Raw genomic sequence first — 57671 nt, 5'->3', positions numbered from 1 at the left:
GCGCGGGGAAAACAAAACTTCGCATCTTTTTCTTAAATCTAGGAAAGCCGAAGCCTTTCGATTTTATATGGTCAAACGCTTTATCTACAGTTTTTAAAACTTGCTGTAAGACTTGAGCGTTAACCGTCTTTAATATCGGGTAAACTTTTTTAGCTTCCGTTAGATTTTTAGCTTGAACGAAGTAATTTGGATAGGGTTGATCCGCAGGAATTATGTACTCAGAAACTAGCGAACAGCGATCCGCAAGACACTTTCGAGAGTTTAACCAATCTTTCCGTTCCGAGAGCGCGTAATTATAAACGCTCTTACAAACATCAAGAATGTGGACAATCTCTCGTTCCTGTTTCTTGTTTACCTTTAGTTTGTACTGGTAGGTAAGCGTTATCACTGTCGTTAGTTTCGTGATGTGATGTATAGTTAAATTGTAACACTTACTGCCTAGTATATCAACTAATTACAATCATGGACCAAACTAATCGCTAACCTTAAAACAGTTAGTAGTCGCTTAATTAGACAAGAATTTCCGGATTTGGCGGCAAAGTATTTCGACAACAAACCCTATTTTTGGGCGGGAGCTTATTTCGTGGCTAGTTGTGGCGACGTTACTGTCGAACAACTAAAAAAATACGTCGAGAACCAAAACTCCCCAAAAGTGGAAAGGCTACTGCGTTAGTTTCATTCTGGTCGCGATTCATCTCCCGTTAACCGCTACGCAGTTTAACGGGAGTCCTCTCGCGACCTTGAGATAGGGGTGAGGGGTGGGGCAGATTTTTCAGGGATCGGTAAACAGTAAACAGTGAAAATACTCCTCACCTAATACCGCTTACCGCTTACCGATAACTTAATTATTGGCCATCACCCAATTAACTAGAGTGCGGACGGGAAAACCGGTGGCCCCGGAATTATTAACGCCATTTTCTTTGTCGGACCAGACGGGAGCTGCGATATCTAGGTGCAGCCAGGGAGTATTATTAATGAATTGCTTCAAAAATAAAGCGGCTGTAATGGAACCGCCGGGGCGCGGGCCAGTGTTTTTCATATCGGCAATTGGAGACTTCAGCCCCTCGAAATATTTTTCTTCTAGGGGCATCGGCCAGAATTTTTCGCCAGCTAATTTAGCGGCCTCTTGGATTTGAGCTGCGAGACTCTCATCGCTACTCCATAAACCGGCGATATCGTCCCCCAAAGCGACGACACAGGCCCCGGTTAAAGTGGCTAGATCCACGATCGCATCCACCTCTAATTTTTCCGCAAAAACCAAGCCATCGGCCAGGGTTAATCGTCCCTCGGCATCGGTGTTATTGACTTCAATGGTTTTGCCATTAGAAGCGGTTAAGATGTCCCCGGGGTGCATAGCGCGACCACTAATCATATTTTCCGTAGCCGGACAGATAAAGTGTACTTCCACTTCTGGCCGTAATTGGGCGATCGCCTTGGCCGCGCCTAGGGTGGCGGCACCACCCCCCATATCCGTTTTCATGGTTTCGATGCCGCTGCCGGCCCCTTTAATATTCAAACCGCCGGAATCAAAGGTTAAACTTTTGCCAACGATTGCTAGTTTACGTTTCGGGGTTCCTTGGGGTTTATAGATTAAATGAATGAATTTCGGGGGAATATCCGAGGCTTTGGCTACTCCTAAGAAGGCTCCCATACCCAAGCTTTCGCATTCTTCCTGTTCCAGAATATTAAGACTTAATCCGTATTCGGTGGCAATTTGCTCGGCGGTTTCTGCCATGGTTAGGGGGGTAACGGCGTTAGCGGGAGCATTGACTAATTCTCTGGCCAGAATCACCCCGGAACAGATTTGCTCGGCCTTGGCGATCGCAGATGCTTGCTCTCCTAAACCCAATAACTCGACGGTTGCTAATTTGGCTCCTTTTTCCTCCTTAGTGGACTTGAAGCGGGTATCCTGATGATTGGCCAGCAGCAGCCCTTCCGTGATTGCTCCGGCAGTGGCGGACTGATCCCCAACTACCGGTAAACTGATGGCCAGAGCTTGGCTTTTTTGTTGTTTGGCCAGACGAGCGATGGCGGCGGCCGCTAGACGCAGGGTTTGCAGGTCGAAATCGGCAGTTTTTCCCAATCCCACCAGGATTAATTTGCGAATCGGACCCCCACCACCTAGACGAGTCGCCGCACTACTGCCTAATTTTCCCTCGAATTCCGTCTCGGAGATGAGATCCTCTAGGGTTCCCCCCAGTTTATCGTTCAATTCTGCCAATTCTCCTGCAATCTCTACGGCTCTTTCTGGTAAACCTAGGGCTAAAGTATCTCCTGTCCAAGTAAGGAGCGAGGTGTCAGTCGATCGAATATCCATTCTTTATCTCGATAATTCTTTGCAAAATGCTTCTATATAATCACTATACTGTAAGCTCTATCAGTGGCTGTCTTATTCTTTGTGTGATAAGTTTAACTTATATAGTAGTGATCGATCTCTGTGTCCTTTGTGTCTGGAGTGGTTCGTTCCACTCACTCGCCCATAAGACTGTATCTTAACGTCAGTTCGGGATAAGGGAATTTTGCCATAGCTTCCACGAAAGAATAGGAGTTTCAGGCTACGGTAGCATCAGGGTTTTAGCTTATCCCGAACTGAGGTTACCTACTTAGGGTTTGCGGCAAAAAGTTTTTCGTGGGGGCAGGGTGTGGGGTGTAGGGTGTAGGGTGTAGGGTTTTAGCGATTTTCAGGGGGTCAATTACCTAATTTTCAGGGAAAAAGTGCCTAAACTTCCCCCCGATCACCCCAGTGTCTGGCACTTTTTGATGGGAAAAAAGTCTAAAATTCTTATCCAACAAGGTTTTTAGATTTATTCAGCAAGCCCTACTTAACTGATAACTGGTAACTGATAACTGATAACTGATAACTGAATCAATGCGTTATCGACGATTTGGCCGTACTAATTGGCAATTTTCGCTGTTTTCCCTGGGGACAATGCGCTGTTTGTCCTCAGAGTCGGTATTTGCCGCAACACTCGATCGCGCCTTAGAATTGGGGATTAATCACCTAGAAACGGCCAGAGGTTACGGTAATAGCGAAGTTTTTCTCGGTCGCTACCTGCAGCGTCAAGGAGTGCGGGAGCGGGTTTATCTGACCACGAAATTGGTTCCCACTCCCGATCGCCAAACTATGGAAAAAGCGATCGGCGAATCCCTAGAACGATTACAATTAAATTACCTCGATTGTCTAGCAATTCACGGTATTAACACCCGCGAGCATTTAAACTGGATTAAAGACCCGCAAGGCTGCATGAAAGCCGTTTTTATGGCCCAAGAAGCTGGAAAAATCGGTCATATTGGCTTTTCTACCCATGCACCCCTAGAAATTATTCTCGAGACGATCAATACAGATTTCTTCGCTTTTGTCAATATCCATTACTATTTTTTTTGGCAAAGACAGCAACCAGCGATCGCTTTAGCCCAAGCAAAGGACATGGGTGTGTTTATTATCTCCCCTGCTGATAAGGGAGGTAATCTCCACAGACCTCCCAAGAAGCTAGAGGAATTATGCGCCCCTTTTTCACCCCTAGAGCTAAATTATCGCTTTTTATTGAGCGATCCGCGCATTACTACCCTCAGCGTCGGGGCAGCGATACCAGAGGAATTAGAGGCAATTATTAACGTATGCGAAGAAGATCAGCCCCTAGATGCGGCAGAAATTGCCGTTTTTAAGCGTTTAGAGACACATTTAACCGATAAATTGGCTACAGATTTATGTAGCCAATGTTATCAATGTTTACCCTGTCCTGAAAATATTAATATCCCCGAAGTGTTGAGACTGCGGAATCTGGCAGTAGCTTACGAAATGACCGATTTTGGCCAGTATCGCTATCGAATGCTGGAAAATGCCGGTCATTGGTTCCCCGGACGCAAGGCCAATAATTGTACTGAATGTGGTGATTGTTTACCTCGCTGCCCGGAAAAATTGCCGATTCCCAGTCTGTTATTTGATACACACGAACTACTCAACGGACCAGCGCAACGGAGATTGTGGTCATCTTAGGACGAAACTGGGAAAAATTTTTTTTGGGGATCGTCAAAGTGTAAAAACTATCTTAAGATTAACAGGTAAGAGAATTAACTTTCTTGAATTTAAAGAGACAAAAAACAAGAAATAGATTAAGGAGTAAAGGATATGGCACTCGTCCCCATGCGGTTATTGTTGGATCACGCGGCTGAGAACGGATATGGCATCCCCGCTTTTAACGTAAATAATATGGAGCAGATCCAAGCGATCATGCAAGCGGCGGCAGCCACCGACAGCCCCGTTATCCTACAAGCTTCTCGCGGTGCGCGCAAATATGCAGGGGAAAACTTCCTGCGTCACTTGATCACCGCCGCGGTGGAAACCTATCCTCATATCCCCATCGTGATGCACCAAGATCACGGTAATGAACCCGCCACCTGCTATTCGGCGATCCGTAACGGTTTCACCAGCGTCATGATGGATGGTTCCTTAGAAGCGGATGCTAAAACTCCCGCCACCTACGAGTATAACGTTAACGTTACTGCTGAAGTAGTAAAAGTTGCCCACTCGATCGGTGCTAGTGTGGAAGGGGAACTCGGTTGTTTAGGTTCCTTAGAAACCGGTAAAGGAGAAGCAGAAGACGGTCACGGTTTTGAGGGAGAATTAGATCACTCGATGCTGTTAACCGATCCCGATGAAGCGGTGGATTTCGTCGAAAGAACCCAAGTAGATGCTTTAGCAGTAGCCATTGGTACTAGCCACGGCGCTTACAAATTTACCCGCAAACCCACCGGCGAAATTCTCGCTATTAGCCGTATTGAAGAAATTCATAACCGCTTACCCAATACTCACTTGGTCATGCACGGTTCTTCCTCGGTTCCTGAAGATCTCCTCGAATTAATTAACCAATTCGGTGGCGCTATCCCTGAAACCTACGGTGTTCCCGTGGAAGAAATCCAAAAAGGCATCAAGAGTGGTGTGCGTAAAATCAATATCGACACCGACTGCCGTTTAGCAATTACTGCCGCAGTTCGTGAAGCACTATTCAGCAACCCGAAAGAGTTTGATCCCCGTTTCTTCCTGAAACCCTCGATCACCTATATGCAGAAAGTTTGTGCCGATCGCTATCAACAATTTGGTACCGCCGGTAACGCCAGCAAAATCAAACAAATGTCCCTCGATGACTACGCAGCCAAATATGCTAAAGGGCAATTAACCCAAGTCAGCAAAAAAGTTGTGGCTGTCTAGTGGCTGAACAATTAAGCGATCGCTTAATAGCGCCGATCTAGTAGAATTTTTTGGGGTAGTTAACCATAACTACCCTCTTTTTTATGGCAATGCCTTCAAGGGAAAGAGTTACCAGATAAGAATCGATTTCAGAGAAAAGACTATACTGAAAATAATCAGCAGATCAGCACTGGATTTATAAGAGAAGCAAGATGAGAAAAAAATCGTTGTGGGCGGGATTATTGGTGGGATTTTGGTTTTGTCTGACTTGGATGGCATGGACACCCACAGCAGCCGCCTTTAGCGAAGAACAAAAATTACTACTACAATCTTGGCGATTAGTCAACCAATCTTATTATGATGACACCTTTAATCATCAAAACTGGTGGCAGGTGCGGGAACAATTCATCAAAAAACCCCTTAACGATCGGACGGCGGCCTATAATGCGATCGAACAGATGTTAGCCACTCTCGATGAACCCTTTACCCGTCTCTTGCGACCGGATCAATACCATAACCTACAAATTAGCACCACGGGGGAATTATCGGGGGTAGGACTGCAAATTAATATCAATCCCGACAATGGTTACTTAGAAGTGGTTGCCCCCCTTGCCGGTTCTCCTGCCGAGGCCGCTGGTTTGACTAGCCACGATCGCATTTTGTTTATTGATGGCATCGATACCACTACTTTAACTCTCGATGCGGCGGCGGCCAAAATGCGCGGAACCCCCGGAACAGAAGTTTCCTTAGTCATTCTTCCCGATCAAAAAAGTCAACCAAAAACCCTATCTTTAACCCGTCAACGCATTTCTTTAAGTCCAGTGGTGGCGGTTTTAGATAAAAATTCTAGTTCCTTGCCCATCGGTTATGTGCGCTTAAATCAATTTAGTGCTAACGCTGCCAAAGAAGTCTCGGAAGCGGTGACGAACCTACAAAAACAAGGGGCCAAGGGTTATATTTTGGATCTAAGAAATAACCCCGGTGGTTTACTGCAAGCGGGCATAGAAATCGCTCGGATGTGGATTAATCAGGGAACGATCGTTTATACGGTTAATCGCGAGGGAATTGCCGATAGTTTTGCCGCTGCTGGCAATGCTTTAACCGACTCGCCTTTAGTGGTTTTAGTCAATCAGGGAACCGCCAGCGCCAGCGAGATTTTAGCTGGAGCATTACAGGACAATCAACGAGGGGTTTTAGTGGGAGAAAAGACTTTCGGTAAGGGATTAATTCAGTCCCTATTCGAGTTACCCGATGGGGCAGGATTAGCGATTACCGTGGCGAAATATGAAACTCCCGCTCACCATGATATTCATAAGTTAGGAATTATGCCGGATCAAGTGGTGGCACAGGAACCGATCACCTATCAGGAAATCGGCACCGAAAAAGATAGTCAATACCAAACGGCAATTCAGTTTTTAAACCAGAACACCGTTTTAGCCAAAGCTTCCTAAGTGGGTTTACTGAAAAAGTTTGTTGGTGGGGCAGGATTCAGGAGATTATTTTTACTTATTATCCCCACTACCCCGCTCCCTGCTCCCCACTTCATAATTCATAATTCATAATTTATAATTCCCACGGCATAAATCGAACAAATTAGCCATTTTTTCCATCAATATCTAAATTAAGATGAAAACCTGTTTGATTTGGAGAGAATGCTAACATCGATTAGAATTTTCCCAGTCCGGGTTTTTCAGCCTTGCAACCTTAACTCATCCTTGATTTTACTGCCATGCAGAGATATATTCGATCGCCCCTAGCCCTAACCCTGAGCATCAGCCTGTTAGCTAATTTTTTAACCGCTTGTAATAATGCCCAAACCCCCGATAACACTGCCTCTAGTCCCACCACCACTACCCCCGGTGATCAAGGCTTAAAATTAGGGGCTTTACTGCCCATTACCGGAGATTTAGCCGCTATTGGTCAAAATATGCCCGAAGCGTCTGCCCTAGCGGTAGAGACTATCAATGCCTGTGGTGGAGTCAATGGCAAACCCGTCACCCTCGTGAAAGAAGATGACCAAACCGATCCCGCCGCCGGTGCTTCAGCGATGACGAAACTAGCGGAGGTGGATAAAGTAGCCGGTGTGATCGGTTCCTTTGCCAGTAGCGTCTCAGGAGCAGCCGTCGATGTGGCGGTGAGAAAGAAAGTTATGTTAGTCTCTCCGGGTAGCACCAGTCCTGTATTTACTGACAGGGCGAAAAAAGGCGATTTTAAAGGTTTTTGGGCGCGGACGGCTCCCCCGGACACCTACCAAGCTCAAGCTTTAGCAGTCCTAGCTAAGAAAAAGGGTTTTCAAAATGTGGCCACCGTCGTGATCAATAACGATTATGGAGTGGGATTTGAACGGGAATTCGTGAGCGCTTTCGATAAATTAGGCGGCACTATCACTAATAAGCAAAATCCCGTCCGTTATGACCCGAAAGCTGCCACTCTCGATAGTGAAGCGGCGGCTGCCTTCGCTAACCAACCGGATGCTGTAGCGGCAGTCCTTTACGCTGAAACGGGCAGTTTATTACTACAAGCGGCCTATAAACAGGGATTGACCAAAGGAGTTACTGTCCTCCTCACCGATGGGGTTTTTTCGGAAGATTTCACCAGACAGGTGGGGAAAGGAACCGATGGTAAGTCAATTATTGCTGGGGCCCTAGGCACTGTCCCCGGGGCCGACGGTCAAGCTTTAAGCGCTTTTACTAGCCTCTGGAAAGAAAAGACCGGCAAGGATGTCACTGCTTTTGTTCCCCATACTTGGGACGCGGCGATTTTATTGATGTTAGCAGCCGAGGCGGCTAAATCTAACACCGGGGAAGGGATTCAAAGCAAGATTCGTGAGGTGGCTAATGGACCTGGGACGGAAGTAACCGATGCTTGTCAAGCTATGGAAATGATTCGCAAAGGCGAAGATATTAACTATCAGGGGGCCAGTGGTAATGTGGATATCGACGAAAATGGCGATGTGGTCGGTAGTTACGATGTCTGGACTGTTAAGGATGACGGGACTCTCAAGGTTATTGATAAGGTGACACCTAATCAGTAATCAGTAATCAGTGATCAGTAATCAGTAATCAGGAGATTGTTTTTATTTATTCTCTCTGCTCTCCTTCTCCCCTCTCTCCCCCAACACCCACGAAGTCCGTTGACAGCAGCATACTTTGTGCTTTTTGTCAAAAAAACTTTTTTTTTGCAATAAAACTACACAAAAAAAAGATCATCGTTGTGGGTGAAATTGACTCATTTACCTGTCTTAATGAGGATTACCTTCTAGGTGTGGCAAGGGTTTCAACCATTGCGGCCCGAAAAAGCACAGAAAAACCCATTATGAAATTCAGTAAAATCGCTGTAACCATCATAACATCGTTGTTAAATAAAAATCTTTCTCAATTAATTTTTAAGAATTTGTAAATATTGCGGAATGTTAATTTAAATATTCTCAAGTTTGTGGAGTTAATCAATAATTTTTGCTTATCTTTGTCGAACATTGGGTTAGGAGTCGGTCGTCAGGAGATAAGGTGTTAGGGTTTTGGGGTGATAGGGTGATAGGGTGATAGGGTGATGAGACAGCTTCCCCACTTCATAATTCATAATTCATAATTCCCACCCCCCTTACTGATGACTGAAAACCGAGACAGTTTTCTGAGGACTTTTTTTACTGGTGGGAACTGGATCGGGGTCATTTTCTTCCCTAGCGACGCGGATTAAGAGGGCTGCTAAAAAGAGACTGGCTAAACTGGAACTGCCGCCATAACTAAAGAAAGGGAAAGGTAAGCCAGTAGTGGGTAAAGAACCAGTGGCCACACCGATATTTAACAGAGATTGACCGATTAAAATAACCATCGCCCCGATCGCCACTAATTTTTTGATGCGATGACGACATTTAACCGCCACGATTAGAGCGAGAGTAGCGTAGAGAAATAGCATAATTAACAGTAAAATACCGCCAATAAAACCAAATTCCTCGCCAAAGACAGCGAAAATAAAATCCGTATCTGGGAAGGGTAGATAAAATAATTTTTGTTGGGATAAACCGTAACCGCTGCCAGTGGTTCCGCCAGAACCGATCGCCAGTAAACTCTGCACTAATTGATAACCATCACCCCGGGGATCCTGCCAGGGGTCTAAGAAAGATAAAATCCGTTTTCTCTGGTATTCGCGGAAAGTAACACTGACCACGGCCATAGTTAAACCCAGTAAAGCGGTGCTGGTCATGTAGGATAAAGGCAGACCGGAGGCAAGAGCGATCAGCCAGAGAGTTATACCACACAGAGCAGTGGTACTCAAGTTAGGTTGTAAGAGGATGCCCGCTAGAATTAGGCCAAAAATAGCAATCCAAGTTAACCGTTGATTGACATTTAAACGCGGCCATCCACCGAAAACCGCCGCTCCTTGCAGGACGAGAAACGGTTTCATAAATTCCGACGGTTGCAAGAGAATCGGCCCGATTTTAATCCAACGGGTGGCACCATTGATATTAGCTCCCAAACCGGGGATGAGAGTGATCAAAATTAATCCTAAAACTAATAAAATCATCCAGGGTGCAATTTTGAGGAGTTTCTCGATCGGCAATCGCACCAGGAAATTAAAGCCAATTAAGCCAATCCAAAGCCAGATTAATTGGCGGATAAAATAGTATAGTCCGTTATCAAAACGACTGTCAGCCAGAGCGTAGGAAGCGGAAAAAAGCACCACTAACCCGACTGACAGCCACAAAAAAGTCATCCAGCGCAATAATCGCGCTTCGGCTGACCAGTTTTTCACATCGGGGTCAAAAATAGGAATAATGTATTGCCACACGGAGATTTTCGAGAAGAAGTATCTTGCAGAGATTAACCGAAAAGACTAGGCTCGATCGCGGTTTGTTCCACTATCCGACGGCGACATGACCGATTAAACCCACATTTTCACCGTGCCATTCTAGGGTATCACCGATCGCCTGACCGTCGTGATAGGCAGCCAAGAGAATTTCCGCCGTTTTTCCCCAAACAATATTCCCCTGACGATCAAGGGAAATCATGCCCAGATCCCGACCATTAGTTTGGGATTCGTGCATGGACTTCTCCACGGCAGCGGCGAGGGAAAAACCATCGGTGACGCGAATGACTACCTTAGCGGCTAAACACTCATCGATAATATCTTCCCCGACCCCCGTACAACTTACTCCGGCCCATGGATTGGCATAATTGCCGGCCGGCATGGCACTGTCACTAACGCGACCAATTCTTTCTAATCCCTTACCTCCGGTAGAAGTTCCGGCGGCGATGTCTCCTTGTTGATCAAGGGCCACCACCCCGATAGTTCCCCGTCGTGCTGACGAATCGGCGAATAAACGGGCCATTTTGCGATTAAAATTCGTCTTTCTTTCCTCCATCCATTCTTGAATCCGATAATCGGTGAGGGGATCATAGAGGGGAATTTGTAATTCTCGGGCCAGATCTGCAGCCCCAATTTCCGAGAGAATGCGATCCTCTTGACTTTGGAGAAAGTGGGCTAGGCTAATGGGATTCTGTACCCGCGAGACGTTAATGACACCGCTTAAACGCTGATGACGACCATCCATCAAGGCTGCACTCATTCGCACCTGACCGTCCGATTGCACCACCGAACCAGTCCCAGCATTAAATCGCGGTTCATCCTCCAGTAACATACATCCTTTTGTCACCGCCTCCACAGCACTAGCACCATTGTCAAGGAGGTTGTAAATATTCTTAACAATCCCCCGGAGAGAATCGCGCACTGATTCTAAACCACCTTTATCCTCTAGGGAACTCGCTCCCCCATGAATAATTAACTTCGGATTTACTCTGGTCATCGAAAAATTGAGTCCGAAACCCCGTCTTTTGAGGACGGCTTTACCATTAAATAGTAGCGCATTTACACCATCTATCTTGACTTCCCCTTTAACAAAAGGGCATAAACTGTACTGTAGGAGGGATTAAGAGAATTTCTGATGCTCCGTTACTGGGTATAAATCAAGGAAACTTTTTATAAATCTAACTCTTTCTATTACAGAGAAGTCGGTCGAGTTATTTGAGACAAACGATAACTTCTCTCTCTAATCCTACATTTTATTATATTCAAGCAAATCGTCCCCAAGTCCTCCAACAAAGTCCGAAAACTATGCACAGGTATGTTCTCTTGATTCCGTTTTTTCTCTCTTTAGACTGAGGGGATTAACTGCGACTGGCTTTAATCATATTAAGAGAACTATCATCAATTTTTTCATCCTCAAAGAGGATCGGATATTGAGAAGAAATAGCAAAATATCAAATATTTTTTCGACATTTTTATTTGAATTAGAGAAGACAGGAAGGGACAACCCAAAAGAAAACCCAACCACCGCCATGGGAAGATTGGGTTTTCTGGTTATCAATGGATTTTAAGGGGCCAAAGCGTTACCGCGCAGGAGAGAACCGATGGTTTTAGCGGTAATCTTCATCTGTACGAGAGGATTAGCGGGAACAACGGTTTTATAGAGATAACTGTCAAAAGTCATCTTCTGTACATCCTTATCGGAACACATTTCCACAAAAGCTTCCCGGGTGGCATCGGTACGGTAGAAAACCCGTTGCAGAATATCTAATACCAGATAGGTCATACCGTATTTCTTGTCCCAACGCTTGAGGTAGAGTTTTAACTCGTCCTCTGTGGGAATACGTTGGCCGCCGTTGGTGACTTCGACAATGGTTTCGGCACACATCCGCGCCGATTTAGCGGCGAAATAGATGCCTTCTCCCGAAGACTTAGTAACTGTTCCCGCAGCATCACCTACGAGGGCCACGCGACCAACTACACGACGAGGACGGGGATGTTCGGGGATGGGGTGAGCCTCCACGCGGATGATTTCGCCCCCTTCCAGACGACGGGCTGCGCGAGCGCGAATACCAGCTTGTAGGTCTTTAATCATGGCTTTATTGACCTTCATTGTGCCAGTACCGACGGCGACGTGATCGTATTTGGGGAATACCCAAGCGTAGAAGTCGGGGGATACGTCTTTTCCTACATACATTTCGGCCAGATCTTCGTAGTAGGCCATTTTATCTTGGGGGAGACGGATGCGTTCTTGGAAAGCGATCGCATAGTTGTAATCCCCGGCATCAATAGCTTTAGCAATGCGAGAATTAGCACCGTCGGCGCCGATAACCACATCCACCTTCAGAGATTTCATTTCCCCTTGGGAATTGCCGTGGGAGTGATCGGCGTAGTGTAGGGTATAGGGATCGGTGCTATTGGTGGGAATGTCGAGACCGTAAACGGTTCCGTTGATTAAATGCGCTCCTAATTTATGGGCGCGTTCTCTCATAAAACCGTCGAGGACTTCCCGACGACACATTCCGATATATTCGTCTTGATTATCGAGATTAATATCGACTTCGACGTTAGAGGGGGAGATCATTTTCATTTTTCTCACCCGGCGATCGATAATTTCAGGAGGTAGGTCAAATTCGCTCACCATACAGAGAGGAATCGCTCCACCACAGGGTTTAGCATTATCTAATTTGCGTTCAAATAAATAGGTTTCAATGCCTGCTTTAGCTAATGTTTCTGCCGCCGAAGAACCGGCCGGCCCTGAACCCACAACAGCGACTCTTAACACTCAGGTTTTCTCCTACATACTTACGAGCGAGTACGCTTTGCAGTGTACCACAGGGGTTTAGCCGAAAGGAACGATATCCTCCGATTCTGCCCGATCTTGCAACAGTGCTTAACATCCTCTGTTACAAAAGTTTATTTTACTGCCCGTAGATGTTTTTTTATCGATGTGTTGTATTGTGTTACACCCCTCTCCCAAACTGGGAAAAGGGGATAGCTGCGAGGATTGTTAACCTCTTGCTTTCAACCAATCAGTAATAGCGGGGGGTAAATCCCGTTGCACTTTGCCACTGACATACATTCCGATATGTCCGACCGGGAAAGCACAAGCGGTATAGTCAGAAGTACCGATATAATTCCCTAAAGCGAGGGAAGAAGCGGGAGGGACAAGGTGATCTTTATCCGCATAAAGATTGAGAATTGGCATGGTCAGATTGTGTAAATCTACCCGTTTATCTCCTAACATCACTTCCCCTTTAATCAGTTTATTTTGCTGATAGAAATCCTTGAGAAACTGTCGATAGGATTCTCCCGCTTGGTCAGGACTATCAAAAATCCATTTTTCCATACGCAGAAAATTAACTAATTTTGATTCGTCTTCCATGATGTCAGGAAAATCAAGGTATTTCTGATAACCTAACTGTAAAGGTTTCAATTCCAGAAACTCTAAGTTGAGAAAATCTCCCGGGATATTGCCCATAGCATCTACCATTAAATCGATGTCTAATGCTTCGGAACCCAAGGAACACCCCCCCCGCATATTTAAGAGGGTCTCGGTTTGATAAAAGTCCACCGGTGTCACCATTGTCACCAGATTTTTTATCTTATCGGGATAGAGGGAACTATAGCATAAACTAAAGGTTCCCCCCTGACAGATTCCTAACAGATTAATTTTGTCGAGATGATGACTTTGACGAATAAAATCGACGCAATTATCGACATAACCATTGATATAATCATCAAGGGTTAACCAGCGATCGCTTCTGGTGGGATATCCCCAATCAATTAAGTAGATATCTAAGCCTAATTTCAGCAGATTTGCTACTAAAGAACGCCCTTCCTGTAAATCTACCATGTAGGGACGATTGACCAAAGCATAAACCATCAACAAGGGAATCTCGAAGGGTTTTTCGACCACGGGTTTAAAGTGGTAGAGAATGATTTTATCTTCCCGATAAACTGCTTCTTTTTCCGAGACTCCACACTGAATATCTTCTTCTTTAACTCGTTTGAGATTGTCTAGACCTTTGAGATTTTTCTGAGTTAATTCTAGATAATCTTGGGTAAAATCTTCCAGTTTCACTTGCGTCAAAAATGGCCACATAATTTAATTCTCCTAGAAAAGTGGGGATTTTTCAGTGAGCAGTGAACAGTAATCAGTGAAAAGAAAGTTCCGAAGTTTTCACCTAACACTATATACTGAAAACTGCAATCCTATAACTGATAACTGATAACTGATTGTCAAGCACAATTAACTAATTGTTACTTTCTATTTCTTTTTTTTCTCCTAAAGCTTTTTTGAGACTTTTTACCTCTTTGCGTAATTCATAGATAGTCCGATGAATTTCATCGACTTCGCTGCGGGTAGGCAGATTCATTGAGCGCAGGTAAATTTCCATTAAATCCTGCTGTTTGAGGCGATAATCATTGAGGGAATTAATAAATTTTCCCCTTACTTTTAGGTTTTCTGGTTGACAAAAAGCCTTTTCAAAAATATCATCAGCGACGACACTCCACACATCTTGAAATTCTCGCCAATCCTTAACAGGTTGACCTTTTTCTGCTAAGAAAACTAATTTTTTAGTTAAAGCTTCAAAGGATTTAACTTGAATATCAGCCAGCACAATTTGATAGTTAATACTAGCTTGATAAAGAACGCGCCAAGTTTCAAAACTATCGAGTAATTTGCGGTTAAATTCTCGTGGCAATCCCAATAAAGGCATCTGTAACCATTGGCCAAAAGTCTCATCATAAAACTTCTGCCAATAGATATTATTGAGTTCGATCAAGGAAGAAGTGTTACCTAACCAAGCTTTGGTTATTGTGTCATTTGACAGCACGAAAGGATCGAACCATAAATGATTGAGACTTTGTAATTGTTGCAGGTAAATTGTCCATAGTTGACTGACATCTTGACTACTTTGGGAAGTGGTAGTAGTAAAACTATTCAGTTGACCGCGCATCTGTTGGGTATAATTATCTAAAATTGTTTGCCAGTCTTCTCCTGTTTGCATTTTCGGGAAGATACTTTCCCAAGCTTCCACCGATAATTTTAGGAATTTGATCAATAAATCCCGATTATCAAAATAGCGCTGGGTTGCCTGTTGTAATTCTGGTTTAATATTGCCCATAGGAGTCGGTATCGCTCCCATCATATCAAACCAACTTGACCACATTTTTGCCCCGGTTTCTGTCCAAAGATTGACGTAATCGGTGGCCATCTCACTCCAAGCTTGTGTCGGTTTATCCATTATTTTTGCCCTTTTCCTTTAACTCTAATTTCGCTAGTTTACTAACCCACCCTACACCCGATAACTGATAACTGATAAGTCATATTTTTCCAGACTTGGCAATTTTTGCTAGTAATCTTAACGCTTCATTGACTGAGGCTGAATCCTGAAAAATTTCCGCCACATCGGGATCGAGAATTATCACATTACTAGCCTGTCGATAAGCTTGATAATATTTGCCACGAATACCACCAGAAAAGTCATATTCAGTTCGCATCTCGTCATTAACCGTTTCTTCAGACTCCTGATTCATAATTTTTTCTCTCCTATTTACTAGCTAAACCGGCGCTAAATAACGGAGGCAAGGAGCAGGAGGCCGTTTTTGTAATGGGGATTTATGCCCCGCTCCAAAAACTTTTCACCTTAAGGCGAGGTTTTAGACCCGATTTTTTCGATAACAAACACATTTTCCATCTTTGAATTAGATAACTGATAACTTACCCACTGATAACTGATAACTGATAACTGATAACTGATTAAGTGTGATGGGCCCCATTAACTCTGAGGACTTCTCCAGAGACATAACTGCTGGCAATAGGAGAGAGTAAATAGGCAGTTGCCCAGGCGATATCTGCGGGTTCACCGAAGCGACGACAGGGAATTTCGGCGGTGATTTTATCGCGAACCTTATCGGGAATCGCTAAAGTCATTTCCGTGTTAATAAACCCCGGTGCGATCGCATTGGCGCGAATATTATAACGGGCAGCTTCTCGCGCTAGGGATTTGACTAAACCGATAACTGCCGCTTTTGTGGCTGCGTAATTAGTTTGGCCGGCATTACCGCGATCACCGGAAATAGAACTAATACAAACGATCGATCCCGCTTGTCGTTCGTACATTCCCTCAATAAACGGCTTAATCGTGTGATTAACCCCTTTTAGGTTGACATTAATCACTAAATCCCAATCTAGCGGCGTTAATTTAGCGAAAAAGTTATCTCTGGTAATCCCCGCGTTAGCGACGATACCGTAAACCGGTCCCAATTCCGCTTCAATTTGTTGAGCTGCCGCTTCCATGGATTCCAACTTAGTCACGTCGGCGACAATGCCTAAACCCTGGGGATTATCGGTGACTAAATCCGTGTAAGCCACCTTGGCCCCCAATTCTATCAAAAGAGAGACAATAGCCGCCCCAATGCCTCGATTTCCGCCGGTAACGACGATAACTTTCTCCTCTAGTCCGAGAGATACCATAGCTTTTTCCTCCTAAACTCTTTCAATTGCGATCGCTGTTCCGCCACCGGTCCCATGACAGATGGCCCCCATACCGAGGGTTTTATCCTGTACTTTCAACGCGTTAATTAACGTCACCAGAATTCGCGCTCCGGAAGCGCCGATGGGATGACCCAATGCGATCGCACCACCGTGAACGTTTTGTTTTTCCCTCGCTAACCCCAGATCCATCTCAAACAGGAGATTATTTAAAGCAAAAGCTTCGTTATTTTCCACTAAATCGAAATCTTCGATCGTTTTATCTAAAGATGATAGTAATTTTTTCACCGCTAGGACGGGGAACTCTGGAAAGCGATCAGTTTTTCCAGCACCCACAGCACCGCCAAGGATTTTGGCAATTGGTTTTAAACCGTACTGATCCACAGCTTTTTGACTGGCTAAAAGGATAGCGGCAGCCCCATCGGAAATCTGACTACTATTGCCTGCGGTTAAAACTCCCGACGGGTTAAAAGCTGGCCGCAGTTTTCCTAAACCTTCTGGGGTACTATCGGAACGAATACCCTCATCTTGAGCGATAATTGTGGAACCTTTCTTAGATTTAAGTTCAATTGGCACGATTTCGCCGTTAAACCAGCCTTTTTCTGTGGCTGTGGCCGCTCTTTGGTGGGATAAGGCGGCAATTTCATCTAATGCTTGCCGAGAGACACCGCGATCGAGACAGAGGCGATCAACTTGGGAACCCATGCCCTCAGTCGTGGTAGCATCGGTTAAGCCATCGTGCAGTAATAAATCCGTTAATTGTTCCGGCGCACCCATAAGGAATTTATAACCCCACCGGGCCCGATGGGAGAGAAAAAAGCCAGTTTGGGACATGGATTCAATACCACCAGCGAGGACGAGATCCGCTTCTCCGGCGCGAATTGAGGTGGCAGCGTTACTAACGGCAATCATTCCCGAAGAACAAACCATATCCACCCGATATCCGTCCACGCTTACGGGAATTCCCGCTTTAATCGCCGCTTGTCGGGGAATTAACTGACCATGACCCGATCCCAAAACATTGCCGAAAATGTACAAATCTAGGGCTTCTGGGGGCAAATTAGCGATTTCTAGGGCGGATTTCATCACTGTTGCCCCTAAATCCGCCGGGGATAATCCCATTAATCCCCCACCAAAACGACCAATTGGAGTCCGGACAGCGGCCACGATATAAACTTCTTGCATAGACTTCTCTCTATTGGGAAGCGAAGATACTAGATAGAATTTGCTTAAGAATATCGAGTCCGAAAAGATCAAAATCCCAATTGACTGTCATTGGTTAAAAGTTCCTGGCCCCGATGTCTTGAGTTTTTGTCTATCTACCCTCGATCTTGCAACAGAATTTCTGTGTCAGAAGATATATTCATTAGAATTTAACTTTTCCGGCAGCAATCCCCTTTTTTTATGGATTTAGTCAAGCGTCTAGTTTTTATCGGTGGTGGCCATAGTCATGCGATCGCCCTTCGTCTTTGGGGGCAATCACCCCTAAAAAACGTTCAATTAACTTTAATTAGCGATGTCACCCATACCCCCTATTCGGGAATGTTACCTGGCCACATCGCCGGTTTTTATGATTTTGCCGAGACTCATATCGATTTACCTTCTCTAGCTAGGTATTCTCAAGCGCAATTCTGTTTAGCCAAGGCTAATTTTATAGATACGGAAAAATGTCAAGTAATTTGTAATAATTCTTTACAGATTCCTTTTGATTATCTCTCGATCGATATCGGCAGCATTCCGGCAGTGGATAATGTTATCGGTGCTAAAGAGTACGCTATCCCCGCCAAACCAGTGCCGATTTTTCGGGAAGGATGGCAAGAAATCCTGAAAAAAGCGGTTAATAACCCGAATAATACTCTAAATATCGTCATTGTTGGTGGTGGTGCGGGCGGGGTCGAATTAGCTTTAAATATGCAGTCCCGTTTGGCCAAAATTCTCAACTCTAGCAGTAATTTGAATTTATCTCTAATTCATCGAGGAAAAAAACTCCTACCAGCCCATAATAATTGGGTCGGTCAACGTTTAGAGAATATTTTTAAACAAAGGGGAATTAGATTATATTTATCAACGGATGTGACGGGAGTGCAAGCAGATCGGATTATCTGTTCATCGGGGTTAGTTTTGCCCATGGATTATACAATTTGGGTAACGACTGCCTCGGCCCCTAGTTGGATTAAAGCGTCAGGATTACTGACAGATGAAAAAGGGTTTATTTTAGTGAATAATTATCTGCAATCTCTTTCCCATCCCCATATTTTTGCCGTGGGAGATATTGCCACGATTCCAGATTATCCCCGTCCGAAAGCGGGAGTTTTTGCCGTCCGACAGGGAAAACCCCTATTCGATAATTTGGCAAGAATTCTGCAAAATCAGCCACTAAAACCCTATTTTCCCCAGAAAAATTATCTGAGTTTAATCGGCACAGGAGACCAACAAGCGATCGCATCTTGGGGCAGTTTCGCGTGGCAATCACCGTTATTATGGTTATGGAAAGATCGGATCGATCGAGCTTTTATGAAACAATTTGATCGGCTCTAGTTAGGGTTTGCTGAATAAATCTAAAAATCTTATCCAACAAGGTTTTTAGACTTTTTTTACCTGAAAAAGTGCCGACCATTGGAGTGATTGGGGGGAAAATTCAGGGACTTTTTCCCTGAAAATTGGGTAATTGACCACCTGAAAATGGGTAAAACCCCACACCCCACACCCCACACCCCACACCCTGCCACCAGGAAAAACTTTTTGCCGCAAACCCTAGTTATTGACACCGAGTTATTGTCAAGGCCGTTGGGAGTAAAATCTGATTTGGGAATCCCACAACCTGATAAAGTAAAAATCGTCCCGATAGCTTGACCGGTTATCGGGAGAAAACGTCAATAGTTTGTTAAATAGTACATATAAACCAATGCCACGTCTTCGCTCGATTATTTCCCTAGTTTTAGTCCTAGTTACTACGCTGCTGGTTAGTTGCAGTGGTCCCCAAGCAACTATCCCCACCGTCTATAGTCCGCAAAAAATCGAACAGTTACAGGTTTACATCCAACCCATAGAAGGATTTCGCCAAAAAATGAGCGTTTTGCAAGACCTCATCGCTGACAAAAATTGGGTAGATACTCGCACCTATATCCACGGCCCTTTGGGGCAATTGCGTCAGGAAATGGTAGGATTATCGCGTAATTTACTGCCCAAAGACCAAGAAAAAGCCAAGCAGTTAGCGAAAAATCTTTTCGTTCACTTTGAACGTATCGATGCGGCAGCCAAAGAAAAAGATGCTAGTCTCGCTGCTAATCAATTCCAAGAAGCATTAAAAGACTTCGATGCTTTCTTAAATATTGTTCCTAGTTAGTTTGTATTAGTGATCGGTGATCAGTTATCAGTGATCACCGACCAGGCCGCAGCTAAAAAACCGATAAATGCTATTTTGGTTTAGTTTGGACGCTAATAGGGCCATTAACCATGGTTTGACAGGCTAAACGATAATTTTCGGGTTTTTTCTTCAGACAGCGCTGCTCAAAGTCGGTTCTAGCGGAGAGATTTTCCATCCCCTCGACAATTGCCACTATACAAGTACCACACTGACCGTAACCGCCACAATTCATCAATTTACCGCCAAAAGTGTAGATATCAACGCCATTCTGGATTGCTTTCTCTCGTAAATTCGCTCCATCTGCCGCTACCACGATCTTATTCTCTTTGACGAAGTTGATGTTACCCATGACTGTATTACCCTAAATTTTTGCAAATTAATATTAAAAAATATTAAATTTTTTTGATTGTAACATTTTTGGCTCGCTCTTCTAAATATTCGGCGATGCCAATAGCGATCGCTTTTTTGCCGATAAATTTCCCCAGTGCCGCTTTTGTCACCAAATAAGCCACCTGTTCCCCGTGATCGCCCTTTTCCTCACCCCTATTAGCAATGACGGCCTGATAGCCCTTTTCTAGGCGTTTACGGGCGATTTCCAGTAACTCCTCCTGACTAACTCCCTCCTGATACTTGAAAGTCACCATCTCTAAATCGGGAAAATTTTCTCTCACCTTGTCAATCACCTTTTCCGTCGGCACAAAATTAAGATTTAACTGCCCTCCACTGGGAATCTTACCAGAAAAAGGGCTTTCTAAGCGATAATCTGCCACTGCTGCCGAAAAAATGCCAAATTTATAATCTTTACTCTCTAATTCTCCCATCACCTTCCCTAGATACTCGTCATAAGTTTCAATAATTTCATGGGGTAAATAAGCGGGGGGTGTATAGCTGCCCCGTCCGTGGATTAACTGCACCTTGGCCCCGCGCAGGTATAATTCTTCTGCAATAGCGGCCCCTAATTGTCCGGTAAAACGATTGGTTAAACGACGAATATTATCGATAATCACGGGTGTGGGTCCACCAGTGACTAAAATCGGCATATTTTTCAGGACAGAATTACTGAGAATCCCACAGGCTGCCACGGTAATCTCTTTTTCCCCGGGGAGATTGTGTTTACCGTAATCATCCCGGGGTGGCATAATCTGAACTCCCCAGCGATCAAGCGTTTGCAAAGATTCGCTCAGAATAGCATTATGTAAACTGCCGTGCATGGTGGGGACAAGCAGAATTTTAGTTTTTCCCTTTTCCTGTCGTCCCAAGGCCGAGGCCAAGCATGAAGTGATCACTCCGTCAGCGATTCCGTAACGAAACTTATTAATGGTGTTATAGGTAGCGGGAGCGACTAAATAAAGATCAAAGGGAGATTGATCGCTTAAATGTTCTGCTTTTGCCGTTAATTGGCTAATTACGGGATTAACCGTACTCCATTCCAAAGCTTCCTTAGTGACGTATCTTAAAGCTTCTTCCGAGACAAAAGCCACGACTGTGGCCCCGAATTTCCGCAAAGATCGGGCAATTAGCGGCGCTTTCATGGCCGCAATCCCTCCTGTCACCAGTAAAGCAATCCTTTTACCCCAGAGATGATGATTTTCTAAGGGTACTTCGCGATCGCCTAAGTCCGAATCCGTGGGAGGGGAGAAATTCCAAGTCATAAATTTGGGGAAATGGGGGAATGGGGGAATGGGGGAATGGGGAAATGGGGGAATGGGGGAATTCAACTAAAAAACCCCAAAACCCCAAAACCCTAAAATCTCAATACCCAACACCTTCTAACTGATAACTGATCACTGATAACTGATTCGGTTATCCCTATTCGGGATTTGTCTATCTCTGAGCGAGAAACTGGTTATCCTAGTAAATAAAGGGTTGCTTCGGTGTTCTTATGATTGACAAAATTTTAACTAAAGTTCGATCGCTTGCCAAGCCATTATTGGTTCTAGGATTAGTGACAACGCTGATTTTCGGTTCTATTCCCAGTGCTTTAGCGGCATCGGGGGGTAGAATGGGGGGCGGTAGTTTTCGCGCCCCTAGTCGCAGTATTAGCCCTTCTAGAGGTGGTGGTTACAGTTCCCCGGGTTACGGTGGAGGTATTGGTTTTCCCTTCCTTTTACCCTTCTTTTGGGGTGGTGGTGGCGGTGGCTTAATTTCTCTGTTAATCTTTTTTGCTATTGCCAATTTCCTCGTTAATGCTTTCCGTAATGGTGGAGGCAGTGACGAGAATGGTATGACGATAGAATCCGGTTATGAAACCGTCTCCGTGGCTAAAGTACAGGTGGGTTTGTTGGCTAATGCCCGTTATCTGCAACAAGAATTAAATCAAATCGCCCTAACTGTCGATACTAGCAGCTCCGAGGGACGAGTCGAAGTCTTACAAGAATCGGCCCTCGCCCTGTTACGTCATCCGGAATACTGGGTTTATGGTAACGTCGATTGCCAACAAACCAGCCTCAGCAGTGCAGAAGCGAAGTTTAATCAGTGGTCTCTCAACGAACGCGGTAAACTAACGGCGGAAACCTTAACTAATTACAATAATCAACTGCGTCAAGGTTCTAGAGAAAATATTTTACCCGAATCGGCCGGAGAATTAGCTAAAACCGCACCGGAAGGCTATATTTTGGTGACTATTTTGGCTGGCATTGTTGGTAAATTTTCCCTAGCCAAAATTAATGACTCCCAAGACTTGAAACAGGCCCTGCAACAAATTGGTAGTATGGGAGGCGATCGACTTTTAGCAGTAGAAGTGATTTGGACTCCCCAAAGCGAGGGTGATATTCTCAGTCAAGATGACATTCTCGCCAATTATCCCGATCTGAAATTAGTGTAATTTTTCGGGTAATAACTCTAGATATTAGCTAAAATCTCCCTTTTACGGGGAGATTTTTTGATTAGGGTTTGCGGCAAAAAGTCAATTGGCTGGTGATGGGGTGAGTTTCGTCGGTTAGTCCCTCGCAACGAAACCCAAAAACTCCACCGATTATGCCTAAATCCTGATAACTTGGGAGTTAATCATACTATTAAAAACGGATTTGGTATAAGACCAGTATTTTACCTTCTATTTCATGACTCGGATTCTTTCTCTATCGATCCAACCGTGTATTAGACATCTCCAAAATTCGGGCTAGATTGAGGTTAATTTCTGGAAATGTCCATTGTACTGTAAGGGAATCAGGAGCCGCCCAAGATCCATTGAGTCGCTACCTCGGTTTCCCCCCAAGGAAACTGCCTGACTTCAGCCGCGACAAAGTGGGAAGCCAGACTTTCAATCAGTTTAACCAGAGTGGAATCAGTCACCACTGCAACTTTACTGACGTACTTGTGATGGTCGCGTATCAGCCGGAAATGAGCGACCAAGGCACCAAAACTCTCCCAACCAGTGAACGTGGGAACTTCGATGATTACGCCAGCAAGGCCACCAGTGGCCTCAATGTGGGGGTCCACTGCCTCCGCAATCTTGATGAAATCTTCCGCCGCAAGTGCAGATTTAGGTTGCATATAGAGAATGCTATGCGCGGCATCTAAATTATACTCTATCATAGTTTGCCTCTCCCAAATGGTCGAAGTCTAACTATATACTATCACAAATAATGGGACCAAGATTGAGGGAAAATTAACAAGCGATCGCAGAAAATAACCACAAAGACACAAAGACACAAAGACACAAAGATTAGGCTGGTTAATTCTTCTTGCCATCCAATCAGAATTGGGTGGTTTATGCGTTGCTAACCAACCCAACTGGACTTTATTTGACTGGTAATTTTCTAGATATTAACTAGGTTAAAGATGGCATAGCCAACGCATAATTGAAACCAGTTGATTATCATTGGTTAAGTTAGCGGCATTGGTGAGTTTTTTCGTCTCTAATTGCTGATAAATTTCCCTGGCCATTTTTGTTTCAATAGCAGCGCCGATAAAAAAAGTATAAGGATGCTTAGATATTTTTCTAAAAGCATCATCAATTCTCTGCAAAGCAGTACGAGCAGTTTTCCAATGTTCATCTGCTCCCGCGGGATCAATCCCACCTTTCAATTCTCCCAAAGCAATGTATAAATCAGGAGATTGTAAGGTTTGTTTTTTGTTTTTTTGATTAGCTAATTGCGTCGAATCACATTTTAAAAGACACAAATGAATATTGCTGTTATTAACAATGGGAACATTGACATTATAAATTATTGTTCTTGGTTGGCTGTTATTTAACCAGCTAACACCTCTAACCAAGATTTCTAGATTAGGTGTCATTTCTTCAGCTTCTCTCCATTGATTATTACTAGAATTGAGCCAATCATAAGCAATTCCTGCTACTCTTAAAGTTGCTAATAGAGAACGAGTAAATTTACTTTGAGCTAAGGAGCCACCCGCGTTTCTCATGATTCCTCCTAAAGTGTCACCCCGAATCAATAGAAATCTATAGACTAACTCCTCGACAAAATTAGTCCCCGCAGGTTCCAGAAAATTGACAATTAATTCTTGAATTGCTTCTACCTTGTCTTGGGGATGTAAATAATTTTTAGATTTATCAGAAATTCCCGATGCAGTTAATAAAGCCGCTTGAATATCTGGGATGTTTAGTAAATCTCTAGGATTGTTTACGGTTTGTGCAATAATTTTTAAGGTTCTTGCTTCTGCAATTAAAGGAGTAGCTCTCTGATTTTTTTCTAAGGCTAGAGCAATAAATCCTGAACGGATAGCTTCATAGGTAGTCTCCAAATCACAACTTTGGTTTAAATGCAAGAGATAGGGTTTTTCCATTAAGGCTTTCTCCACACATAAATACATTTTCTTAAAGATTCTCTACCATGACATCCCATTTGCTGACTACTATTACCTTTTCCCTGAGGAACTACTAAAATATTTTCTACTTTAAATCCAATTTCTTCAGCAATTTTTGACAAAATTAAATCTACAGAAATACTAGCTCCCGCATAGCGCACGTTATCATTAATCATACAGAAAATACCCGAGGATTTCATAACCCGAAAGCATTCATAAATTAGACAAGACATTTCCAGAAAATACCCCCTAATCATCCGAGGAATACCATGGTTATTTAAGGCCTTGCTTGATTTTAATTCCTCTAAACAACCTAGGATACTTTCTAATAATTTTTGACGATCAGTTATGGCAATGGCTGGCGACCAATGTTCATTGATTTTTAGTAACTCTTTGGGTTTATTTTCAACAGTGCAACTAAGCATTTGTTGACGTAATTGTTTTAATTGTAGTTGATCTATTCCCAATAGAGCCAATTCAAAAGCGTAGATACGAGTATAATCATAGCGATTACAATAAGGAGGAGAAGTAATAATAGAATCGTATTTTTCTGACGAAATCTCTGGCAAAATCTCAAGACAAGAACCTTGATATAGTTGAATTTTTCCCCGAGGATAATCTCTAGAAAAAAGTTCCAATTGTTGCTGACTAGGCTCTAAATCTGCGAGAATTTCTCGTAACTTGCTATGTAGGGCAATTTTAAAGTCTAAAATTTTTCCTTTGTCAAATATATTTTTACCCTGTTGTTTACCAGAACGATAATCCCAACGGAGGTATTGACCATCTTTTCTAGTATAGCTAATTGATTCGAGAATAGAAAGTAAGGCAAATTTTAAGATCGCTTGCACTCGCTCATTCTCTTGGGCAATCAACCCTAAGTAACTTTCTATACAAGCCTGATTTTCTTGGGGATATGCTCCTTGAGTAATTGGTAATTCTAATAACTTAACTTTGTCATCTACCTGTTGCCAAAGGCTATGGTTAGACCAATACTCTAGACGATGTATATCATCACTATTTAAGCCATTTTCTAAAATTTGTCTAGTAATAATTAATTCTTGTCCAATCGGCAATAGTTCTATTCCATCTGCTGATAAACCCCTGGCCGCCGCCGCAAATAAAGTTGTTCCGCTGCCCGCAAAAGGGTCTAGTATTTTTCCTTGTTTGATACCATATTTTTCTAGAAGATAAACTATCAGATCAACGGAAAAACCCTCTTTATATTTATACCAGCGATAAACTGGTTGGTTCTTATTACCTTGAAAACTGACTAGGGTACGAGATAATTGCTCAGAATCAAGTAATTTGTCTTGAAAATAATTAAATAATTCTCGATCAAGATTGTTGATTTCTAACAATCTTTCTGCTACATTAACCGAACTATTAATCATTTAGGTTTACTGGCAAAATTGCCGAAAAATAATTATCAAAATTTATCTTTATTTGAGGGGTAATTTTAATCGGTGGGGAAAGGGCGATACTTAAGAATTAATTCTCGCACCGATTCCCCTAGATTTAATCTCAATCCCCTAGACAAATACCCAAACCCCTGGCGGTTTTGACTAAAGTTTCTTCGGGATCGACGACGCGATAGGTTTTAATCGCCTCCTCAATGGGAACACTGACCACTTGCCGATTTTGCCAGGCCACCATGCGATCGAATTCTCCCCGAGCGATCAGATCCACGGCCGCTACGCCAAAAGCCGCCCCCAGTAAGCGATCCATCGGAGAAGGAATACCCCCCCGTTGAATATGGCCCAGGAAAGTCACTCTCGTTTCGGCCCCAGTTTCCCTAGCAACTTCTTCGGCTAAATAGCGACCGATACCCCCGAGACGATCTTCTCCTAGGGCTTCCTTTTGCACTAGGCGATTGCCGGTTTCGGTACGCACGGCCTCGGAGACAATAATCAGAGAAAACTGTTTATCCATACGCTGCCGTTGCCGGATCTTCTCGCAGATCTTCTCTAATCGGTAGGGAATTTCGGGAATGAGAATGATATCGGCCCCCCCCGCAATACCGGCAGCCAGGGCGATATGGCCGGCATCTCTACCCATAACTTCTAGAATCATCACCCGGTTATGACTAGCGGCGGTAAAATGGAGGCGATCGAGGGCTTCTGTGGCAATATTAGTAGCTGTATCGAAGCCGATGGAGACTTCTGTAGCTCCCACATCATTATCGATGGTTTTGGGGATACCAATCAGATTAATGCCTCCCTGTTGGGCAATACGGCGCAAAATCGCCAGACTACCATCGCCACCGATGCCGATCAGGGCATCCAGTCCCAGACTATGATAGCCGTCGATGATGTCCTGAGAGCGATCGATCAAGGTTCCATCGGGCATCGGGAAAGCGAAGGGATCCCCCTTATTGGTAGTACCGAGAATTGTTCCTCCCATCACCAACAGGCGATCGACTCCTTCAATATCAAAGATAGTGGTTTTGGGGGGACGGCTAACTAATCCGTTCGTTGCTTCTCGAATACCCACCACTTCCCAGCCATAATTGCCACTGGCATGGTGGACAACGGCACGAATGGCGGCATTTAAACCCGCACAGTCACCGCCACTGGTGAGAAGTCCAATTCGTTTTTTTTCACCCATAGGTTTTTGTCAGGAGATTAACAAATCTATATTTAGGGAAAAGTTGCGGATAATGCCTAAAAATTAAGAAAGTTTCTAGATCGTCCCTGACAGCTAGGGGAAAAATTCACCCCCATCCCCTCAGTAATCGATCACGAGCAGGGTATGCAGGGCGACACGGATTCCCATTATACTAAAAAGTATATAGCAATATTAGGGCATTTGTCAACCCTAATATGCAAGAAATTTTCTGATAACTGATAGCCAATCAATTTAACTATTTACTGCTTGCTGAAGACGGGATAGATCCCAACCTTTTTGATTGAGAAGTAGCCAAGACTGCATTAAATCAGGACCGTGTAACTCCCCCATCAAAGCGGCCCGCAGAGACTTCATTACTAGACCTTTTTTAACCCGATGGGCTTTAGTTGTGGTCTCCACAATTCCCTTGGCAACTTCTCCAGTCAAATCGGGAGTAATAGCGGCGAGAATATCCTTGATAATATCCTTAACTCCCTCTAATTGTAATTGACTTAAAGCCTCCTGATTATAATTAGCCAGAGGGGTTAAAAGTAAGCGACTTTCAGCGACAGCATCGCTTAAACGAGTTAAACTCGGACCGATGAGAGTAGCCAAACCGATCAACCAAGCTCGATCGGTTTCAGCATCAAAATTATACCCTGCTTCTTGCCAGTATGGGAGAAGTAAAGGCACTAATTCCTCACCGGTTAAACGATGGAGATATTGACTATTAATCCAATCCAGTTTAGTCCAGTCAAATTTTGCCCCCGCTTTATTTACCCGTTCTAAACTAAACACTTCTGCGGCCGTTTCAAGGGTAAAAATTTCTTCAGTGGAATCGGGAGGAGTCCAACCCAGTAGAGTCATGTAATTAACCAAAGCTTGCGGCAGAAAACCCAGTTTTCGGAAATCATCGATCGAAGTGACTCCATCCCGTTTAGATAACTTGCGACCCTCCTGATTTAAGATCAAAGGACTGTGGGCAAACTCCGGCACTTTTGCCCCTAAAGCTTCGTATAAAAGAATTTGTTTAGCCGTATTAGCGATGTGATCTTCCCCACGAATAACATGGGTAATTTCCATATCGATATCATCAACAACTACCGCTAAATTATAGAGAGGCTGACCGAATTGTTCCTCCCCATTTTCCGAGGTACGAGCGATCACCATATCGCCACCTAAATCACTACCTTTCCAGATAACTTTTTCCCGGATTAAATCCTGCCAAATAATTTCTCGATCATCGTCAATAATAAAACGAATTACTGCTTTTCTCCCCCCTTGCTCGAATTGAGCTTGTTGTTCGGGGGTGAGATAACGATGACGATTATCGTAACGGGGGGCAAGATTGCGGGCTTTTTGTTCTTCCCGCATTTTTTCCAATTCTTCCGGGGTACAATAACAACGATAGGCTAAACCTCGATCGAGCAGGGTTTGAATGGCTTGACGATAATAATTAAGGCGTTGAGTTTGAAAAAAAGGACCTTCATCCCAATTCAGTCCTAACCATTGTAGGCCCGCTTGAATATTTTCCGTATATTCTGGTCGAGAACGCTCTAAATCTGTATCTTCCACGCGCAAGATAAATTTCCCCCGGTGATGACGGGCAAAAAGCCAGTTAAACACGGCTGTGCGTGCGGTTCCAATGTGTAAATTTCCCGTGGGACTGGGGGCAATACGAACTCTTACTGTCACGATCTAACTCCTAGGTTTTTGCGGCAACCATATCCCATGTTATGGCAAATTCACCTAGGTCAACTGGCAAAATTAAGACAGTTTTCAGCCAGGGTTGCCAGCAGCAATTATCAGTTCTTTTGTACCGATTAAGCTGGGAGTGTTAGGCCTGAGTAACCGCACTGGGGAATCGAAGAACAATAAAACATCTTGGGGAATGTAAAAATATATAAAAGTATGTGAAGATGTGCGGAATGTCGTTTATAAATTTTGGAGATATCTATTGGTTTTATCTCTGAGGTTGCGATTAATCACAATGTTTGGAACTCTATTATCTTCGATTTTGCTTACCCAGTCTGATTATTTCCATCTGACTCCCACTAATAAGGTGGCAGTGGAGAGAAGAATTGTCGAAAAAAGTTTTGGTTCCGATCCTCAGATTAATCCTAGGGAAATCTCTAGTATTTTGAATCTTCAGCCCCAATGTGGTGCGAATCCTGCTAATTCTCAGATTCAATGCACTTGGAAAGAAGGAAATAGACAGATAAAAGCCTATTGGTCAAAACCTTGGCGCTTTCAGCGCTGGGAATCTAGGGGATTCTAGCCATATCTTGAGGTAATATCAGTTCTAAAAATAAATAGCAAAGGGTGAGGGAGGAACAACAAACTCTCAATAAATGAAGTTTCCCTCTCCGGGGAGAGGGTTTGAGGGAGGGATATTTTAGTACCCGTGTTATTTCGGTAATTCTAGGCAGCGATTAAAGATTTGCTCAAAGGTTGCCAACGGAAATATCTTTCCCCACCCAATTCGAGGACAAATTTTAACCGGGGTTCCTGTTGACTAAGATTAATTAAGTATTGTTTTTCTTCCGAGGACAAAACAAAACTTTCAATAATCCAAATCACTAAACCTTTAGATTTGGGGGGTAAATTTTCCAATTGATAGGTAGCAATGGGAGGAATAAAATAAACCGGTCCCACGGCTGCTTCCCGACCGATATTTTTTTTACCTAAATGGGGGGGACGGACTCCATGAATGCCGGTAAGATAGGCACTTAAATCGCCTAGACCTCTAGCAGTGATATGCAGGACATTGTACCCAGTGGCCCGTAAACGTCTTTGATAGCGTCCCTCGTAACCTCCTTCTAAGGGTGCGTAAACACCTAAAGCGCCGTATTGTTCCAGATCGCGAATAAATGGTTTTCCTGTGGTCAGTAGTGCCATAGCTAGTAAAAAAATCTTTTTCCCTATAATCGCACGTTTTGTTAAGTTGTGCGTCAGGTGAACAAAGAAAGACTTAAGATCAAAGATAGAGAGAGACAATCGCTACTCTCCCAAGGAGGCAATATGTTTCACGATCTCCTTTATCCCAACGGACTGCTTTATATCCTCATTAAACTAACTGTTTTAGCGTTAGCAGTCTTGCTCTGGTTTATGGTCGTTTCGGCCCCGGCTGTCTGAAAAAAACACTGCTCTTGTCTCAGGTTAGCCTTGTCTTCTACAATTAGCGTTCTATGCAATGGCTAAATTTTGTCGATGACTCCTGTTAAATTGCCGATCGATCCTTTTCTGAAACCCAACCTAACCACTAAGCTCCTAGGGGTGGGGTTGGTATTGACAATTATTTTTATCCTGATTGCCCTGTTTTCGCCCCTTCTGCAAGCGATCGGCCTGATTCAGGATCCAACCGACATTTTAAGCAATTATCCCCTACAAGCCCCCAGTTCCGGGCATTGGTTCGGGACGAATGTGCGCGGTTATGATGTCTTTTCCCGCACCCTATTCGGGACCCGGGCGGCCTTGTCCGTGGTATTTTTGGCCACAGGATTATCTTTAGTCATCGGGGTTCCTTTAGGGTTAATTAGCGGTTATTTGGGGGGTAAGATCGATCGCGTTCTCCTCTTTCTCATGGATACCCTCTACACCTTGCCGGGGTTATTATTATCGGTGGCTCTCGCCTTCGTCTTGGGTCGTGGTATCGTCAATGTAGCGATCGCTGTTAGCATTGCCTATATTCCCCAATATTTTCGCGTGGTCAGAAATCAAACCGCCAGCGTTAAAAATGAGTTATTTATCGAAGCGGCACGAGCGATCGGTGCTAGTCCAGGCCGGATACTATCAAAATATCTTTTCTTTAATGTCGTCCAGAGTGTCCCGGTTCTTTTTACCCTCAACGCAGCGGATGCGATCCTGGTTTTAGGCGGTTTAGGCTTTTTAGGCTTAGGATTACCAGAAGAAGTGCCAGAATGGGGTCATGATCTCAAGGAAGCTTTGGCGGATTTATCTACAGGCATCTGGTGGACCACTTTATTCCCCGGATTAGCAATGACCACGATGGTGGTGGGTTTATCTCTCTTGGGAGAGGGGTTAAGTGAAATTTTAAACCCCCTGAGTCGTAAACGCTAAAAGCGCGGGCCAGAGATCGAGGGAAATCAACTCAAGGCCTCCACACCCTCAGCCTCTCTGTCCGGTAACGATGTAGGATACCCTTTGGGCGATATTGGTGGCGTGATCGGCCATACGTTCCAGATGACGGATTAGTAAAGCCATCAGCAGGATCGGTTCCACCACACCCTTAATATCTCTTTGATGGGCGAGAGTGTGATAGAGATAGTCATAGGCTCGATCGACCGTATTATCTAGTTCTTTGACCTTTGGACCGGCTTCTTGATCGAGGTCAGCCAGAGCAACCAGACTCGTGGCTAACATATACTGAGCATGGTGGGACATGGCCTCGATCTCACTCATACAATCATGAGGAGTATAGGCGAATAACTTGAGTGCTATTTCGGCTAAATCCTTGGCATAATCGCCGATCCGTTCCAAATCGCGCACTAATTGCATAAAAGCACTTAAAAGCCGCAAATCTTGGGCTACGGGAGCCTGTAGAGTCATGAGAGTGGCACAATCTAACTCGATTTGACGATAGTAGCGATCGATTTCCTTATCGAGGGGGGCGATTTTTTTCGCCATTTCCAAATCCCTAGCAAAGAGGGATTGATGGCTAAGACGAAAGGATTCTTCGACCAAGGTTCCCATTCTCAGCACATCCTGCTCCAATCGCTGGAGAGAACGAGCGAAATAGGTGCGATCGGGATGATTGGTTTCTTTGGATAGGCTCACGGTCGGATTCGCTTAACATAAAACTACTCTTTCTCTACAGTCATAACAAGAAAATTTTAGATTTTGCACAGTTGTCTAGAGAACTTGACAGAATTTTTTCTCCCCTCTCCCCAATTCATAATTCATAATTCATAATTCATAATTCCCACCTAATTTTTTTGACGGGGGAGAGTGACTTGTAGGCGAGCGCCGCCGGTGTTAGGATCATTTTGAGCGACGATCGAACCGCCATGGGCTTGAATAATCTCTTTGGCAATCGATAAACCTAAACCGGTACTATAATCCTTTGTGCCTTGTTTTTGACGGGTGCGGGAAGGATCACCGCGAAAGAGGCGATCAAAAACGTAGGGGAGATCCGCTTCGTTAAATCCCTTCCCGTTGTCGATAACGTCAATTTTCAGCCATTTTTCCCCGATAGTATCGGATATTTCTCGAATTTCTAGGCGAATTTTCCCCTGATCGGGACTATACTTAATGGCATTATCAAAGAGATTCAGGAAAACTTGCAGCAGACGAGAATGATCCACTTCCAGCGTCCAATCCACCGGAGAGGAATAATCTAAGCTAATCTGTTTTTGGGCGGCTATTGGGGTGACAGTCTGCCAAGCAGCGCTGATTAATTCCTCTAGATTAATTATCTGGTATTGTAAAGATCGCCCCGCATCCGCTTGTAATTCACTGATTTCTAGCCAATCGCAGACTAATTGACTCAAACGCTCCACTTCTTTCCCCATTTGTTCTAACCAGCGTCTTTCGGGAGCTTGGAGGCGTTTTTGTAAAGCTTCGGTAAGGAGAGAAATGGAGGTTAAGGGAGTGCGTAACTCGTGAGTTAAGTCAGAGAAAGCTCGCTCGCGATTTTGCGATAATTCCACTAAAGGCTGTCTATTTTCGATAAATACAGCGATTTGACCTTCTGGCAAGGGATAACCGTAACCCTTCAAGGCAATCGATTTAGGAGCAATCACTTGGCGATCGCTAATAGGGGTGACAGGATAATTAGTCGGGTAAAAAGTCCAAGTTTGCACCTGTGGACTCTGTTTTTGGCGAGTTTCTTGAATTAATTGATCTAATTCGTAGGATCGCACCAATTCCAGCAGCAGACGCACCTGATCTGGCTGCCAGCGATCGAGTTTTAAGAGGGTAATTGCCTGTTGATTACACCAGAGCAGTTGATTATCGGCATCCACATGAAGATAGGCGATCGGCGCTCGTTCTAGCAAGGATTTCTGAATTTCTAAGCTCTTTTCTCGCTCTTGCAGACTTTGGGAGAGAAACTGTAATTCTCGACGCACTAGGGAGGTAACGGGAAAAGAAGCCGACAAATCCGCCGAATCCGAGAGAGCGCTTAGGGTTCGCTTTAACTCTCTATTTAAGCGTGAGACTTGCCAGTAACAAATACTCAAACCTAAAACTACTCCCAAAATAAAAGCGAAAATAGTCATTGTCTGCGCGAGCGGCGATCGCTAATCGGGAAAATATAATCGCTCACCTAGCCAAAACGATAACCGAAACCGCGTACAGTAATCAGGTATTCCGGTTGACTGGGATCGATTTCTAGTTTTTCGCGTAACCAGCGAATGTGAACATCGACGGTTTTGGTGTCTCCTAAAAAATCTGGCCCCCAAATTTGTTCAATTAATTGCTCTCTTGACCAAACTCGGCGCGGATAACTCATAAATAGGTCGAGGAGACGGAATTCTTTAGGAGAAAGGTTAATTTCTTCATCTCGCACTGTCACCCGACATTCCTGGGTATAGAGAAGAACATCGCGGAATTTGCGCACGGTAGCGGCAGCTAGGGAAGTAAATCCTTGACGACGAATCAGAGCGCGACAACGAGCGACTAATTCGCGCATACTAAAAGGTTTAGTCAGATAATCATCGGCACCTACTTCTAAACCCAAAACTCGATCGGTTTCGCTGGCCTTAGCACTTAAAATTAAAATCGGGATAATATTGCCGTGATAGCGCAACAGACGGCAGATATCAAGACCGTTGATTTGGGGTAACATTAAATCCAAAACGACCAAATCAAAACGAGACTCACCGTGATTAGATTCTTGACTTTGCAGTAATTCTAGGGCAACGCGACCATCACTAACACCGAGAGCCTCGTAACCTTCTTCTTCCAAAGCCAAAATAATCATATCCCGAATCACTTCTTCATCTTCAACGATTAAAATCCGATGATTGGGAACGAAATCCGTACTCACCGACAAGGGGGGGGTGTCAAGGGTTAACATAAAAATACTTGATTATTCGTCTTGATTTTATCTCAATTTGTCAACCCGCACTCGTTTTGGAAGGCTAGAGCCGAATGTTATTACAGTTATCTACCTGGTTAGAGGTGGAATCCTATCTAGAACAATCTCAGGGAATTATTATTCCCATTGGTTCCACGGAACAACACGGGCCGACGGGACTGATTGGTACAGATGCTCTATGTGCTGAGGCGATCGCTAAAGGAGTGGGGAAACAGGTAGGAGCAATGGTAGCACCTACCTTAAATGTCGGTATGGCCCTACATCACACGGCTTTCCCCGGTACAATTAGCCTTCGTCCTAGCACTTTGATTCAAGTCATCCTCGACTATGTGACTTGTTTAGCTAGAGCGGGTTTTCGTCAATTTTTCTTTATTAATGGTCACGGGGGCAATATTGCCACCCTAAAAGCCGCTTTTGCGGAAACCTATTATCATTTGGATTCCCTTAATTTGCCTAACACAAACGAGGTTAAATGTCAAGTTGCCAATTGGTTTATGGTGCGAGATGTTTATCTTTTAGCCAAAGAATTGTATGGAGATCAGGAGGGTTCCCACGCTACACCGAGCGAAGTGGCGTTAACTCAGTATCTTTACCCTGAGAGCCTTAAAAATGCCTTTTTATCGGAAAAAGTGGCTTCTGGTCATGGTATTTACGGTGCGGCTAATTTTCGCCAAAACTACCCCGATGGTCGTATGGGTTCCAATCCTGCTTTAGCCACTCCCGAACACGGTCAGAGGTTCTATGAATTAGCTGTGAAAGAATTGAGTAATAGTTATCTGGAATGGCTCTCTTGTCCTTTGTCTAAGTTGATTAGTGACTAGGCCTCCGAGACCCGGAATAATTTAACTGTAGCCCTAAAGATAAAACTTAAATATGCAAGGAGAAAATTGATGACTGCCACCACTGACAATAACTCCAATCAAGCTCTGGCTAGTTTGCGGGAAATACAAGAACTTGCCATCGCAATTACAGCCAAAAGCCTCAATCCCGCCATGCTAACGGTTGATTTCCTCAAATATTCGGGAATAGTTCCCCCCGACTGGGAATTAAATGGCCAGCCGGTACTCAATCCTAATTACGCTCAAGTTAATTTTCAAAATGGTATCAGCATCGTCGCCCAACCCCGGAAAATTACCTTTGTGGAGATAATTAACTCTCCCGATAGCCTGAACCTGAAACTGCCAGAAATTGTTGCTTTATATCTAGATAAACTCCCTTTAGCCGAATATCAAGCCCTGGGTATCGCGCCGAAAAGTATTGTTCCTTTCCCTAGTAGTCCCGATGCCGCTAAAAAATATATCACCGAAACTCTTCTCGCCCCCGGTCCCTGGCACAATTTCGGTAAGGCCCCCCTACAAGCCAGCATCAATCTAATTTATCAGTTAGAAACCTCTCAGCTATCCCTGGCGATTAACGAGGCAAAATTGCAATTACCCGATGGCAAAACCCTAGCGGCACTATTATTTGCCGGTAACTTTAACTATAATCTGGCCGAGGGTAGCGATCGATTAAATCTGCTCAAACAATATCTGGGACAATGGCAAAAAGACCTAGAGATTTTCCGAGAATTAGTCACTCAACGCTTTCTAGAAAGACAAGTCCAGGTTTTCCCCTCTAATATCAATCTGCCCCTAGGACCCCAAGGTGGACTGTAATCAGTAGTCAGTCAATACTTACCGATAACCTAAAACACATCCACCCCCCCAAACCCTTGTATTTTTGCATTAGCGGCTTCTCCACAGCTGCGCGGGGTGGGGAATAATTTCCCCGGGTTAGCTAAACCTTTGGGATTAAAACAGTCCCGCACATAGCCCATAGTTTCTAAGTCAATCTCGTTGAACATGGCGGGCATATAACAATTTTTATCGATGCCGATACCATGTTCGCCCGATAAACTGCCGCCAACCCGCACACAAAGTTTGAGAATTTCACCGCCTAATTCTTCCACTTCTTCCCAGGCCCCCTCTACCTTGTTATTGTAGAGAATCAACGGGTGTAAATTGCCATCCCCAGCGTGGAAAACATTGGCGATTTTATAACCGTATTTTTCACTTAAAGCCTTAATTTCCTGAAGAACATACACCAATTGAGTGCGGGGAATCACCCCATCTTGCACAAAATAATTAGGGCTAATTTTCCCCGCCGCCGCAAAAGCCGCTTTTCTGCCCTTCCAGAGTTTAAAGCGGGTTTCGGCATCATTAGCCGTGGTGATATTTCTCGCCCCATTTTGACGGCAAATCTCGGCAACCCGATGTTTATTCCTGGCTACTTCTACCCCTAAACCATCCAATTCCACTAATAAAACTGACTCGGCATCCCGGGGATAACAGCCGGTGGCCACCACATCCTCCACGGCGTTGATACTGAGATTATCCATAATCTCCATCCCCGCCGGAATCATTCCCGATTTAATAATATCCGCCACCGCTTGGCCCGCCGCCTCGATACTGGTAAAATCGGCCAGTAAAACACAGATAGACTCGGGAGTTTTCAGGATTCTTAGGGTGATTTCCGTGGCGATGCCTAAAGTTCCCTCGGAACCCACAAATAAACCGGTTAAGTCGTAGCCCGGTTGTTCTGGTACTGCCCCCCCCACATCGCTAATTGAACCATCGGGAAGGACGATTTTTAAGCCCATAACGTGATTGGTAGTCACACCGTATTTTAAACAGTGAACCCCGCCGGAATTTTCCGCCACATTACCGCCGATCGAGCAGATAATTTGACTAGAGGGATCCGGTGCGTAATAAAATCCCGCCCCGCTTACCGCTTGCGTCACCCAATTATTAATCACCCCGGGCTGTACCACCACCCTTTGATTATCTAAATCAACCCTGAGAATCTGATTCATCCGCGCCGTGACGATGAGAATCCCCTCTTCTAAGGGTAACGCCCCTCCCGATAAGCCCGTTCCTGCACCCCTCGCTACCCAGGCAATCTCGTTATCGTGACAGAGTTTCACCACCGCCGCAATTTCTGCGGTGCTGCGAGGCAGTACCACAAGAGCGGGTCTTTGTCTGTATCCTGTGATACCATCGCACTCGTAGGTTAATAATTCGTCTTTGCGACGGATGACTCCATCTTTACCGAGGATCGCTTCTAGCTGTTTGATCAGATTGGGGGAGATTTTCGGGGGATTTTTGAGTAACATAGGTTTCAGGGCGGCGGAGTCGCCATAAAATCGCTCTATAGGTTAAAATATCGTAAAAAAGCCAGAAATGAAGCTTTAAAAGCTGCTCTCTCCTATTTTAGCACTACAACCCCTTCCTCTGTAGATAGAAACCTGCAAGGGTCTGAATTATAGAGAAAATTGCCGATAAATTTCCCAGTGCTTGCCGTTATGAATTAGGAGGGTAATTTCATCGATTATCACCTCAAAAAATAGCTCTTGATCAGCATATTTTGACCAAGCTTTCCAGAAATTATCTTTAGTTAAATCTCGGAAGCCAACGGTTAAATGGGGCGAAAAAGCTCGGCTTTTTGAGGCATTATCGCTGATATTCAAGGAAGATTCTAGCTGCTGTAAAAGCCGTTTTTGTAGGGTTAATAATTCTGGGGTTTTCTGGACATTAATATAAATGACTCGCGGTTTAAAGGCGGCAAAATTCTGGAGAATTAGGGGAATAGGAGCGTGCAAGCCAGCAAATTCCTCTAAACATCTTTCTAAATCCGGTAATTGTCCTAAATTCCACCGGAAAGGGGGTTGGAGAGTGACGTGGGGAGGCGATTTCAGGGCGGCGCGACTATTGTAAATTTCTGCAAACTCTAACTTGATTTTTGTGGCAATTTCCTGTACTTCTGGCGGCGGCAAAAGTGCGATAAAAAATAGAGATCCCTGGGGTTGATTCATGGAAGCAAGCAAAGCTACAGAAATAAAGCTGTCACCTCGATTCTAGCAGTCTTCCACAACTCTAGCTAATTGTATATCTCTGTTATATTGCACCCTCGACGGCCAAGATTAATCGGTATAATTATATGATTGTTAATCAGTCCTAGCCTCCTGAGAATTTATGCCCTGGTTTGTCAAGATAGAAAAAGGCATTGTTGATAAAACTACCTTCGATCGCTATGTCAGCGCCCATAAGGACTATGTGCGTGATTTAATTAGCCAAGGACGAGCAGCAAAAACTGGTTATTGGGCAGAAAGGGGCGGCGGAATGTTATTATTTAAGGCCGATTCTCTTGAGGAAGCTCAAGCAATTATAGTTCGCGATCCTTTAATCGAGAATGGTTGTGTGGAATACGAACTCCATGAATGGCGAATTGTCGTCGAGTAATCTAGCTTTTCAGGGAACAGTGAACAGTAATCAGTAATCAGTGAAAAGACGGCAATGTTAAGCTGTTGATTATCTAAATATTACTCCCTAATACTGCCTAGTAGTGGGGAGATGGGGGTGGGGAGTGGGGAGTGCCGGAGATGAGAGTGGGGAGATGGGGAGCTTTTTGGCTGTGGACTGAAAACTCGCATCTGAGTTACTGATTACTGATCACTGATGACTGATAAGCTATACTGGGGGAATTGTGCTAACAGCACGGTTGCTGCTGCCGTTCGTTAAATTGTCTCTAGTGAAATTGAGGAATTAACTTTGTCTAAACAAGATCTGATTGAAATGGAAGGAACCGTCACCGAATCTTTGCCTAACGCCATGTTTAGGGTGGATTTAGATAACGGTTTCAACGTCTTAGCCCATATATCTGGCAAAATCCGCCGTAATTATATCAAAATCCTCCCTGGCGATCGAGTCAAAGTGGAACTGACCCCCTACGACCTAACCAAAGGCAGAATTACCTATCGCCTGAAAAATCAAAAAAAATAGCGATAAATAGGGGCAGAGAAGCCAAAAAGTCTAATAAGCGTCCAAATTTATTTTAAAAAAATAGGTGACACGGGTAAAAGAAATCTGATATAATAATAAGCTTGCAGTGTTGCCAGAATAGTTAGGCATGAAAGTTAGAGCGTCTGTCAAAAAAATGTGCGAAAAGTGCCGCGTCATCCGTCGGCGCGGTCGAGTCATGGTAATTTGTTCTAACCCCAAACACAAGCAGAGACAAGGTTAAACCACCAAAGTCACTGTCTTGGGGCAGAGAATCGTTACCGTTAATTGTAGTCGTTTTTGGAAAAAAATCGTTCATAGGGAGAAAGAAAAAGCGTGGCAAGGATAGCTGGTGTAGACCTACCTCGCGATAAGCGTGTGGAAATCGCCCTGACCTACCTCTACGGAGTGGGTCTATCGCGTTCCCAAGAAGTCTTATCTGCGACGGGTGTTAACCCTGACACTCGGGTCAAGGATCTCAGCGATGAAGACGTGGCGGCGCTACGGACTTATATCGAGACAAATTATCAAATCGAGGGGGATTTGAGACGCTGGGAGGCGATGAACATCAAACGCCTCGCCGATATCGGCACCTATCGAGGTCGTCGGCATCGGCTAGGATTACCCGTGCGCGGGCAACGGACGCGAACCAATGCGCGGACCCGTCGCGGTCGTCGGGTGACAGTGGCAGGGAAGAAAAAAGCCCCCTCCAAGAAATAATTTTTTATTCATTGCGATATCCCCCAATCAAGAAAAACTATGGCGCGACCAACCAAAAAAACCGGACCGAAAAAACAGAAGAAAAATATTCCTACCGGAGTCGCTCACATTCAATCGACCTTCAACAATACCATTGTCACGATCGCCGATACCAAAGGCGATGTGATCTCTTGGGCATCGGCGGGATCGAGTGGTTTTAAAGGAGCCAAAAAAGGAACCCCCTTCGCCGCCCAAACCGCCGCCGATAACGCCGCCCGCCGAGCAATCGAACAGGGAATGCGTCAACTAGAGGTGATGGTGAGCGGCCCCGGGGCAGGACGGGAAACCGCAATCCGGGCCCTGCAAGGAGCAGGATTAGAAATCACCCTGATCCGGGACGTGACCCCCATCCCCCACAATGGTTGTCGTCCTCCCAAACGCCGGAGAGTGTAAACAGTGAACAGCTTTTTCAGGTGACAGGGATCTTGAGGCCAGCAGCCGTTAGCTTTGAGCGCATCAGCAGGAGAATCCGGTCGTCAAAGACCATCTGATCAAAAAACTGAACGCTGAACGTTAAATGCTGAACGCTAGAGAAAACTGATAACTGATAACTGATAACTGATAACTGAACAAGGGAGGTCAATCGGTGGCGCAATTTCAAATCGAGTGTGTAGAAGCAAAAACTTACAAGAATCAGAGTCAGTACAGTAAGTTTGTACTAGAGCCTCTAGAAAGGGGCCAGGGTACGACCGTAGGTAATGCCCTGAGACGGATTCTCATTTCCAATCTGGAAGGGGCGGCCGTGACGGCCCTGCGGATCGCGGGAGTCAATCACGAATTTGCCACCGTCCAGGGAGTACGCGAGGACGTGATGGAACTCATGCTCAACATGAAAGAAATCATCCTGAAAAGCTACACCAATCAAACCCAGATCGGGCGTTTAGTGGCAACTGGGCCGGCGACAGTAGTGGCGGCACAATTCGATTTACCCTCAGAAATCGAGATAGTTGATCGCAATCAGTACGTCGCCACCCTAGCCGAAGGAGCCAAGCTAGAGATGGAATTTCGCGTGGAAAAAGGCAAAGGCTATCGGGCGATTGATCGCAGTAAAGAGGAGGCCACTTCGCTAGACTTTCTGCAAATCGACTCTATCTTTATGCCCGTAACCAAAGTCAACTACAGCGTCGAAGATATCCGTTCCGAAAGCGGTCAAGCTAGAGATCGTCTGCTCTTAGAAATTTGGACAAACGGGAGCATTAACCCCAAAGAAGCCCTTTCCCAAGCGGCCGATATGCTAGTTAATCTCTTTAACCCGCTCAAGGATCTCAACGCCCTCGAATCCTCCGGTAACTTTGACGACCAAGAGATCAACCAAGAAAACCAAATTCCGATCGAGGAACTACAATTATCCGTGCGCGCCTACAATTGCCTGAAGCGAGCGCAGATCAACACCGTAGCCGACCTCCTCGATTACAGCCAAGAAGATCTCTTAGAAATCAAAAACTTTGGGCAGAAATCGGCTGAAGAAGTCATTGAAGCCCTACAAAAACGGTTAGGCATCACCCTACCCCAAGAAAAAAGCAAGTAAACCCAATTCCAGGAAAATACCATGAGACATCGGTGTAAAGTGCCTCAATTGGGTCTGCCGGCTGACCAAAGAAAGGCACTGCTGCGCAGCTTGGCCACCCAGCTAATTCGCCACGGTCAGATCACCACCACCCTAGCGAAAGCGAAAGCGGTGCGAGCAGAGGTAGACCACATTATCACCCTAGCTAAAGACGGTTCCCTGAGCGCCCGTCGCCAAGCTATGGGCTACATCTACGATAAACAACTGGTTCACGCCCTCTTTGAAGGCGCACAAGCCCGTTATGGCAGTCGTAACGGCGGTTATACCCGGGTCGTGCGTACCCTGCGCCGTCGCGGGGATAATGCCCCCATGGCGATTATCGAACTGATGTAACGATGACAGCTTGCCCCCAGTCGCGGATCGCCCTAGTTATCCAGTATGTGGGAACTAATTTCCACGGCTGGCAACGGCAACCCCATCACAGGAGCGTGCAGGAAGAAATCGAGAAGGCTCTGGCCGATATTCTCGGTCATGCCGTCACTCTGCACGGGGCAGGACGTACCGATAGCGGTGTTCACGCCGCCGCCCAAGTTGCCCATTTCGAGCAGCAGAGTCCGATCCCACCCTCCCATTGGTCCAAGGTTCTCAATGCTCGGCTAGATGACGATATCGTCATTCGGGCCTCAGCCCGGGTTCCCGATCGCTGGCACGCCCGTTTCTCGGCCCTCTGGCGACGTTATCGTTACACCCTCTATACCGACCCCATCCCCAATCTCTTTGTTAGCCCCTTTAGTTGGCACTACTACCATCGTCCCCTCGATGCCGATTTGATGGCCAGGGCTTTACGGCCCCTATTGGGCAAGCACCATCTGGCCGCCTTTCACCGTGCTAACTCTAGTCGCGACCATTCCTGGGTAGAAGTACAGGGGGTGGAATGCTACCGTCAAGGGCCGTTTGTACAGATGGAAATCCAAGCCAATGGCTTTTTGTACGGGATGGTGCGCCTATTGGTGGGAATGTTGGTGGAGGTGGGAACTGGTGAGCGATCGCTAGAAAACTTTACCGACATCTGGGTCAATCAGCGCCGAGAATTGGTCAAATACGCCGCACCAGCTAAAGGACTATGTTTACTGCGGGTGGGTTACGCCGATTTTCCCTTTGCCGATAGCGTCTGGTGCGAGACTCAGCCTCTTTATTATTTCCGAGCAGAGGGGATAGGGGAATAGGGAGATAGGGAAATAGGGAAATAGGGGAATTCCAACTAAAACCCTAAAACTCTAACCCCCCAACACCCAGGTGGGCAATAAAAAAAATTAATTTTTGTAAACCAAGGCAAACTCACCATGAACAAAACACCTCTACCAAATTTAGAGACTCTAGAGCAGAAATGGTACGTCATCGATGCGGCCGATCAGCGTCTAGGTCGTCTGGCCACCGAAATCGCAATGATTCTACGGGGCAAAAATAAAGCCACCTTCACCCCCCATCTGGATACGGGGGATTTTGTCATTGTTATTAACGCCGAAAAAGTGACGGTGACGGGCAAAAAACGTCAACAGAAAGTTTATCGCCGCGACTCCGGCAGACCGGGTGGTATGAAGGTAGAAAGCTTCGATAAACTGCAAAAACGCATTCCCGAACGGATTATCGAACACGCTGTTAAGGGAATGCTCCCGAAAAATAGCTTAGGTCGGAAATTGTTCACGAAACTGAAAGTTTATGCCGGTGCGGAACATCCCCATCAGGCACAACAACCGGAAGTTTTAGCGATTAATACGATTCCCGCAGGAGGAAATTAAGTCAATGCAAGCCACGGACAGTAAAAATAAGGTAGTTTATTGGGGAACGGGACGACGCAAATCGGCGGTCGCTTCCGTGCGTCTGGTGCCGGGGACGGGGGCAATTACCGTTAACGGTCGCGATGGGGAAACCCATTTTAACCGCATTCCCACCTATATCCAGACGATTAAGGCTCCTCTGGAGACTTTGGGACTAGAAAACGAGTATGATATCATTGTTAAGGCCGAGGGCGGTGGTTTGACCGGTCAGGCGGATGCGGTGAAATTAGGTGTCGCTAGAGCTTTATGTCAATTGGCCCCGGAAAATCGTCCTCCCCTTAAGAGTGAAGGTTATCTGACTCGGGATCCCCGGGCGAAGGAACGGAAAAAATACGGTCTTCACAAAGCGCGCAAAGCGCCTCAATACTCGAAACGTTAGGTTAATAGAGAGGTTTATTATGCCGAAAAAAATTCATCCTACTTGGTATCCGGAAGCCAAGGTGATCTGTAATGGTGAACTGGTGATGACGGTGGGTTCGACAAAACCAGAAATTCATGTGGAGGTTTGGTCGGGTAATCATCCTTTTTATACGGGAACTCAGAAGATGATCGATACCGAGGGTCGGGTCGATCGCTTCTTGCGTAAGTACAAAATGGGTGATAAGTCAAGTAAAAAGGCCGAGCAGAAATAATTCTTTACTTTTGCCTTTTTGACCTGGTGGGGAGATTTTCCCGCCGGGTTTTTTGCTATCTTTAGGCTAGTACAGTCATTATAGAATCCATTTGGTATCTTAGGATACAGGCTCTCTTAGGTTTGGTGGGTAAAATGTATTTTAAGATACAGTATTGCTGGCGAGGGAGTGGAGGGAACCACAGAGACACAGAGGGCACAAAGATCGATCGATCATAGAGTAAGTTAAACTTATCACACAGAACCTAGAAGAGCCGGATACAGCTAATTGTCGTAGTAGAAGTCGAAGAAAACAGAGATGAATTTTGGTAGTGGAGTGTTCTAAAGTGCGCTCAAAATTTTTGACTAAAGATTTGCATCGTTCCATCCAAGAATTACTTCTTTCAATCACCCATCGAGTTTTTACAGGTACGAATCCTGATAAACCCTTCTCCGCTTTTTCGGTTTTTGACGGTTTTGGAGACAGTTCAAACTGAATTTTAGTCATTATCTCTGGATAGACCTTAACCAACTCTTTCTCTATTTTGTCAGGATGATAACCATTATCTAGAAGAATAGTCGTCTTAGACAGTTCCGACGGTTTTAACTTGAAATAGTCAATACCTAGAGTTAACAACTCAATCAATCCCTGGTCATCAGATAGGTTGGCGGGAGTACAATGAGCGAAAAAGGGAAAACCAAGACTATCCGTCCCTAGATGACGTTTAATTCCATTGGTGCACTTGTAGAAACAAAATCCTTTCGTCTCAACACTCGCATTACAGGTATTTTTGACGGCTTGAGAATCAATCATAATTAGATTCGTCCACAAGTTTTTTTTCTTGTTGTCGTAATCTGCGATGTAATTCTTCCATTATTTTTTGGATGATTCCCTGACTTCTCCACTGTTTATAATGCCAGAACACGGTGGAGTAGGGAGGGAAATCTTTCGTGAGGTCCCGCCAATTACCGCCATTTTTGAGTTGATAGAAAATCCCATCTAAAATCTGTCGTTTTGTCCATTTCGGGGGGCCAGTCAATTTCTTCTTTGGCAATAGCGGTTCTACGATAGACCACTCTTCATTCGTCATACTACTTGAGTACATTTTGGCTTACTCCAAAGTATCGATTTTCGGGGACGACTAGACGGTGGCGCATTCACTGACGGGGTTCAGACCAAAGTATTGCCGTTAAACAGGCTACAGACTCTCTTCCCTGAAACCTATAGTGGACAAGGTTTTCGCTTCACCTTTTCAGCCTAGCATCTACATTATAAAAGATACCAAATGGGTTCTATAAAACCGTTGTTCCCGCTAATCCTCTCGTACAGATGAAGATTACTGTTAAAACCATCGGTTCTCTCCTGCGCGGTAACGCTTTAGCTCCTTAAAATCAATTGATAACCAGAAAACCCAATCTCCCCATGGCGGTGGTTGGGTTTTCTTTTGGGTTGTTTCATCTCCTATCTTCTCTAATTTAAAAAAAAATAAGGTATGTTATACTAAATCCGTTGATTATAGGCTACATATTAGGATATGACTAAAAATTCCTTCTTCAATGAGCAAAAAGAACAGTCCTTGATCAAAGCTAGGATTGTTGAGAAATATTTCTGGGCTTGGGCAAAAGTTATAATTTCAAAAGTTAAGGGATCGTCTTCAGTCCAGAAAATCGCTTATGTTGACCTTTTTGCTGGTGCAGGACGATATAAAGATGGCTCAAAATCAACCCCAGTAAAAGTTCTAGAAACTGCCATCGCAGATCCAGATATGCGAAATATGCTGGTGTCGATCTTTAACGATGCCGATGTCGAAAAAGTTAATTCTCTTCAACAAGCTATAGATTCAATTCCGGGCATAGAAAATTTAAAATACCGCCCTCAAATATCAAAATATGAGGTTGGAGAGGACATAGTTAAAACCTTCCAAAGCATGAAATTAGTTCCCACTTTATTTTTTGTTGATCCTTGGGGTTACAAGGGACTATCTCTTCAACTTGTTAATTCGGTCGTCAAAGATTGGGGTTGTGATTGCATCTTCTTCTTCAATTACAATCGCATCAACATGGGTTTAAATAATGATGCAGTCAAAGAACACATAAATGCGCTATTCGGACAAGTAGGAGCAGATCAACTCCGCAAACGATTGAAAACATTTACACTTACTCCACAAGAGCGTGAGTTAACCGTTGTAGAATATATCTGTGAAGCCTTGAAAGAAATGGGGGGTAAATATGTTCTTCCATTTCGTTTCAGACATGAAATGGGAAATCGTACTAGCCATCACCTAATTTTTGTAAGCAAGCATCCTAAAGGCTATGAAATTATGAAAGAGATAATGGCTAAAGAGAGTTCTGAACAGACGCAGGGCGTACCATCTTTTGAGTATAATCCTGCAACTCTTCAACAACCATTACTCTTTGAGCTAACCAGTCCTCTTGATCAACTGGAATCTATGTTGTTGGACAATTTTTCAGGTAAAACTATGACGATGGCAGAGATTTACGACCAGCATCATCCGGGAAAACCGTACATTAAAAAGAATTACAAAACTGCCCTTAGCAATCTTGAATCTCAAGGAAAAATCACAGTACATTCACCCGAGGACAAAAAACGGCGAAAAGGAACGTTTGCGGATGATTTAAAGGTTACATTTCCAGTTAAGCAATAAGCTCTAATTTTTCTGAACGCCTCGCTGATTTAAGTGGGACACTTCCCCATGTTTGGATATGCTGATTCCAGGCATTAGGCATCTCGTCCCAGATTTTATCATCAAGTAATCTACCCCCTGCTTTCGGTGTCCTTCCCCCAACTTGTTTGAAAAAAAATGCTACCCCTGAATTTTGACATTGATCGCGGATATCCCTTGCCCAGTCAAGTTTCATCTGGCGATGTTTTTGCCCGGATTCTCCGCCGACAATAACCCAATCAATGCCAGTTAAATTAAGTTCTAGGGGTCCTAAAAGTGGCTCACATGAAATGAAACGCACTGAAACAGGCACTGTCCGAAGATATTCAATCCGATCTATGTGGTTTTGGTTCTCGACAGATACACCTAGCCAAATGTTTTCTGGAAAATCTAATTTAGACGCTAAATCACCTAAACGGCTTTGTCGCTTTGTTAGAATCTGATATATATGCCAAGGTGTTGAATGAATAACTGAGAAAACTTGTCTGATAAAGTCGAGAGGCACATCATCATGAAAAAGGTCACTCATTGAGTTGACAAAAACTCGACTGGGAGTGCGCCAACGTAAGGGTTCTTCCAATCTTTCTGGATGCAAAGTTAAGCTGAATCCATTGGGAAAGTTTTTGGGAAAACGCTGTGTAATAGCTTCGGCATAACAATGCAGACAGCCAGTGCTAATTTTATCGCACCCGGTTGTTGGATTCCACGTTTTATCAGTCCACTCAATACCAGTGTTTATACTAGACATATTTTAACTCCACAATCTATATCTATGACAGACGCTACCTGCCGATAATTAGCAATTTACTTGTACTATATCATTGTTTGACAAGTACAATTGTCGCCGCACTCACTTTCTACATTACGCAATCGTCAATGAGTTGCGGTGTACACAAAATATTACATCGTTTAACGAAAACAACAGGCGCTTACAGCCGGTGCTATGAAATCTAAGCGATGATCGCCTCACCTCAAATCTAGAGAACTAAGGCTCTTTTAGTACCATAATTCCGGAATCAGGTCATAATAACCAGCTTGGGTCGGTGGGTAAATACCCGCTTCGATTTTTTGGATAATAGTCGGCCAAGCTTGCCTAAAAGCGGCAGAGCGCTCGTTGGGGTGCAGAGTCCAACCCTTGGCATTGGTGAGAGTGGCGCGATAATAGTTGCTTTGTTCTAGGGAGCGAGAAACCATAATTTCCCAAGAGTCGAGTTTTCCTTTGCCGGTCAAAATATTGCCCCAAGCTTTTAAACCATCGGGTAAGTGATCGAGAAAGGTATTTTTATAAGAGCGCCAGAGGGGGGTCATCGGTAAAAGGCGATCATAGCGACGACAATTAAGTAGATAGGCACGACTGCCAAAAAATTTAAATTGATAGAATCCGTCGGGATTTTTCGTGCAAGGATGGGGAGAATAAATCGTACCATCGGGCCGCGGTGGACCGGACAAAGGACGCACAAACATCATTTCTGGATGGGTTTCCATTAACTCGATCCCTTCGCGGATCCAACTGTAATCCGGTTCTTGGTAGAGCATCATGTCACTGTCATAATGGACCATATAATCACTGCGACAGGACTCGATTTTGAAGATTGAGCCAAAAATCGGATAACCTTTGTAGTTATGGGTGGAACGGAGGGGACTGCCGAAATGCTTTTGATAGATACGCTGACGATAGCTGGGATCGTAGTTAAAATCCACTAGGCGATCGATTATGCCATCTTTAACTAATTTTTCGCCACAGGCTCTTAATTCCTCCATTGTACCCAGTCCGGGGCGATTAACCTTTTCCCCGCTTAAAGGGGCCGTATCAATAGCGAGTACCTTTTCCTGGAAGGGAAACTGACTCATTTTGACTAGATGAGGGATAGTATTCATCATAAACCAGACATCGGTTCGCGCCGTAAAAAACCAGAGCGAACAACTTGGCAATCCCATTTTGTATAAACCTCACTTTTGTTTGGGTCTTAAATGGGATACATTATAGGGGAATCTTAGCGACAAGTTGACACAATTCTTTATTAACCTATGACTATAGCCATCGATCGCCTACCCCAATCTTGGCAGGATTTAACCCATCGTTTAACTTATAAGTATTTTCAGATCCGCATTGATACACCCAAGGACCCCTATAAAATCCTCTTTCGTCCCCAACCCTATCAGGTTTTATTTATCCTTAGCCATATGCGATCGGGTTCGTCTTTATTGACCCATATCCTCAATTCTAATCCCGAAATTATCGGTTTTGGCGAAACTCATCTGGTTTATGAGAGTGAACAGGATTTTAAAACTTTAATGTTTAAACTCTACTGGCGTTTGAAAGATTTAAACATGAATCATAAATATATTTTAGATAAAGTTCTTCACGATCAGAAGTTTTTAGATCATAGTTTTTTACAATCTGATCCAGTTAAAACCATATTTTTACTACGAGAACCGCGGCGCACTTTAGCTAGTATTTTAGATATTAAACCCCATCAAAATGAGCAGCACGCCCTGGGTTATTATACTGGTCGTTTAGCCACCTTAGAAAGTTATGCTCGATTAATTAACAGCAAAGAAAAGAGTTTATTTATCACCCACGATCAAGTATTAAACCAAAGTCAATTGGTCTTTAATAGTTTACAGAGTCATCTCGATACTAAAACGGGATTTTCTGAAGAATATCGAGTTTTAAACACTACTGGCAGCCGTGGTATAGGAGATTCTTCCGAGAATATCAAAGCGGGTAAAATTATCAAACAAGCCAGAAAATTAGATATAGAAATTTCCGACGATGTTTTAACCCAAGCCCAAAAAGCCTACGAGCGATGCTACGAAACCCTCAGCCATTATTGTCATTGTATCTAAGCTGAATTGGGGATTAGCAATAGCCTTGATTCTCTCCTCCGAGTCCTAAGAAAATCCCCCTAACTCAACTCTAAGTTAATCATTTAAAAGGTCTGATTAGCCTTCAATATTAGCAATTGTAAAGCCCATCTGACACTCGTAGAGATTGGGCTGTTGGCTGCCCCCTTTACCCAAGGAGTGACCACAGCCTAGTTTACCCTCTCGCCACCGGGGTTGCCCCTGCTGGTTGGCTAAAAGACAGCCCTGACACACAGAACCCGTATCGAGAATGTGTTCGTCGGTTAAAATCACTAACATGACGTTCACCCCCATTGATCTCCGATCATTCTTGTCTCCATTGTAAGAGGTTTTTTCTAAGATGTAGTGCCGCGCTATACAGTCCGCTACTTTTTGGCTTTTTTTTGCCTGGAATCTTCTTATACAAGGTATTTACCGATCAATTATGAATGGTCAGAAGATGAGGCCGCTCTTCTAGGTTCTGTGTGAGGATGTTATAATATTAATACAGAATAGGAGGTGGGTTATGTGGATAAATTTTGATCAACTCCTCGATTTACCAAATGTAACAGTGGTCAATTATCAAAAAATTGATGAGACAATTTAATCTGTTTGCTTGCTTTAATTGATAACAAAAAGTAACAGAGGAAAACCAGAAGAACCGATATTAAGGCTCAAACAATTTAACAACAACCATGAAAACCCTGACGCGTATTACCTTTAATCTGGAAGTCATGGGAGATAAACCCTGTATTCGTGATTAGCGAGTCACCGTGAGAACCTAACTAAAAAACTTTATGAACCCACCAGAATTAGCCATTGCTACCGTTGGTTTAACCAAACAATTTGACCGCCATGGGGCTGTTAATCAAGTGGATTTACAGATTGAAGCGGGGGAAGTTTACGGGTTAATCGGTCCAAATGGAGCGGGAAAAACCACTTTAATTAGGATGTTAGCGGCAGCAGAAGAACCGACAACCGGAGAAATATATCTGCACGGAGAACGTCTTTTAAGAGATGAGAGTAATCCCCGTCTCAAAAGAAATTTAGGTTATCTACCCGATAATTTTCCCCTCTACGATGACTTAAATGTCTGGAATTATCTTGATTATTTTGCCCGTCTTTATCATATCCCGCGCTCCCAACGTCATCGCCGCATTTATGAAGTTCTAGAACTGGTACAATTAACCAATAAAAGCCATAATTTGATCGCTACTTTGTCCCGGGGAATGAAACAACGTTTAAGTTTAGCCCGAACGATTATCCATGAACCTTTAATTTTACTTCTCGATGAACCAGTTTCTGGATTAGACCCGATCGCTCGCCTACAATTTCGTGAGATTATTAAAGTCTTACAATCGGCCGGTATGACTATTTTAATTTCCTCCCATGTCCTTAGTGATTTAGCGGAACTTTGTAGTTCTGTGGGCATCATGGAATTAGGTTATCTAGTGGAAAGTACCTCTTTAGAGGAATTAAATCAACGTCTAGCTGGTCAATACTTGCAGATCACGACTCTAGGCAATTTAGAAGCCTTAGAAACCGCTCTTAAACAATGTGTTTTTGTGGAAAGTTGGCAAAGAATTATTAATACTAATACTCTCAGGGTTAGATTTACGGGAACCCTAGAAGATAGTGCCGAATTGTTGAAATCTTTAGTCGTTTCCGGCCTGACCTTAAGCGAGTTTTATACTTGCCGCGAAGATTTAGAAACTATTTTCCTAAAACTGGGACATCGACAGGCATCCTAAGGGGAAATAATAATTTTCAATCTAGGATAGTAACTTTTCGACTAATTTAATTTGCTCCTGACTAAAACCAGCTTCCTTCAGATGTGCCAGAAACCATTTTTGGCGATAACGACCGTCTAAATCCCTAGCCTTTTTGTAGGTATCCCGCGCTTTTTTACTATCACCTTGGTCTAAATAAATCATTGCCAAAGCCACAAGAGGATGGGGATTATTTGGCTCTAATTTAACTGCTTTTTTAGCGTTAGTAATAGCTGAATTAAAATCTTTTAAGCGATGATAGGCGAGGGATAAATTATAGTAGGCGATTTCATTATCGGGTTTTAAATTAGCGGCTTTAGTATGAGTGACTACGGCTTTTTCAAGATGACCCGCCACTAGATAAACAATACCCAAAGCATTATAAGCAGCCACATGATCGGGAGCAATTTTAATCGTTTCTTCGAGGGTTGTTTGTGCCGCTAAAGGTTGTTTAGCTAGGTGTTGTGTCCATCCTAAAATTACTCTCCCGTCTAGATGATTGGGGTTTAACTGTACCGATTTTTTTAAAGCTTCAATACTTTTGATAAAATCTCCCTGTTGACGATACTGTAATCCCAATTGACGATAACGATTAGCAGCTTTAATGTCCGATGCGGAAATAATCGGACTGGGAGAAGGAGAAACGATTATCTTAGCCGTCGGTTCTTTTTTAGGGGGAGAGGGAGGACTACAGCCCCAAAAAACCGGGGAACTAAACATGATCAAAATAGTCAGGAGTCGATAACTATTCATGGGACAATTAATACCAGTCCAATTGTTAAGGGTGTCATCAAATTATGAATTATTCCCCTGAATCCGTGCAACGGCTGCTCGATTCCAATGATTATGGCGATCGCTTATCGGGAGTTAATCAACTGCGTTATTTAGCCCCAGAAATCGCCTTCGAGATGTTACAGCCTTTAATTAACGATAGTAACGCTAGGGTGCGTTATTCGGCGGTAAGTCAGCTAGATATCCTCGGTCGTCAGAATCTTGATCTGGCCTTAACTATTCTGCGCGATCGCTTGTTAAATGATCCCGAAGCAGACGTGAAAGCAGCCGCGGCCGATGCGATCGGGGGGTTAAAATTAACGGCAGCCTACGATGATCTGGTGGCCGTCTATCAACAATCCTCCGACTGGTTAATTCAATTTAGCATTGTGGCCGCTTTGGGCGAATTGGGGGAACCCCGGGGCTTTGAACTGCTCGAAATCGCCCTAAACTCCGATAATGAATTGGTAAAAACGGCCGCCGTTAGTGCTTTTGGGGAACTAGGCGACCCTCGCGCCGTCTCTTTACTTGTTCCCTTGGCTAATGATGATGACTGGCAACTGCGCTATCGTCTCGCTCAAGCTTTAGGCCGCTTAGGGGGGGAAGATGCGATCGCTGTTTTGACCCAGTTAACCAGCGATAAAAGCGCCCAAGTTGCCCAAGAGGCCCGCAATAATCTCGTTCAAGGGTGATGCAGAATGGTTGATTTTTGTCAATAGCATTTACAATAAATTTTAATTAAGAATCGTTAACAAAGATGAAACAATTTACCCGTTTAATCTTGCTCGTCGGTCTTCTCGCGGGGGGCTGTTTCTCCCCCTCGATTGCGATCGCTGATAATCCGGCGGGGGCAATCGTGAGCAGGAATTCACAGGTTAACGAACTACTGCGTCAAGCGCGGCAATTGGTCAGAAATGGCAATTATGGGGAAGCTATAGCCGTTTACGAGCAGGCTGCCGCCCTTGATGGCAATAATGCCAAAATTTTCTCCGGGATCGGCTTTTTACAAACGCGGCAAGGGGATTATAACGCCGCCGCCCAAGCATACCAAAAAGCTTTAAGTCTCGATCCGAGTAATCCCGACTTTTTCCATGCTCTCGGTTATAGTTTGGCTAATATCGGCGATTATGACAATGCCGCCACCGCTTACTATTACGCTATCCAAATAGAACCGAAAAACGTCCAACACTACCTCGGTTTAGGGGTGGTATTATTACGGCAAAAAAACTATGCAAAAGCGGGCGAAGTTTACCAATGGGTTTTAGCTCTCGACCCCAATAATCAGCAAGCCCACGAAATCATGGGCAAAGCCTTGATCGAACAGAATAAAAGCACCGAAGCCCTCGATTTTCTCCAAAAATCCCTGCAAAGATTCCCTAACAATAGTGAATTAAGATTGCAACTGGCCAGCCTTTTGCTCAAACAGGGCGATTTAAATGGCGGAACCCAGATTTTAAAAGAAATAGAACGACAAAGTGCAGGAAATTTTTTAATTCAGCTAAAAATAGGTATTTTACTCGAAAAACAAGAGCGTTTTGACGAGGCTCTCCCCTTTTATCGTCGGGCTGTTTTCCTGCAACCCCAATCTTTGGAAGCACAAGCGGGAATCGGTCGCATCCATCTGGCCAGAAAAGATTATCTTGCAGCAATTATCGCCTATCAAGATTTGGCCGAAATCGCCCCCAATAACGCCGATGTCTATCTTAATCTCGGTCGGGCCTACGCGGGCCGGGGACGAAAAAGAGAAGCGGAGGAAGCTTTTAAGCAAGCGCGAGCGGTTTATGTGCTGAAAAATAATCAATCCGGCCTGGAGGAAGTGGATGCCCTGCTGAAGAAGTTGCTTGAGTAAAACCAGATCAGTGATCAGTGATCAGATTTGAGTTTTCAGATTTGAGTTTTCAGTTCACTGATGACTGTTTAGCGATCAAGGAGTAATTTAGATAGTCAATAGTTTATTCCCAATCGATTGGCAGCCATTGATTATCTAAAACCTGTTCGAGATTAAAAATTATCTGACTAGGTAAACCGCCGGGGGATAAACCCATTTTTTTCCGGACGGCCTCTAAAGCTGTATGGTAGGATGGCTCAAAAATCTCCCGAAGATAGGGCTTTAAACTAGGGCTATCCTCCAGTAAATCTTGAATTTCTGCCCGAAAATTATTGATTTCTCCATTCCAATGATTGCCATTCCGGTCTCTTTCCGATTGCCAGTAAGTTAATTTGAGTAAATGTTCTAGGAGACGAGTTAAAAGACTTTTGAGCGCGTGTCTTTCACTTCTCCCCATCGATTCAATCTCCTCAATTAAGTTGTCTAAATCCACCTCGGCAAACCGGCCTTTTTTTAATTGTTCTGCCGTGGTTTTTAGCCAGAGATAAAAATCTTCTTCGTATAATGTTAGGGTCGCTGTTTCTGTCGATCTAGTCATGACGGAACTGCCACAGGTGAAAACTAATCGGGATTCTATATTAATTAAACCGAAAAAAAAGAGAGCTTGCGCTCTCCTTCTGGGTTATTTGCTAATTTTACTAACTAGCGACAATATATTCCTTGACATTAGCCCGGCGACGGCGTAAATGAGCCAGGGCCTGGTGTTCTAATTGTCGCACTCGTTCCCGACTGATGTTCATTCTCTGACCAATTTTGGCTAGGGATAACTCCTTGCCATCGGTTAAACCGAAACGGAGAGTAATCACTTCCCGTTGTTGGGGGGTTAATTCGGCCAGGAGATTGGCTAAGTCTTGCCGTAATAACTCTTGGGTGATGAAGGTATCGGGAGAAACTCCGCTATCTTCTAATAATTCCGACAATTCCGTATCTTGGTTATCGCCGACGCGCACATCAAGGGAGATGGGTTGACGGGCCATACTGAGATATTCGCGGATTTGAGCGGGTTCTAGCTCTAATTCCAGGCCAATCTCGGCAGGAGTGGCACTTCTCCCCAGTTTTTGGGCGAGTTCGCGCTGGGTTCTTTTGATTTTATTCAGTTTTTCGGTGATATGGATGGGTAAACGAATGGTGCGGGCCTGTTGAGCGATCGCACGGGTAATCGCTTGCCGAATCCACCAGTAGGCATAGGTAGAAAATTTATAACCTTTGGTGGGATCAAATTTCTCTACACCTCTTTCTAATCCCAGACTACCCTCTTGAATTAGATCTAGGAATTCCATGTTCCGCTTTTGATATTTTTTGGCGATCGCAACCACCAAGCGGAGGTTAGCTTCAATCATTTTCCGTTTAGCTCGATCGCCGGTTTTCAAGGCGCGATCCAGTTCATTTTCGCTTAAATTCACCGAATCCGCCCACTCCAAGCGATCTGGTTCCCGTCCTAATTGCTTCGATAGTGCTTCTTTCGCTTCTAACAGGCTCATCATCCGTTGGACTTGTTTGCCGTAAATAATTTCTTGTTCGTGAGTTAGGAGGGGAACTCGCCCAATTTCGTGCAGATAGGTACGCACCATATCGGCATTGAGGGTGGGCTGTGATTGAGTTTGGTTGGTTTTTGCGGTGGGCATTGGTTTGGTGGTGACTCCTTGACACAGAAAAAGTCTGTTACTATTCCGACTCGCGGGTGAGTCTGGCTTATCTGAAGTCGGTATGAGTTTGATCGGAATTTCTTTGATTGTATCCTGCGCTTTTAGACGCGGGCAATCCCCTAAAGGTTCAAAGTTAATTCATTCTTTGGTATGATGTTAAGTTTATGCTTTTTTCTCAACATCCAGAACAAAAGTATTATAGTGTAGGACTATCAACTACAATCGCTTGTTTTTGGGTCGCTTTTTCCTGAATCCTCGGTAGTGCCTCTGATACTGTTAGGTAAGATTACAAAACAAAAAGGTGATTTTCCCGATTAGCTGTAAACAATCTGGCCGACTTTCGACCTTTTCGCCCTCAGCTTTGAGAGCAAAGCAGAACCAAGCTGAAAACTGACAGCCGAGAACCGACTTCTATATATATAATGACCGATCAACACCAGCAAAGGGAGATGTAATCATTGCGGATTTCCGAACTATTTTCTGTAGTATTTGCTACAAAATGCCAAATTAGCCGCGATTGAGAATCGGGAAAAATTGTTATAAAAATTAGGATTGCTAGGGGGGTAATAACTATCATAGAGACAGCAGGGCGGAGATCGGGATAAATTATCGTTGAAACCAAGCTCGATCGCACTCTCCACAATACCGTTCTGTGGAACTCCTGAACAATGAGGACTTACTATGACTAAAACCGTCGTTATCGATCCCGTCACCCGGATCGAAGGCCATGCCAAGATCTCGATTTTCCTTGACGATGGGGGGGAAGTGGATGACGTGCGTTTTCATGTGGTCGAGTATCGCGGTTTCGAGAAATTCTGCGAGGGACGGCCGATGTGGGAGATGGCGGGAATTACTGCCCGAATTTGCGGGATTTGCCCCGTTAGTCACCTACTTTGTGCCGCCAAAACCGGTGATAAAATTCTAGCGGTGCAAATCCCCCCCGCGGGGGAAAAACTGCGGCGCTTGATGAATTTGGGACAGTTAACCCAATCCCATGCTTTAAGCTTTTTCCATCTTAGCAGTCCCGATTTTCTGCTTGGTTGGGAAAGTGATCCCGCCAAACGGAATATTTTCGGTTTAATCGCGGCCGATCCCGACCTAGCGCGAGCGGGTATCCGTTTACGTCAATTTGGACAGAAAGTTATCGAACTTTTGGGGGCGAAAAAAATTCACCCCGCTTGGTCTGTCCCGGGAGGTGTGCGTTCTCCCCTGAGCGAAGAAGGGCGACAATGGATTAAAGAACGACTGCCGGAGTCTAAAGCGACTCTTTACACGGCTTTAAACCTGTTTAAAGGACTTCTAGACAATTTAACCACAGAAATCGCCGCTTTTGGTAATTTCCCTTCCCTGTTTATGGGATTGGTCGGTAAACGGGACGAGTGGGAACACTACGGCGGTCATATTCGTTTTACCGATAGTCAAGGCAATATTGTGGCCGATAACCTGAGCGAAGACAATTATCGCGATTATATCGGCGAATCAGTGGAAAAATGGTCTTATTTAAAGTTTCCCTACTATAAACCCCTCGGTTATCCCAACGGTATCTATCGGGTTGGTCCGTTGGCACGGTTAAATGTTTGTTCCCATTTTGGCACGGAGGGAGCGGATATCGAGTTACGCGAATATCGCCATCGGGTCGGTGGTGTAGCGACGTCTTCTTTTTACTATCATTATGCCCGTTTAGTGGAGATTTTAGGCTGTTTAGAGCGTATCGAACTTTTAATCGACGATCCCGATATAGTTTCTCAACGCTGCCGGGCCGAAGCGGGAATTAATAATCTGCAAGGGGTGGGAGTTAGTGAAGCGCCCCGGGGTACTTTATTCCATGATTATAAAGTGGATGAAAATGGTTTAATTGAAACGGTGAATTTAATTATTGCCACGGGTAATAATAATTTGGCCATGAATCAAACGGTGAAACAAATCGCCCAACATTATATCCATGGTGGCGAAATTCCCGAAGCGATGTTAAACCGGGTGGAAGCGGGTATTCGTTGCTATGATCCCTGTTTAAGTTGTTCCACTCACGCGATGGGACAAATGCCGCTACAGCTAGAGTTAGTTAATGCAGCCGGTGAGGTGATTAATACTCGACAAAGGGGTTAATTAGGGTTTGCTGAATAAATCTAAAAATCTTGTTGGATAAGGTTTTTAGACTTTTTTTCTCTCAAAAATTGCCGACCATTGGAGTGATTGGGGGGAAAATTCAGGTACTTTTTCCCTGAAAATTAGGTAGTTGACCACCTG

At 44.4% G+C, this 57671-nt stretch carries 58 protein-coding genes and 2 pseudogenes (1 of these 60 running past the window's edge); 29 read left to right on the top strand and 31 right to left on the bottom strand.

What is annotated here, in order from left to right; translation table 11 throughout:
- On the bottom strand, positions 1 to 388 hold the start of the coding sequence (locus IM450_RS08165) for an RNA-guided endonuclease InsQ/TnpB family protein (protein ID WP_287720613.1). It extends 827 nt beyond the left edge of the window; the window shows 388 of its 1215 coding nt (coding positions 1-388); its start codon is at positions 386 to 388; the stop codon falls past the left edge of the window.
- A gap of 78 nt (positions 389 to 466) precedes the next feature.
- Between IM450_RS08165 and IM450_RS08160 the strand changes: the two are divergent.
- Positions 467 to 673 (top strand): annotated as a pseudogene (locus tag IM450_RS08160) (IS200/IS605 family transposase); the annotation flags it as partial.
- Positions 674 to 841: 168 nt separating this feature from the next.
- Here the strand turns inward: IM450_RS08160 and IM450_RS08155 are convergent.
- Entirely contained in the window at positions 842 to 2317 is a 1476-nt protein-coding gene (locus IM450_RS08155; RefSeq protein ID WP_287666490.1) for a leucyl aminopeptidase, read from the bottom strand.
- Between the two features lie 552 nt (positions 2318 to 2869).
- On the opposite strand from IM450_RS08155, the gene IM450_RS08150 reads away from it, so the two are divergent.
- The 4 genes from IM450_RS08150 to IM450_RS08135 all read left to right on the top strand — a co-directional run bounded on the left by IM450_RS08150 (position 2870) and on the right by IM450_RS08135 (position 8222).
- Entirely contained in the window at positions 2870 to 3997 is a 1128-nt protein-coding gene (locus IM450_RS08150) for an aldo/keto reductase (protein ID WP_287666487.1), read from the top strand.
- A gap of 132 nt (positions 3998 to 4129) precedes the next feature.
- Positions 4130 to 5209 (top strand): class II fructose-bisphosphate aldolase, encoded by a 1080-nt coding sequence (gene fba, locus IM450_RS08145; protein WP_002744497.1) that lies wholly within the window; start codon positions 4130 to 4132, stop codon positions 5207 to 5209.
- Between the two features lie 191 nt (positions 5210 to 5400).
- Positions 5401 to 6639, top strand: a complete 1239-nt coding sequence (gene ctpA / locus IM450_RS08140; protein WP_002801046.1) for a carboxyl-terminal processing protease CtpA — start codon at positions 5401 to 5403, stop codon at positions 6637 to 6639.
- A gap of 278 nt (positions 6640 to 6917) precedes the next feature.
- Positions 6918 to 8222 (top strand): ABC transporter substrate-binding protein, encoded by a 1305-nt coding sequence (locus IM450_RS08135; RefSeq protein WP_287666484.1) that lies wholly within the window; start codon positions 6918 to 6920, stop codon positions 8220 to 8222.
- A 566-nt stretch (positions 8223 to 8788) separates the two neighbouring features.
- Here IM450_RS08135 and IM450_RS08130 read toward each other — a convergent pair.
- The 8 genes from IM450_RS08130 to phaA all read right to left on the bottom strand — a co-directional run bounded on the left by IM450_RS08130 (position 8789) and on the right by phaA (position 17678).
- The gene (locus tag IM450_RS08130; protein ID WP_004163983.1) at positions 8789 to 9976 is read right to left on the bottom strand and encodes an FtsW/RodA/SpoVE family cell cycle protein; all 1188 of its coding nucleotides are present in this window, start codon (positions 9974 to 9976) and stop codon (positions 8789 to 8791) included.
- 70 nt (positions 9977 to 10046) lie between these two features.
- Complete coding sequence (locus IM450_RS08125) at positions 10047 to 10991, bottom strand: isoaspartyl peptidase/L-asparaginase (RefSeq protein ID WP_004163984.1); 945 nt, start codon at positions 10989 to 10991, stop codon at positions 10047 to 10049.
- Between the two features lie 567 nt (positions 10992 to 11558).
- The gene (gene chlP, locus IM450_RS08120; RefSeq protein WP_002735532.1) at positions 11559 to 12776 is read right to left on the bottom strand and encodes a geranylgeranyl reductase; all 1218 of its coding nucleotides are present in this window, start codon (positions 12774 to 12776) and stop codon (positions 11559 to 11561) included.
- Positions 12777 to 13001: 225 nt separating this feature from the next.
- On the bottom strand, positions 13002 to 14096 hold the full coding sequence (locus IM450_RS08115) for a class III poly(R)-hydroxyalkanoic acid synthase subunit PhaC (RefSeq protein ID WP_159293009.1): 1095 nt from the start codon (positions 14094 to 14096) through the stop codon (positions 13002 to 13004).
- Positions 14097 to 14247: 151 nt separating this feature from the next.
- A complete protein-coding gene (gene phaE / locus IM450_RS08110; RefSeq protein WP_002801051.1) occupies positions 14248 to 15243 on the bottom strand; it encodes a class III poly(R)-hydroxyalkanoic acid synthase subunit PhaE in 996 nt (331 codons plus the stop codon).
- Positions 15244 to 15322: 79 nt separating this feature from the next.
- Complete coding sequence (locus IM450_RS08105) at positions 15323 to 15535, bottom strand: hypothetical protein (RefSeq protein WP_002784823.1); 213 nt, start codon at positions 15533 to 15535, stop codon at positions 15323 to 15325.
- 223 nt (positions 15536 to 15758) lie between these two features.
- Positions 15759 to 16475 carry an acetoacetyl-CoA reductase PhaB gene (gene phaB, locus IM450_RS08100; protein WP_002801052.1) on the bottom strand — a complete coding sequence of 239 codons (717 nt, stop codon included), beginning with the start codon at positions 16473 to 16475 and terminating at the stop codon, positions 15759 to 15761.
- A 12-nt stretch (positions 16476 to 16487) separates the two neighbouring features.
- Positions 16488 to 17678: an acetyl-CoA acetyltransferase PhaA gene (gene phaA, locus IM450_RS08095; RefSeq protein WP_106908858.1), complete on the bottom strand. Its 1191-nt coding sequence runs from the start codon at positions 17676 to 17678 to the stop codon at positions 16488 to 16490.
- A 219-nt stretch (positions 17679 to 17897) separates the two neighbouring features.
- Here phaA and IM450_RS08090 point away from each other — a divergent pair, with 219 nt between their 5' ends.
- Together IM450_RS08090 and psbQ are read left to right on the top strand one after the other, a co-directional pair.
- Entirely contained in the window at positions 17898 to 19031 is a 1134-nt protein-coding gene (locus IM450_RS08090; RefSeq protein ID WP_287666474.1) for an FAD-dependent oxidoreductase, read from the top strand.
- 367 nt (positions 19032 to 19398) lie between these two features.
- A complete protein-coding gene (gene psbQ / locus IM450_RS08085; RefSeq protein WP_002737745.1) occupies positions 19399 to 19839 on the top strand; it encodes a photosystem II protein PsbQ in 441 nt (146 codons plus the stop codon).
- A gap of 70 nt (positions 19840 to 19909) precedes the next feature.
- Here the strand turns inward: psbQ and IM450_RS08080 are convergent, their stop codons facing one another.
- Both IM450_RS08080 and IM450_RS08075 read right to left on the bottom strand, forming a co-directional pair.
- Positions 19910 to 20209 carry a 2Fe-2S iron-sulfur cluster-binding protein gene (locus IM450_RS08080; RefSeq protein WP_002801057.1) on the bottom strand — a complete coding sequence of 100 codons (300 nt, stop codon included), beginning with the start codon at positions 20207 to 20209 and terminating at the stop codon, positions 19910 to 19912.
- Positions 20210 to 20252: 43 nt separating this feature from the next.
- Positions 20253 to 21512 carry a phosphopantothenoylcysteine decarboxylase domain-containing protein gene (locus tag IM450_RS08075; protein ID WP_002801059.1) on the bottom strand — a complete coding sequence of 420 codons (1260 nt, stop codon included), beginning with the start codon at positions 21510 to 21512 and terminating at the stop codon, positions 20253 to 20255.
- Positions 21513 to 21742: 230 nt separating this feature from the next.
- Between IM450_RS08075 and IM450_RS08070 the strand changes: the two genes are divergently transcribed.
- Positions 21743 to 22684 (top strand): DUF1517 domain-containing protein, encoded by a 942-nt coding sequence (locus IM450_RS08070; protein WP_287666470.1) that lies wholly within the window; start codon positions 21743 to 21745, stop codon positions 22682 to 22684.
- A 341-nt stretch (positions 22685 to 23025) separates the two neighbouring features.
- Here the strand turns inward: IM450_RS08070 and IM450_RS08065 are convergent, their stop codons facing one another.
- From IM450_RS08065 to gltX, 5 genes are all read right to left on the bottom strand, one after another.
- Positions 23026 to 23394, bottom strand: coding sequence for an STAS/SEC14 domain-containing protein (locus IM450_RS08065; RefSeq protein ID WP_002801062.1), 369 nt, complete (start codon positions 23392 to 23394; stop codon positions 23026 to 23028).
- Positions 23395 to 23634: 240 nt separating this feature from the next.
- Entirely contained in the window at positions 23635 to 24633 is a 999-nt protein-coding gene (locus tag IM450_RS08060; protein WP_287688586.1) for a type II restriction endonuclease, read from the bottom strand.
- Positions 24606 to 26018 carry a DNA methyltransferase gene (locus IM450_RS08055; RefSeq protein ID WP_287666465.1) on the bottom strand — a complete coding sequence of 471 codons (1413 nt, stop codon included), beginning with the start codon at positions 26016 to 26018 and terminating at the stop codon, positions 24606 to 24608. The genes IM450_RS08060 and IM450_RS08055 overlap by 28 nt, the downstream gene beginning before the upstream one ends.
- A gap of 130 nt (positions 26019 to 26148) precedes the next feature.
- Positions 26149 to 27231: an ATP-dependent 6-phosphofructokinase gene (locus IM450_RS08050; RefSeq protein ID WP_002801066.1), complete on the bottom strand. Its 1083-nt coding sequence runs from the start codon at positions 27229 to 27231 to the stop codon at positions 26149 to 26151.
- Between the two features lie 252 nt (positions 27232 to 27483).
- Positions 27484 to 28926 carry a glutamate--tRNA ligase gene (gene gltX / locus IM450_RS08045; protein ID WP_287666463.1) on the bottom strand — a complete coding sequence of 481 codons (1443 nt, stop codon included), beginning with the start codon at positions 28924 to 28926 and terminating at the stop codon, positions 27484 to 27486.
- A gap of 295 nt (positions 28927 to 29221) precedes the next feature.
- On the opposite strand from gltX, the gene IM450_RS08040 reads away from it, so the two are divergent.
- A complete protein-coding gene (locus IM450_RS08040) occupies positions 29222 to 29509 on the top strand; it encodes a hypothetical protein (protein ID WP_287666461.1) in 288 nt (95 codons plus the stop codon).
- A 143-nt stretch (positions 29510 to 29652) separates the two neighbouring features.
- Here IM450_RS08040 and IM450_RS08035 read toward each other — a convergent pair whose 3' ends face one another.
- Positions 29653 to 30129 (bottom strand): NAD(P)H-quinone oxidoreductase subunit N, encoded by a 477-nt coding sequence (locus IM450_RS08035; RefSeq protein ID WP_002747620.1) that lies wholly within the window; start codon positions 30127 to 30129, stop codon positions 29653 to 29655.
- Positions 30130 to 30441: 312 nt separating this feature from the next.
- Between IM450_RS08035 and IM450_RS08030 the strand changes: the two genes are divergently transcribed.
- Positions 30442 to 31311 carry an ABC transporter permease gene (locus IM450_RS08030; RefSeq protein WP_002801070.1) on the top strand — a complete coding sequence of 290 codons (870 nt, stop codon included), beginning with the start codon at positions 30442 to 30444 and terminating at the stop codon, positions 31309 to 31311.
- Positions 31312 to 31359: 48 nt separating this feature from the next.
- On the opposite strand, the gene phoU is transcribed toward IM450_RS08030, so the two are convergent.
- The 3 genes from phoU to IM450_RS08015 all read right to left on the bottom strand — a co-directional run bounded on the left by phoU (position 31360) and on the right by IM450_RS08015 (position 34270).
- Positions 31360 to 32028 carry a phosphate signaling complex protein PhoU gene (phoU, locus tag IM450_RS08025; RefSeq protein WP_002796027.1) on the bottom strand — a complete coding sequence of 223 codons (669 nt, stop codon included), beginning with the start codon at positions 32026 to 32028 and terminating at the stop codon, positions 31360 to 31362.
- 149 nt (positions 32029 to 32177) lie between these two features.
- On the bottom strand, positions 32178 to 33470 hold the full coding sequence (locus tag IM450_RS08020; RefSeq protein WP_002801072.1) for a sensor histidine kinase: 1293 nt from the start codon (positions 33468 to 33470) through the stop codon (positions 32178 to 32180).
- Positions 33471 to 33517: 47 nt separating this feature from the next.
- On the bottom strand, positions 33518 to 34270 hold the full coding sequence (locus IM450_RS08015) for a response regulator transcription factor (RefSeq protein WP_287665053.1): 753 nt from the start codon (positions 34268 to 34270) through the stop codon (positions 33518 to 33520).
- Between the two features lie 74 nt (positions 34271 to 34344).
- On the opposite strand from IM450_RS08015, the gene IM450_RS08010 reads away from it, so the two are divergent.
- Positions 34345 to 35112, top strand: a complete 768-nt coding sequence (locus IM450_RS08010) for a creatininase family protein (RefSeq protein ID WP_002801074.1) — start codon at positions 34345 to 34347, stop codon at positions 35110 to 35112.
- Between the two features lie 69 nt (positions 35113 to 35181).
- On the top strand, positions 35182 to 35946 hold the full coding sequence (locus IM450_RS08005) for a hypothetical protein (RefSeq protein ID WP_287665049.1): 765 nt from the start codon (positions 35182 to 35184) through the stop codon (positions 35944 to 35946).
- A gap of 29 nt (positions 35947 to 35975) precedes the next feature.
- Here IM450_RS08005 and glcD read toward each other — a convergent pair whose 3' ends face one another.
- A complete protein-coding gene (gene glcD, locus IM450_RS08000) occupies positions 35976 to 37442 on the bottom strand; it encodes a glycolate oxidase subunit GlcD (RefSeq protein ID WP_287665046.1) in 1467 nt (488 codons plus the stop codon).
- 147 nt (positions 37443 to 37589) lie between these two features.
- Positions 37590 to 38141: a 2'-5' RNA ligase family protein gene (locus tag IM450_RS07995; protein WP_287665043.1), complete on the bottom strand. Its 552-nt coding sequence runs from the start codon at positions 38139 to 38141 to the stop codon at positions 37590 to 37592.
- A 160-nt stretch (positions 38142 to 38301) separates the two neighbouring features.
- On the opposite strand from IM450_RS07995, the gene IM450_RS07990 reads away from it, so the two are divergent.
- From IM450_RS07990 to rpmE, 11 genes are all read left to right on the top strand, one after another.
- Positions 38302 to 38568, top strand: coding sequence for a YciI family protein (locus IM450_RS07990; protein ID WP_002736524.1), 267 nt, complete (start codon positions 38302 to 38304; stop codon positions 38566 to 38568).
- Between the two features lie 309 nt (positions 38569 to 38877).
- Positions 38878 to 39108 (top strand): translation initiation factor IF-1, encoded by a 231-nt coding sequence (gene infA, locus IM450_RS07985; protein WP_002737109.1) that lies wholly within the window; start codon positions 38878 to 38880, stop codon positions 39106 to 39108.
- A 127-nt stretch (positions 39109 to 39235) separates the two neighbouring features.
- On the top strand, positions 39236 to 39349 hold the full coding sequence (gene rpmJ / locus IM450_RS07980; RefSeq protein WP_012593611.1) for a 50S ribosomal protein L36: 114 nt from the start codon (positions 39236 to 39238) through the stop codon (positions 39347 to 39349).
- A gap of 92 nt (positions 39350 to 39441) precedes the next feature.
- Positions 39442 to 39825 (top strand): 30S ribosomal protein S13, encoded by a 384-nt coding sequence (gene rpsM / locus IM450_RS07975; RefSeq protein ID WP_002735415.1) that lies wholly within the window; start codon positions 39442 to 39444, stop codon positions 39823 to 39825.
- A gap of 39 nt (positions 39826 to 39864) precedes the next feature.
- Positions 39865 to 40257, top strand: a complete 393-nt coding sequence (gene rpsK, locus IM450_RS07970; RefSeq protein WP_002735413.1) for a 30S ribosomal protein S11 — start codon at positions 39865 to 39867, stop codon at positions 40255 to 40257.
- A gap of 193 nt (positions 40258 to 40450) precedes the next feature.
- Positions 40451 to 41392: a DNA-directed RNA polymerase subunit alpha gene (locus IM450_RS07965; protein WP_002766101.1), complete on the top strand. Its 942-nt coding sequence runs from the start codon at positions 40451 to 40453 to the stop codon at positions 41390 to 41392.
- Positions 41393 to 41413: 21 nt separating this feature from the next.
- Positions 41414 to 41764 (top strand): 50S ribosomal protein L17, encoded by a 351-nt coding sequence (gene rplQ / locus IM450_RS07960; RefSeq protein ID WP_002801078.1) that lies wholly within the window; start codon positions 41414 to 41416, stop codon positions 41762 to 41764.
- 2 nt (positions 41765 to 41766) lie between these two features.
- The gene (gene truA / locus IM450_RS07955; RefSeq protein WP_287665040.1) at positions 41767 to 42597 is read left to right on the top strand and encodes a tRNA pseudouridine(38-40) synthase TruA; all 831 of its coding nucleotides are present in this window, start codon (positions 41767 to 41769) and stop codon (positions 42595 to 42597) included.
- A 117-nt stretch (positions 42598 to 42714) separates the two neighbouring features.
- The gene (gene rplM, locus IM450_RS07950; protein WP_002735375.1) at positions 42715 to 43170 is read left to right on the top strand and encodes a 50S ribosomal protein L13; all 456 of its coding nucleotides are present in this window, start codon (positions 42715 to 42717) and stop codon (positions 43168 to 43170) included.
- 4 nt (positions 43171 to 43174) lie between these two features.
- Positions 43175 to 43588, top strand: a complete 414-nt coding sequence (rpsI, locus tag IM450_RS07945; protein WP_002737094.1) for a 30S ribosomal protein S9 — start codon at positions 43175 to 43177, stop codon at positions 43586 to 43588.
- A 19-nt stretch (positions 43589 to 43607) separates the two neighbouring features.
- Positions 43608 to 43841: a 50S ribosomal protein L31 gene (gene rpmE, locus IM450_RS07940; RefSeq protein WP_002801083.1), complete on the top strand. Its 234-nt coding sequence runs from the start codon at positions 43608 to 43610 to the stop codon at positions 43839 to 43841.
- Between the two features lie 342 nt (positions 43842 to 44183).
- On the opposite strand, the pseudogene IM450_RS07935 reads toward rpmE, so the two are convergent.
- Both IM450_RS07935 and IM450_RS07930 read right to left on the bottom strand, forming a co-directional pair.
- Positions 44184 to 44633, bottom strand: a pseudogene (locus IM450_RS07935) (transposase); the annotation flags it as partial.
- Complete coding sequence (locus tag IM450_RS07930) at positions 44626 to 44925, bottom strand: transposase (RefSeq protein ID WP_069475083.1); 300 nt, start codon at positions 44923 to 44925, stop codon at positions 44626 to 44628. The gene IM450_RS07930 and the pseudogene IM450_RS07935, both read right to left, overlap by 8 nt.
- A gap of 429 nt (positions 44926 to 45354) precedes the next feature.
- Between IM450_RS07930 and IM450_RS07925 the strand changes: the two genes are divergently transcribed.
- Complete coding sequence (locus IM450_RS07925; RefSeq protein WP_287665035.1) at positions 45355 to 46485, top strand: three-Cys-motif partner protein TcmP; 1131 nt, start codon at positions 45355 to 45357, stop codon at positions 46483 to 46485.
- Here IM450_RS07925 and IM450_RS07920 read toward each other — a convergent pair.
- A complete protein-coding gene (locus IM450_RS07920; protein WP_287665032.1) occupies positions 46475 to 47251 on the bottom strand; it encodes a DUF5131 family protein in 777 nt (258 codons plus the stop codon). The genes IM450_RS07925 and IM450_RS07920 overlap by 11 nt on opposite strands.
- Before the next feature lie 248 nt (positions 47252 to 47499).
- Entirely contained in the window at positions 47500 to 48441 is a 942-nt protein-coding gene (locus IM450_RS07915; RefSeq protein WP_287665028.1) for a hypothetical protein, read from the bottom strand.
- Between the two features lie 90 nt (positions 48442 to 48531).
- Here IM450_RS07915 and IM450_RS07910 point away from each other — a divergent pair, with 90 nt between their 5' ends.
- Positions 48532 to 49353, top strand: coding sequence for a nucleoside triphosphate hydrolase (locus IM450_RS07910; protein WP_002801085.1), 822 nt, complete (start codon positions 48532 to 48534; stop codon positions 49351 to 49353).
- A 96-nt stretch (positions 49354 to 49449) separates the two neighbouring features.
- Here the strand turns inward: IM450_RS07910 and IM450_RS07905 are convergent, their stop codons facing one another.
- Positions 49450 to 49650, bottom strand: a complete 201-nt coding sequence (locus tag IM450_RS07905) for a hypothetical protein (protein WP_002735656.1) — start codon at positions 49648 to 49650, stop codon at positions 49450 to 49452.
- 497 nt (positions 49651 to 50147) lie between these two features.
- Between IM450_RS07905 and IM450_RS07900 the strand changes: the two genes are divergently transcribed.
- Positions 50148 to 51101: an ABC transporter ATP-binding protein gene (locus IM450_RS07900; protein WP_287665025.1), complete on the top strand. Its 954-nt coding sequence runs from the start codon at positions 50148 to 50150 to the stop codon at positions 51099 to 51101.
- A gap of 21 nt (positions 51102 to 51122) precedes the next feature.
- On the opposite strand, the gene IM450_RS07895 is transcribed toward IM450_RS07900, so the two are convergent.
- On the bottom strand, positions 51123 to 51872 hold the full coding sequence (locus IM450_RS07895) for a tetratricopeptide repeat protein (RefSeq protein WP_287665022.1): 750 nt from the start codon (positions 51870 to 51872) through the stop codon (positions 51123 to 51125).
- Positions 51873 to 51916: 44 nt separating this feature from the next.
- On the opposite strand from IM450_RS07895, the gene nblB reads away from it, so the two are divergent.
- On the top strand, positions 51917 to 52582 hold the full coding sequence (gene nblB, locus IM450_RS07890) for a phycobilisome degradation protein NblB (RefSeq protein ID WP_287665019.1): 666 nt from the start codon (positions 51917 to 51919) through the stop codon (positions 52580 to 52582).
- 65 nt (positions 52583 to 52647) lie between these two features.
- Positions 52648 to 53739: a tetratricopeptide repeat protein gene (locus IM450_RS07885; protein ID WP_287665016.1), complete on the top strand. Its 1092-nt coding sequence runs from the start codon at positions 52648 to 52650 to the stop codon at positions 53737 to 53739.
- A 103-nt stretch (positions 53740 to 53842) separates the two neighbouring features.
- Here the strand turns inward: IM450_RS07885 and IM450_RS07880 are convergent, their stop codons facing one another.
- Together IM450_RS07880 and IM450_RS07875 are read right to left on the bottom strand one after the other, a co-directional pair.
- The gene (locus IM450_RS07880; protein ID WP_287665014.1) at positions 53843 to 54316 is read right to left on the bottom strand and encodes a DUF29 domain-containing protein; all 474 of its coding nucleotides are present in this window, start codon (positions 54314 to 54316) and stop codon (positions 53843 to 53845) included.
- 100 nt (positions 54317 to 54416) lie between these two features.
- Positions 54417 to 55403 carry an RNA polymerase sigma factor, RpoD/SigA family gene (locus IM450_RS07875; protein WP_287665011.1) on the bottom strand — a complete coding sequence of 329 codons (987 nt, stop codon included), beginning with the start codon at positions 55401 to 55403 and terminating at the stop codon, positions 54417 to 54419.
- Between the two features lie 702 nt (positions 55404 to 56105).
- Between IM450_RS07875 and IM450_RS07870 the strand changes: the two genes are divergently transcribed.
- Positions 56106 to 57530 carry a Ni/Fe hydrogenase subunit alpha gene (locus tag IM450_RS07870; RefSeq protein ID WP_002801096.1) on the top strand — a complete coding sequence of 475 codons (1425 nt, stop codon included), beginning with the start codon at positions 56106 to 56108 and terminating at the stop codon, positions 57528 to 57530.
- The last annotated feature ends 141 nt before the right edge of the window (positions 57531 to 57671 follow it).

The organism is Microcystis sp. M083S1 (assembly GCF_020246405.1).
In the GTDB taxonomy this organism is placed as follows: Bacteria; Cyanobacteriota; Cyanobacteriia; order Cyanobacteriales; family Microcystaceae; genus Microcystis; species Microcystis aeruginosa_C.
The sequence above is the reverse complement of the archived record's forward strand: the minus strand, read 5'-3'. Positions and strand labels throughout refer to the sequence as shown.

Coding starts and splice junctions, on each gene's coding strand:
- IM450_RS08080 (WP_002801057.1), bottom strand. CDS start 20,209: ATGGGTAACATCAACTTCGTCAAAGAGAATAAGATCGTGGTAGCGGCA.
- nblB (WP_287665019.1), top strand. CDS start 51,917: ATGAATTATTCCCCTGAATCCGTGCAACGGCTGCTCGATTCCAATGAT.
- fba (WP_002744497.1), top strand. CDS start 4,130: ATGGCACTCGTCCCCATGCGGTTATTGTTGGATCACGCGGCTGAGAAC.
- IM450_RS08060 (WP_287688586.1), bottom strand. CDS start 24,633: ATGTATTTATGTGTGGAGAAAGCCTTAATGGAAAAACCCTATCTCTTG.
- IM450_RS07930 (WP_069475083.1), bottom strand. CDS start 44,925: ATGTACTCAAGTAGTATGACGAATGAAGAGTGGTCTATCGTAGAACCG.
- IM450_RS08035 (WP_002747620.1), bottom strand. CDS start 30,129: ATGGCACTACTGACCACAGGAAAACCATTTATTCGCGATCTGGAACAA.
- psbQ (WP_002737745.1), top strand. CDS start 19,399: ATGCCACGTCTTCGCTCGATTATTTCCCTAGTTTTAGTCCTAGTTACT.
- IM450_RS08055 (WP_287666465.1), bottom strand. CDS start 26,018: ATGATTAATAGTTCGGTTAATGTAGCAGAAAGATTGTTAGAAATCAAC.
- phaA (WP_106908858.1), bottom strand. CDS start 17,678: ATGCAAGAAGTTTATATCGTGGCCGCTGTCCGGACTCCAATTGGTCGT.
- IM450_RS08015 (WP_287665053.1), bottom strand. CDS start 34,270: ATGTTAACCCTTGACACCCCCCCCTTGTCGGTGAGTACGGATTTCGTT.
- IM450_RS07920 (WP_287665032.1), bottom strand. CDS start 47,251: ATGTCTAGTATAAACACTGGTATTGAGTGGACTGATAAAACGTGGAAT.
- IM450_RS08115 (WP_159293009.1), bottom strand. CDS start 14,096: ATGTGGCCATTTTTGACGCAAGTGAAACTGGAAGATTTTACCCAAGAT.
- IM450_RS08075 (WP_002801059.1), bottom strand. CDS start 21,512: ATGACTTGGAATTTCTCCCCTCCCACGGATTCGGACTTAGGCGATCGC.
- IM450_RS07915 (WP_287665028.1), bottom strand. CDS start 48,441: ATGGGATTGCCAAGTTGTTCGCTCTGGTTTTTTACGGCGCGAACCGAT.
- IM450_RS07925 (WP_287665035.1), top strand. CDS start 45,355: ATGACTAAAAATTCCTTCTTCAATGAGCAAAAAGAACAGTCCTTGATC.
- IM450_RS08050 (WP_002801066.1), bottom strand. CDS start 27,231: ATGGGTGAAAAAAAACGAATTGGACTTCTCACCAGTGGCGGTGACTGT.
- IM450_RS08030 (WP_002801070.1), top strand. CDS start 30,442: ATGACTCCTGTTAAATTGCCGATCGATCCTTTTCTGAAACCCAACCTA.
- IM450_RS08040 (WP_287666461.1), top strand. CDS start 29,222: ATGTTTGGAACTCTATTATCTTCGATTTTGCTTACCCAGTCTGATTAT.
- truA (WP_287665040.1), top strand. CDS start 41,767: ATGACAGCTTGCCCCCAGTCGCGGATCGCCCTAGTTATCCAGTATGTG.
- rpsK (WP_002735413.1), top strand. CDS start 39,865: ATGGCGCGACCAACCAAAAAAACCGGACCGAAAAAACAGAAGAAAAAT.
- IM450_RS07895 (WP_287665022.1), bottom strand. CDS start 51,872: ATGAATAGTTATCGACTCCTGACTATTTTGATCATGTTTAGTTCCCCG.
- glcD (WP_287665046.1), bottom strand. CDS start 37,442: ATGTTACTCAAAAATCCCCCGAAAATCTCCCCCAATCTGATCAAACAG.
- rpmJ (WP_012593611.1), top strand. CDS start 39,236: ATGAAAGTTAGAGCGTCTGTCAAAAAAATGTGCGAAAAGTGCCGCGTC.
- IM450_RS08105 (WP_002784823.1), bottom strand. CDS start 15,535: ATGAATCAGGAGTCTGAAGAAACGGTTAATGACGAGATGCGAACTGAA.
- IM450_RS07900 (WP_287665025.1), top strand. CDS start 50,148: ATGAACCCACCAGAATTAGCCATTGCTACCGTTGGTTTAACCAAACAA.
- phaB (WP_002801052.1), bottom strand. CDS start 16,475: ATGGTATCTCTCGGACTAGAGGAGAAAGTTATCGTCGTTACCGGCGGA.
- IM450_RS07875 (WP_287665011.1), bottom strand. CDS start 55,403: ATGCCCACCGCAAAAACCAACCAAACTCAATCACAGCCCACCCTCAAT.
- IM450_RS08090 (WP_287666474.1), top strand. CDS start 17,898: ATGGATTTAGTCAAGCGTCTAGTTTTTATCGGTGGTGGCCATAGTCAT.
- IM450_RS08020 (WP_002801072.1), bottom strand. CDS start 33,470: ATGACTATTTTCGCTTTTATTTTGGGAGTAGTTTTAGGTTTGAGTATT.
- IM450_RS07995 (WP_287665043.1), bottom strand. CDS start 38,141: ATGAATCAACCCCAGGGATCTCTATTTTTTATCGCACTTTTGCCGCCG.
- rpmE (WP_002801083.1), top strand. CDS start 43,608: ATGCCGAAAAAAATTCATCCTACTTGGTATCCGGAAGCCAAGGTGATC.
- IM450_RS07885 (WP_287665016.1), top strand. CDS start 52,648: ATGAAACAATTTACCCGTTTAATCTTGCTCGTCGGTCTTCTCGCGGGG.
- IM450_RS08135 (WP_287666484.1), top strand. CDS start 6,918: ATGCAGAGATATATTCGATCGCCCCTAGCCCTAACCCTGAGCATCAGC.
- rplQ (WP_002801078.1), top strand. CDS start 41,414: ATGAGACATCGGTGTAAAGTGCCTCAATTGGGTCTGCCGGCTGACCAA.
- IM450_RS07880 (WP_287665014.1), bottom strand. CDS start 54,316: ATGACTAGATCGACAGAAACAGCGACCCTAACATTATACGAAGAAGAT.
- IM450_RS07910 (WP_002801085.1), top strand. CDS start 48,532: ATGACTATAGCCATCGATCGCCTACCCCAATCTTGGCAGGATTTAACC.
- IM450_RS08125 (WP_004163984.1), bottom strand. CDS start 10,991: ATGACCAGAGTAAATCCGAAGTTAATTATTCATGGGGGAGCGAGTTCC.
- rplM (WP_002735375.1), top strand. CDS start 42,715: ATGAACAAAACACCTCTACCAAATTTAGAGACTCTAGAGCAGAAATGG.
- IM450_RS08005 (WP_287665049.1), top strand. CDS start 35,182: ATGACTGCCACCACTGACAATAACTCCAATCAAGCTCTGGCTAGTTTG.
- IM450_RS07990 (WP_002736524.1), top strand. CDS start 38,302: ATGCCCTGGTTTGTCAAGATAGAAAAAGGCATTGTTGATAAAACTACC.
- IM450_RS08065 (WP_002801062.1), bottom strand. CDS start 23,394: ATGATAGAGTATAATTTAGATGCCGCGCATAGCATTCTCTATATGCAA.
- IM450_RS07870 (WP_002801096.1), top strand. CDS start 56,106: ATGACTAAAACCGTCGTTATCGATCCCGTCACCCGGATCGAAGGCCAT.
- ctpA (WP_002801046.1), top strand. CDS start 5,401: ATGAGAAAAAAATCGTTGTGGGCGGGATTATTGGTGGGATTTTGGTTT.
- phaE (WP_002801051.1), bottom strand. CDS start 15,243: ATGGATAAACCGACACAAGCTTGGAGTGAGATGGCCACCGATTACGTC.
- rpsI (WP_002737094.1), top strand. CDS start 43,175: ATGCAAGCCACGGACAGTAAAAATAAGGTAGTTTATTGGGGAACGGGA.
- IM450_RS08070 (WP_287666470.1), top strand. CDS start 21,743: ATGATTGACAAAATTTTAACTAAAGTTCGATCGCTTGCCAAGCCATTA.
- IM450_RS07905 (WP_002735656.1), bottom strand. CDS start 49,650: ATGTTAGTGATTTTAACCGACGAACACATTCTCGATACGGGTTCTGTG.
- IM450_RS08155 (WP_287666490.1), bottom strand. CDS start 2,317: ATGGATATTCGATCGACTGACACCTCGCTCCTTACTTGGACAGGAGAT.
- IM450_RS08010 (WP_002801074.1), top strand. CDS start 34,345: ATGTTATTACAGTTATCTACCTGGTTAGAGGTGGAATCCTATCTAGAA.
- IM450_RS08150 (WP_287666487.1), top strand. CDS start 2,870: ATGCGTTATCGACGATTTGGCCGTACTAATTGGCAATTTTCGCTGTTT.